We start from the raw sequence: 55,295 nt of genomic DNA, 5'->3' as shown, positions 1-55,295 counted from the left end.
CGTGTGCGCTTCACCTGGTCCATCCAGTCGAACGGCCATCCGCGCTGGGAGCAGGCCTTCTCGCCCGACGCCGGCGCGAGTTGGGAGACCAACTGGCGCATGGAGTTCATCCGCGTCGCCACTTGAAAGCAAAAAAGGCCGGCGCCTCGCGGCACCGGCCCTTCATCGCATGAACGCGACGATTTAGTTCTTGGCCTTGTCGACCAGCTTGTTGGCCTTGATCCACGGCATCATCTCGCGCAGCTTCTCGCCAACGATCTCGATGGGGTGCTCGGCGTTCAGGCGACGGCGGCTCAGCAGCGTCGGGGCGCCGGCCTTGTTCTCCAGGATGAAGCTCTTCGCGTAGTCACCGGTCTGGATGTCCTTCAGGCATTGGCGCATCGCTTCCTTGGTGGCGGACGTGACGACCTTCGGGCCGGTCACATACTCACCGTATTCGGCGTTGTTCGAGATCGAGTAGTTCATGTTGGCGATGCCGCCTTCATAGATCAGGTCGACGATGAGCTTGAGCTCATGCAAGCACTCGAAGTAGGCCATCTCGGGCGCGTAACCGGCTTCGGTCAGCGTCTCGAAACCGGCCTTGATCAGCTCGACCGCGCCGCCGCACAAAACCGCTTGCTCGCCGAACAGGTCGGTCTCGGTTTCTTCACGGAAGTTGGTCTCGATGATGCCGGCCTTGCCGCCGCCGTTTGCTGCGGCGTAGCTCAGCGCCAGGTCGCGGGCCTTGCCGGACTTGTCGGCGTAGACGGCGATGAGGTGAGGCACGCCGCCACCCTGGCGGTAGGTGCCGCGCACGGTGTGACCGGGGGCCTTGGGAGCGACCATCCAGACGTCCAGGTCGGCACGCGGCGTGACCTGGCCGTAGTGCACGTTGAAGCCGTGCGCAAAGGCCAGCGACGCGCCTTCCTTGATGTTGGGCTCGACTTCGTTCTTGTAGACCTCGGCGATCTGCTCGTCCGGCAGCAGGATCATGACGACGTCGGCCGTCTTCACGGCGTCGGCGATCTCGGCGACCTTCAGGCCAGCGCCTTCGGCCTTGCCCCAGGACGCGCCGCTCTTGCGCAGCGCGACGGTGACCTTGCAGCCGCTGTCGTTCAGGTTCTGCGCGTGGGCGTGGCCTTGTGAGCCGTAGCCGATGATGGTGACGTTCTTGCCCTTGATGAGGCTGAGATCGGCGTCCTTGTCGTAGTAGACGTTCATGATGAGTCGCTCCAGGAAAAATCGGTTGGTGTTGGGGTTGAAGACGGATCAGACGCGCAGGATGCGCTCGCCGCGGCCGATGCCGCTGGCGCCGGTTCGGACGGTTTCCAGAATCGCCGCGCGGTCGATCGCGTCGATGAAGGCGTCGAGCTTGCCGGCATCGCCGGTCAGCTCGATGGTGTAGGTCTTCTCGGTCACGTCGATGACGCGGCCGCGGAAGATGTCGGCGGTGCGCTTCATCTCTTCACGCTCCTTGCCGACGGCGCGCACCTTGATGAGCATCAGCTCACGCTCGGTGTAGTTGCCCTCGGTCAGGTCGACGACCTTGACGACCTCGATGAGGCGGTTCAGGTGCTTGGTGATCTGCTCGATGATCTCGTCGCTGCCCGTCGTCACGATGGTCATGCGCGACAGGGACGCGTCCTCGGTCGGCGCGACGGTCAGGCTCTCGATGTTGTAGCCACGGGCGGAGAACAGGCCGACGACGCGCGACAGCGCACCGGGCTCGTTCTCGAGGAGCAAGGCAATGATGTGTTTCATGCGGATCTCGTCCTTGCTGCTCTTCAGCGCCGCTGGCGGTAACCAGCGAGCCTTGGCAGCGGGTTCGAATCGTTGAGGGGATTGCTTGAGTCGGCTGTGCTCGGCATCCGCCACCGGTCTCAACGAGGGCGGTAACCCTCGCCAAAGCCCGCGGCTTCAGGCGCTCACAGGTCTTCCGACCCCAGCAGCATTTCCGAAATGCCCTTGCCCGCCTTGACCATGGGCCAGACGTTCTCGGTCGGATCGGTGCGGATGTCGAGGAACACCGTGCGATCGGTGAGGCGCATCGCCTCCTTCAGCGCCGGCTCCACATCCGACGGCTTCTCGACCAGGATGCCCACGTGGCCATAGGCCTCGGCCAGTTTCACGAAGTCGGGCAGCGCGTCCATGTAGCTGTGCGAGTAGCGGCCGCCGTAGTCCAGCTGCTGCCACTGGCGCACCATGCCCAGGTAGCGGTTGTTCAGCGAGACGATCTTGACCGGCGTCTTGTACTGGAAGCAGGTCGACAGCTCCTGGATGCACATCTGGATGCTGCCCTCGCCGGTGATGCAGAACACGTCCGCCTCCGGCTTGGCCAGCTTGATGCCCATCGCATAAGGCAGGCCAACCCCCATCGTGCCCAGGCCGCCGGAGTTGATCCAGCGGCGCGGCTCGTCGAACTTGTAGTACTGCGCGGCCCACATCTGGTGCTGGCCGACGTCGCTGGTGATGTAGGTGTCGCGGTCGCGGGTGAGCTTCCAGAGGGTGTCGACCACCATCTGCGGCTTGATGACCTCGTCCGAGTCCTTGAAGACCAGGCAGTCCTTGCGGCGCCATTCGTTGATCTGGTTCCACCACGCACTGACGGCGCCCGCATCGGGCTTGGCCTGCGCTTCCTTCAGTTGGGCGATCAGCTCCTGCAGCACGTCCTTCACGTCGCCGACGATGGGAATGTCGACGCGCACCCGCTTGGAAATCGACGAGGGATCGATGTCGACGTGGATGATCTTGCGTTCGACCGAACCGAAATGCTTGGGATTGCCGATGACGCGGTCATCGAAGCGCGCGCCCACCGCCAGCAGCACGTCGCAGTGCTGCATGGTCATGTTGGCTTCATACGTGCCGTGCATGCCCAGCATGCCCAGGAAACGCGGATCGGTGCCGGGCATGGCGCCCAAGCCCATCAGCGTGTTCGTGCACGGGAAACCGAGCAGGTCGACCAGTTGACGCAGCTCGGCGCTCGCCTCGCCCAGGATGACGCCGCCGCCCGTGTAGATATAGGGCCGCTTGGCCTGCAGCAGCAACTGCACGGCCTTGCGGATCTGGCCGCTGTGGCCCTTCTTTGCCGGGTTGTAGGAACGCATCTCGATGCGCTCCGGGTAGGAGAACGTCGTCCTGGCCAGCGACACATCCTTGGGGATGTCCACGACGACCGGGCCAGGGCGGCCGGTGCGGGCGATGTGGAAGGCCTTCTTCAGCGTCAGCGCCAGGTCGCGCACATCCTTCACCAGGAAGTTGTGCTTGACGATGGGGCGCGTGATGCCGACCGTGTCGCACTCCTGGAAGGCGTCCAGGCCGATCGCCGGCGTGGGGACTTGACCCGTGATGATGACCATCGGGATCGAGTCCATGTAGGCCGTCGCGATGCCGGTCACGGCATTGGTGACGCCCGGGCCCGAAGTGACCAGCGCGACACCGACTTCACCGCTCGCCCGGGCAAAGCCGTCAGCGGCGTGAACAGCGGCCTGCTCGTGGCGCACCAGCACGTGCTGAATGCTGTCCTGCTTGTAGAGCGCGTCGTAGATGTAGAGCACCGCGCCACCGGGGTAACCCCAGAGATGGCGCACCCCTTCGGCCTGCAGGCAGCGAACGAGGATCTCGGAGCCATTGAGCTCCGTGGGTGTTTGGGAGGGGGAGGAATGCGGCTGCGCCTGGGAGGCGCGCTTGATTTCCGCGGCAGACATGTCCATTTTTAGAACCTTTGTGAATTTCTCTAACGAAAAACCATTGGTGCTCCTCTTCGCACCCTCATGAGGTGGATTCGGAACCTGCGCGATCAACAGGTGGGGCCCGAGTCGGGCAGCCACCGAGAGACCAGATGACGCTATTGCGAAACCGCATTATGCCGGGCGAAAACGGCTGAGCCTTCGTATCAGGCGAATGCCATAATCCGCCGCTGCCTGGACCCTTCGCCCACGCCTTGGCCACCGACAAAGAACTCAACGACTTCCTGCGTACCGTGGACCGCCGCGCCTTCAAGCGCACGGCCTACGTCGTCCGCGACGACGATGCAGCTCTGGACATCGTGCAGGAAGCCATGATCAAGCTGGCCGAGAAGTATTTCGACCGTCCTGCAGCCGAACTGCCGTTGCTGTTCCAGCGCATCCTCTCGAACGCGACGATGGACCATTTCCGTCGCCAGAAGGTGCGCAGGGCGGTCATGACCAATATGTCCGATTTCGAGGGCGCATCTTCGGATGAAGACTTCGACGTCCTGGAAATCCTGGAATCCCAGGAAGGTGCCTTGGGCGCCTTGAGCGCCGCCGACGAGGTCAGCCGGGCGCAGATCTTGCAAAGTATCGAAGCCGAAGTAGAACAACTGCCGGCGCGTCAACGAGAAGCCTTCCTGTTGCGTTACTGGGAGGAACTGGATGTAGCCGAGACCGCCTCCGTGATGGGATGCTCACAGGGCAGTGTCAAAACGCACTGTTCTCGAGCAGTTCACTCATTGGCGAAGTCGCTCAAGGCCAAGGGGATCACGCTATGAAGTCGCAAAATTTTTCCGCCCCGTCTGCCGAACTGGACGCCCGACTGGACGCGAGCGTGACGCGCTTCGGCCTGCGCGTTGCTTCTGGCCTGACCGAGCGCAGCGCTGCACTGCCGCATGACGTGTCGGAGCGGCTGCGTTTCGCCCGCGAGCAGGCCCTCGCGCGCGCCGCCCAGGCCCGGGCCGCGAGCCTGGCAACCAGCCCGGCGAGCGCCACCGTGGCGCAGGGTGGCGCCACGTTGGCCCTGACTGGCGGCCCGCGCGGCGCCGACAACGGCCTGTGGGCCAAGCTGGCGTCCGCCCTGCCGCTGATCCTGCTGCTTGCCGGGCTGCTGCTGATGCAGCAAGGCCAGATCAACGAGCAGATCGCCGCCACCGCCGAGGTTGACACGGAACTGCTCAGCGACAATTTGCCGCCCGCAGCGTTCAGCGACCCCGGCTTCGCGGAGTTCCTCAGAGATGCGGAAGAATGACCGGATGTGCATGACCCGGGTCGCGTCGACGCCTTTCTGCCTGCTCCGCCCGCTGATAGCCCTGCTGCTTGGCGCAGCGGGGCTTTCTGCTTTTGCGCAGGCCACGAACGCTGCATCGGCACCGGAAACCGGTGCAAGCGCGACCATCAGTCCTGCTGCGCAGGGCAACAAGGCGCGGCCGCTGGCCAAGCCGGTGGCGCCTGCGGCCCTCAGTGTGCCGCCTGGCACATGGAGCGGCCTGACACCCAAGCAGCAGGCGCTGCTCGCGCCGCTGGAGCGTGACTGGGCCGACATCTCCGACTCGCAGCGCAGCAAATGGCTCAGCGCGACGCCCACGCTGGCGACGATGTCGGGCGAGGAAATCAAGCGCGTGCATGACCGTATTCGTGACTGGACGCGCCTGAGCGTCTCCGAACGCGTGAATGCCCGTATCGGCTTTCAGGTCGCCAGGCAGGTGACGGCCGAGCAACGGCAGGCACGCTGGGAGGCCTACCAGGCCTTGCCGCTCGCTGAGCGGCAGGCGCTGGCGGACAAGGGAATCGCCCGGCGCCAGGCGCAGGCCGCCGTGCCAGTGCGCGCGCCCAATGCGCTCTCGGCCCAGGCGAAGTCCAACATCGTCCCGGCCGCCCCCAAGCTGGTGGCGCCAACGCCGGTCACCGGCAGCCTCGTCCAGGCCAAGCCCGGCGCGACGACGGTGCTGATGACGCGCGGCCGGACACGTCCCAGCCACAATTCCGCAGGCGAGACCAAGGTCGTCGCCGACCCCTCGCTGGTCGACCCCAAGACCCTGCTGCCCAGATCATTGAAGGCGCAGCAGCCCGCGTCCGCCCCGCGCTCATGACGGCGCCGGCCGAGCTGAACGCCACGCCGCCCGGCCTGGCGAGACGATTCGCGGCCTTCATCTACGAAGGCGTGCTGCTGTTCGGCGTGCTGTTCTTCGCCTGCTTCGTCTACGTCGTTCTGACCCGGCAGCAGGATGCGCTGTTCGGGCTGCCCGGCTATGTTTTCGCCTTCGCGGTGCCGGCGCTGTACTTCGTGACCTTCTGGACCCGCTCCGGCCAGACGCTGGCCCTGAAAACCTGGCATCTGCGCGTCGTGGATGCGCACGGCGCGCCGCTGAGCGTCGGCCGGGCTTTTGCTCGCTACGTTCTCAGCTGGCTGTGGGTCTTGCCTGGCTTGAGCCTGTGGGCGTTCGGCGTGCGCGGCTGGACGCTCACGCTGGCCGTGGTGGCGTGGATGGTCAGTTATACGCTGCTGGCGCGCCTGCACCCGCAGCGACAATTGCTGCACGACGCCCTCTGCGGATCACGCGTCATTACCCAACTTCCCGTGCGTTCATGAGCGCCGCGCCGGGACGTCCCAAGCAAGCTCACTCCCGCTCGGCGGGACAGCGCGTAGCGCGAAGGGTGCTCCAATGACCAACCCGCACAAGGGCCGCACCGGCCTGGACCGCATCGTCCACGCCGCCGGCTATTCCTGGGCCGGCCTCAAGGCCGCCTACACCGGTGAGAGCGCCTTCCGCCAGGAGACCTGGCTTTGCATCGTCGCCGCCCCCTTGTCGTTCTGGCTGGCCAGGACCTGGGAGCAAGCCGCGCTGCTGCTGGGCTCACTGCTGCTGCTGCTCATCGTCGAGTTGCTGAACTCTGCCATCGAGGCCGTTGTCGACCGCGTGTCCTTCGAGCGGCATGACCTGTCCAAGCGCGCCAAGGACATCGCCAGCGCCGCCGTGCTGATGGCCCTGGTGCTGGCGGCGGGCATCTGGGGCGCGGCCATCTGGCAGCACCTGCGCTGAACGTGCCAAAGTCGGGCCGATGAAGGCCCGCGGTTTCACGCTGATCCCCAGCCATGTCGACGGCGTCGAGGTGGTCCTGGCCGACTCGGCACTGGCCTTCGGCCGGCACACGCACGACGAGTTCGGCATCGGTCTCATCGAGCGAGGTGCGCAGAAGTCGGCCAGCGGGCGCGGCGTCGTCGAGGCGGGCGCGGGTGACCTGATCACGGTCAACCCCGGCGAAGTGCACGACGGCAAGCCTTTCGACGCGACCGGGCGGCGCTGGCGCATGCTCTATGTCGACCCTGCCCGGTTGCTGGTTGCGGCAGCCGATGTCATCCCGGGCGCATCCTTCGAGTTCACGGCGCCGGTCATTCGCGACGCGATGCTGGTGGCCCGCTTTCGCGCGCTGTTCGACGCGGCGACGGAAAGCGATGCGCTGCAATCCGAGGCTGCACTGCTGGCGCTGACCGCGCGGCTGCTTCAGCCCTCGCCCGCCGAGCGCCCGGCCGTGACCGGCGGTGTCTCCGCCGCACGCGAATGCATTGACGACGACCCCGCCGCAGCGCAGACCCTGGCCGGCCTGGCCGCCACCGCAGGCCTGAGCCGCTACCAGTTCCTGCGCGCGTTCACCCGCTTGACCGGCCTGCCGCCCCACGCCTACCTGCTGCAGCGCCGCGTGCAGCAGGCTCGGCGGCTCGTGCGCAGCGGCTTGCCGCTGGCCGAGGCGGCAGTGGCCAGCGGATTTGCGGACCAAAGCCACATGACGCGCTGCTTCGCGCGCAGCTTCGGCTGACGCCAGGCGCATTTATCCGTCGCTGAAATTTCGTTCAAGACGCGCCGCGCAGGTCGCCGCAGCATGGGCACCTCAACAAGGAGCGCCCGCATGAACCTCGAATTCCTGACCGTCTCGCTGCTCGTCGTCGCCTCGCCTGGCACCGGTGCGGCGGTGACCATCGCCACCGGCCTGTCGCGCGGCGCACGCACGGCAGCCGTTGCAGCGCTGGGCTGCACGCTGGGCATCGTGCCGCACATGCTGGCGGCCGTGACGGGCCTAGCGGCGCTGCTGCACGCCAGCAGCCTCGCCTTCGAGGCGGTGAAGTTCGCCGGCGTGGCTTACCTGCTCTACCTTGCCTGGATGACCTGGCGCGAGCGAGGCGTGCTGACCATCGACGCCGACGGTGCCGAGCGAACAGACTGGCAGGTCATACGGCATGCCGTGCTCGTGAACCTGCTCAATCCCAAGCTGTCGATGTTCTTCCTGGCCTTCCTGCCGCAGTTCATCGCAGGCGACGAAGCGGCCCCGACGGTCGCGATGCTGCAGTTGTCGGCTGTCTTCATGGCCATGACCTTTGCGGTCTTTGCGCTCTACGGCGCCTTCGCCTCACGCATGCGCGAGCGGGTGCTGGGCAGCCCGATGGCCATGGCCTGGCTGCGGCGCAGCTTTGCGGCCACCTTCGTGGCGTTGGGTGCAAAGCTGGCGTTCACGCAACGCTGAAGGCCTTCAGATATTTTGGGCCGAGCGCCGGGCCGCTCCCAAGCCGGCCCGTCTGGCGATGTGCGAGCGGCTTAATGCCGCGAGCATCGCCGTCCCCTTGGGGACCGACCAGATGCGCGGCGTTCAGCCCGCGCAGCTGGGCGAGGGGCACCTTAAACAGCGGCTTCGTCCGTCTCGCCGGTGCGGATGCGCACGACCTGCTCGACCGGCAGCACGAAGATCTTGCCGTCGCCGATCTTGCCGGTCTTGGCGGCCTTCAGGATAGCGTCGATGCAGCGGTCCACCTCGTCGTCCTTCACGACGACCTCGACCTTGACCTTGGGCAGAAAGTCGACGACGTACTCGGCACCACGGTACAGCTCGGTGTGGCCCTTCTGCCGGCCGAAGCCCTTGACCTCGGTGACCGTCAGGCCCGAGGCGCCCACCTCGGCCAGCGCCTCGCGGACCTCGTCCAGCTTGAACGGCTTGATGATGGCGGTGATCTGCTTCATGACGGACTCCTATTCAGATTGACTTGAGTTTACGCACGGAACTTGGACGTGATGGGATAGCGCCAATCCCTACCGAAGCCCCTGTGGGTGATGCGTATGCCTACCGGCGCCTGGCGGCGCTTGTACTCGTTGATCTTGATGAGCCGCGTGACACGTTCGACATCCTCGGGCTTGAAGCCGGCGGCCACGATCTCGGCGATGGACTGGTCCTGCTCCATATAGAGGGCCAGGATGGCGTCCAGCACCGGATACGGCGGCAGGCTGTCCTCGTCCTTCTGGTCGGGGCGCAGCTCGGCCGAGGGCGGGCGCGTGATGATGCGGTCCGGGATGATCTCGGCGCCCTGCGCGTTGCGCCAGCGGGCCAGGCGGAACACCAGCGTCTTGGCCACGTCCTTGATGACGGCGAAGCCGCCCGCCATGTCGCCGTAGAGCGTGCAATAGCCGGTCGCCATCTCGCTCTTGTTGCCGGTCGTCAGCACGATGCTGCCGAACTTGTTGGACAGGGCCATCAGCAGCGTGCCACGGATGCGCGCCTGGATGTTCTCCTCGGTCGCGTCCAGCGGCAGGCCCTTGAACTCATCGGCCAGCGTGGCGAGGAAGGCGTCGAACTCCGGCACGATGCTCTTCTCGTCGTAGCGAACGCCCAGGCGCTCGGCCATGTCGCGCGCGTCTATCCAGGAGATGTCGGCCGTGTAGGGCGACGGCATCATCACTGTGCGGACCTTGTCGGCGCCGAGCGCGTCCACGGCGATAGCCAGCACCAGCGCGGAGTCGATGCCGCCCGAGAGGCCGATGAGGGCGCCGGGGAAGCCGTTCTTGCCGAGGTAGTCGCGCACACCTGTCACCAGCGCCTGCCAGACCTGGGCCTCGAACTCAGGCTCTGGGGTGGTGGTGCCGCTGAGCCGCTTCGTGGCCAGGTCGACCTCGACGATGGCCAGCGCCTCCTCGAACAGCGGCGCGCGGGCGGCCAGCGTGCCGTCGGCCTGCACGGCGAAAGACGCGCCATCGAAGACGACCTCGTCCTGGCCGCCGACGAGGTGGGCATAGAACAGCGGCAGGCCGGAGGCGCGGGCTCGCTCGGCCATGCGCTCCTCGCGCTCTGCGACCTTGCCGACGTGGAAGGGCGAGGCGTTGATGACGCACAGCGCTTCGGCGCCCGCTCCTTTAGCAGCGGCGGCGGGCTCGTCGAACCATGCGTCCTCGCAGATCAGCAGGCCGACCTTGAGGCCATTCACGTCGAAGACGACGGGGCCAAGACCGGCATCGCGGCCGGAGCGGAAGTAGCGGCGCTCGTCGAACACCTGGTAATTGGGCAGTTCGCGCTTGGCGTAGGTCTGCGTGATGCGACCGCCGGTGAGCACCGAGGCGGCGTTCAGGCAGGGCGGCAGCGACCAGCTGCGCTCGCGCACCACGCCGTCCTCGCGCGCCATCGGGTGGCCCACCACGACATGGAGGCCGGGAAGGTCCGCCAGCTCGGTGGCAATGCGCTGCAACTGCACGCCGCAGGCGGCCAGGAAGGCCGGGCGCAGCAGCAGGTCCTCGGGGGGGTAGCCGCACAGCGCCAACTCCGGCGTGACGACCAGATCAACCCCGGCCGCGTGCGCCTGGCGCGCTTGGGCAATGATGCGGTCCGCGTTGCCCGCAAGATCACCCACTGTGACATTGAGCTGGGCGAGGGCGACTTTGACGGACGGCAAGGGCATGGGACTCATTTCAAACGGGGCGACGGCAGAAAAAAATTATGTCATCCGGGTCGATGCCGACCCGGCGGCGTTGTCTCTGGATGCGTGGGATGCGCTGCTCGCGCAACAGGCGCGGCCGACGCCTTTCATGCGCATGGCCTATCTGCGTGCCATGCACGAGTCTGGCAGCGCGACCGAGGAGACCGGCTGGCAGCCGCAGTTCGTGTCGATCTGGCTGGACAACCGACTGGTGGCGGCCTGCCCGGCCTGGTTGAAGACCCACAGCTACGGCGAATACGTCTTCGACTGGGCCTGGGCCGACGCCTACCGGCGCCACGGCCTTGCCTACTACCCCAAGCTGCTGGTCGCCGTGCCGTTCACGCCGGTGGCGGGCAGCCGGCTGCTGGCGGTGAACGACGAAGCGCGTGCCTTGCTGGCGCAGGCGTTGCGCGCGGTGGCTCAGGAGACCCAGGTCTCGTCGCTGCATGTGCTGTTCGGCGATGAGGCCGATCAGGCGGCGCTGGCTGAAACCGGCTGCACCGCGCGCGCCGGCGTGCAGTTCCACTGGACGGCCGAGGGTGACGCCGACTTCACCGCTTTCCTCGCCCGCCTGCAGCGCGACAAGCGCAAGAAGATCCAGCAGGAGCAGCGCCGCGTCCGCGACGCCGGCGTCGTCTTCGAGGCCAGCCACGGCCGCGACATCGCCTCCGAGGATTGGGACTTCTTCTACCGCTGCTACCAGCAAACCTACCGCGAACACCACAGCACGCCCTATCTCAGCCGCGACTTCTTTGCCCGCATGGCAAGCGAGATGCCCGAGCACTGGCTGATGTTCACCGCGCTGCGAAATGGAGAGCGCGTCGCCACGTCGCTGATCGCGCTCGACCCCGAGCGCCGCGCCGCCTTTGGCCGCTACTGGGGCGCGACCGAGCACATCCCCAACCTGCACTTCGATGCCTGCTACTACCAGCCGCTCGCCTGGTGCATCGCCAACGGCTACCGGCGCTTCGAGGGCGGTGCCCAGGGCGAGCACAAGATGGCGCGCGGGCTGATGCCAACGCCGACGGCGTCGAGCCATTGGCTGGCGCACCCGGCGTTCGCGGATGCGGTCGGTGACTTCCTGGCCCGCGAGGGTCAGGCGATTGCAGGCTACGTCAATGAACTGGGCGAACACACGCCCTTCAAAGGAAAAGACGCCGCAGATGCGGCGTCTTTCTGAGCAGCGGCTTGGCGCTTACTTCGCGAGCGACTTGGCGTAGTTGTCCATGCCTTCGATGATCTCGGACTTGGCCTTCTCCGGGCCTTCCCAGCCCTTGACCTTGACCCACTTGTTCGGCTCCAGGTCCTTGTAGTGCTCGAAGAAATGCTGGATGGCCTTCAGGCGCATCTGGTTCACGTCGTCCACGCTCAGCCAGTGGCTGTACATCGGCAGGATCTTGTCGGTCGGCACGGCCAGCAGCTTGGCATCACCACCCGCTTCGTCGTCCATCATCAGAACGCCCAGCGGGCGGCAGGTCACGACGACGCCAGGGGTCAGTGCAAACGGCGTGATGACCAGCACGTCGACCGGGTCGCCGTCGTCGGCGAGCGTCCTGGGGATGTACCCGTAGTTGCACGGGTAGTACATAGGCGTCGTCAGGAAGCGATCGACGAACAGCGCGCCACTCTCCTTGTCCACCTCGTACTTGATCGGATCGGCATTCATCGGGATCTCGATGATCACGTTGAACTCGTCGGGCACCTTGGCGCCGGGGGTCACGTTGTGCAGGCTCATGGTCGTCGTTCTTGGGGGCTGGAAAACCCGCATTCTAGATTTCCCCAACATCGCTGGTAAACGCGCAACTGCGGTGTCAAGCACGGCCCGTAAGCTCAATCCGCTGTACCCAGGCGTAACCCGCCCGGGGTCATGAATCACACGCTGAACAGGAGACTCATACATGTCGACGGAAATGGCGCTGTACTTCGCGCTGGCTTGCGGCCTCGCGGCCGTTCTTTATGGCTTCATTCAACGCAGCTGGATCCTGAGCCAAGACGCGGGCAATGCCCGCATGCAGGAGATCGCCACGGCGATCCAGCAGGGCGCCGCCGCCTACCTCGGCCGGCAGTACCGCACCATCGGCATCGTCGGCGTGGTGCTCGCCATCGCGATTGCGGTGGTGCCCGGCCTGGGCCTGACGACGGCCGTCGGCTTCGTCATCGGCGCGGTGCTGTCAGGCATCTGCGGCTTCATCGGCATGAACATCTCGGTGCGCGCCAACGTGCGTACCGCACAGGCCGCCTCCAAGGGCATCGGCCCGGCTCTGGACGTGGCCTTCAAGGGCGGCGCCATCACCGGCATGCTGGTCGTGGGCCTGGGCCTGCTGGGTGTCGGCGGCTTCTACCTCGCCATCGGTGGCGGGCATGACAGCACGGCGCTCAAGCCCATGCTGGGCCTGGCCTTCGGCTCGTCGCTGATCTCCATCTTTGCGCGCCTGGGCGGCGGCATCTTCACCAAGGGCGCCGACGTCGGCGCCGACCTGGTGGGCAAGGTCGAGGCCGGCATCCCGGAGGACGACCCGCGCAATCCGGCCGTGATTGCCGACAACGTGGGCGACAACGTCGGCGACTGCGCCGGCATGGCGGCCGACCTGTTCGAGACCTACGCGGTGACGCTGATCGCCGCCATGGCGCTCGGCGCGTTGATGATCACCGGCACAAGCGCACTGGCCGGCGTCGTCTACCCGCTGGCGCTGGGCGGCGTGTCCATCCTCGCGTCCATCGTCGGCTGCTACTTCGTCAAGGCCAGCCCCGGCATGAAGAACGTGATGCCGGCGCTGTACAAGGGCCTGATCGTGGCCGGCGTGCTGAGCCTGATCGCCTTCTTCTTCGTCACCCGGGCAATGTTCCCTGACCCCATCGAGCTGACGGCGGGCGGCACGACGAGCGCGATGGCGCTGTTCGGCGCCTGTGTCGTCGGCCTCGTGCTGACGGCGGCCATGGTCTGGATCACCGAGTACTACACCGGCACGCAGTACCACCCGGTGCAGCACGTCGCCCAGGCCTCCACCACCGGCCACGGCACCAACGTCATCGCCGGCCTGGGCGTATCGATGAAGTCCACCGCCTGGCCGGTGCTCTTCGTCTGCGCGGCCATCTACTCAGCCTTCGCGCTGGCCGGCCTGTACGGCATTGCGGTCGCGGCCACGTCCATGCTCAGCATGGCCGGCATCGTCGTCGCGCTGGACGCCTACGGCCCCATCACCGACAACGCCGGCGGCATCGCCGAGATGGCCGAGCTGCCGGCGTCAGTGCGTGACGTGACGGACCCGCTGGACGCCGTGGGCAACACCACCAAGGCCGTCACCAAGGGCTATGCCATCGGCTCTGCCGGCCTGGCCGCGCTGGTGCTGTTTGCCGACTACACCCACGCGCTGGAAGCCCGCGGGCTGCACGAGGTGTTCTCGCTGTCAGACCACAAGGTCATCCTGGGTCTCTTCCTTGGCGGTCTCATCCCCTTCCTGTTCGCCGCGATGGCAATGGAAGCCGTGGGCCGTGCCGCCGGGGCCGTCGTCGTCGAGGTGCGCAAGCAGTTCGCCGACGGCGCCATCATGGCCGGCAAGCGCAAGCCCGACTACAGCGCCGCGGTCGACATGCTGACCACGGCGGCCATCAAGGAAATGATCGTGCCGTCGCTGTTGCCCGTGGCCGCGCCGATCATCGTCGGCCTGGTGCTCGGCCCGGCGGCGCTGGGTGGTCTGCTGATGGGCACCATCGTCACCGGCCTGTTCGTCGGCATCTCGATGTGCACCGGCGGCGGCGCCTGGGACAACGCCAAGAAGCTGATCGAGGAAGGTTTCACCGACAGCAATGGCGTGCTGCACAAGAAGGGCTCGGAGGCGCACAAGGCCGCCGTCACCGGCGACACCGTGGGCGACCCCTACAAGGACACCGCAGGCCCGGCCGTGAACCCGCTGATCAAGATCATCAACATCGTCGCCCTGCTGATCGTGCCGCTGCTGCCCGTGCCCGTGGGCAGCCACGCGCCCACGCCTACCCAGGCGGTGGTGACTGCCCCGGCTGCACCGGCAGCCAGCATGGCCGAACTGCCGGCTGAACTGCCCGCTTCTGCTGCCTCGCAATAAAGCGGCGTAAACCTGCTCAAACGGCCTGCTTGCAGGCCGTTTCCACGTCTGGCACGCGGCAAAATCCTGCCCATGGCGAGCACAGCGATCACAAGACACGAACTGACGCGGCGACGCGAGCAGTTGCTGGACTTGCAGCGCTACCTCGCCGTGCTGGAGGCCGACCACGACGGCGCCCGCGCCAAGCTGCTGGGCTTCCGGTTGCGCTATCTGGATGCGTTAGGCCCGCTGATGCGCGAGCTCGACGAGCTGGAGGCGCAGCTGCAGCAGGCCACCTCGCTGCTGTCCGAGGCGCTGAAGCGCCAGGGCGTCGAAGCCCCCCTGCCCGCCTCGCCGCGCGCCAAGGCCTGGCCTGAGGTGGCCGCCCTGCCCGCCGCCACGCCTCTGCCGCCCGAACCCACCGGCCCGCTGACCGACCTGCCGCCGCCGACGCTGAAGACGCTGTACCGCCGTGCGGCCAGGCGCTTTCACCCCGACATGGCGCCGCAAGGCCCGGAGCGCGAGGTCTGCGAGCAACGCATGATGGCCGTCAACGACGCCTACGAGCGCGCCGACCGCTACAAGCTGGAGACGCTGCTGCTGGCGGCCGGTGAGCTGCCCGAGAAGGTCATCGGCGGCCCGGCCGATGCGGTGCGCGCCTGGCTGGGCCTGTGCGAACACATGGTGCAGGGCCGCATCCGTATCGTGCAGGCGCAGACGCTGGTGCTGCAGGGTTTGCAGATGCATCAGCTGCGCGTCGCCATCGAGCGCGCGGAGGCCGGCGGCATGAAGCCGCTGGACATCATGGCCGCGCGGCTGCGCGCCCAGATCGCGGAGCGCCGCCAGGAGCTCTACATCGGCGAGCGCGTCGGCGGCGATGCGCGCCTGGCCGCCGACTTTCTGCGCAAGCGCTATCAGCGGCTGACGGGGCTGGGCCTGGGTTGACGGCTGCGGCTCAGGCGTCGGCCGCCGCGATCAGCATGCGCGTGTAGTCGTGCTGCGCCTCACCCTGGCAGAGGGCGTCCCGGCTCAGCGTCTCGACGATGCGGCCCTGCTGCATGACGGCCAGACGGTCGCACAGATGGGCCACGACGCCCAGGTCGTGGCTGACCAGCAGATAGGTCAGCCCATGCCGGGCGCGCAGGTCGGCGAGCAGGTTCAGCACTTCGGCTTGCACCGACACATCCAGCGCCGAGGTCGGCTCGTCCAGCAGCAGCAGCGGCGGCCTCAGGATCAGGGCGCGGGCAATGGCGACGCGCTGGCGCTGGCCGCCGGAGATCTGGTGGGGGTAGCGAAAGCGGAAGGCCAGCGGCAGGCCCACCTGCTGCAGGACCTCGTCGATGCGTTCGTCGATGCGGTCCAGGCCCTGCACCTGCAGCGGCTCGGCCAGGGCCGTGCGCACGGTGTGGCGGGGGTGAAGGGAGCCGTAGGGGTCCTGGAACACCATCTGCGCACGGCGCGCATGGGCCGGGCTGCGCTCGCCGCGGTAGGCCTCCCCCGCCAGCGCCACGTCGCCGCGCCAGTGGCGGTACTGCCCGGCCAGGCAACGCAGCACGCTGGTCTTGCCCGAGCCCGACTCGCCGACCAGGCCGAACGCCTCGCCGCGCGCCACCTCGAAGCTGACGCCATGCAGCACCGCGCGCGCTTCGTTGCCCTCGCCGAAGGACAGGTGCAGGCCCTGCACCGACAACATCGCCGTCATGCCACGCTCCAGGCCGCGTCACGTTGCAGCACCGGCAGCACGGCGCGACGCTGCTGCAGGCTTGGCAGGGCCGCCATCAGGCCCTGCGTGTAGGGATGAGCCGCGTGGGCCAGGTCGGCCGCCGCCAGCGTCTCGACAACGCGGCCGGCATACATGACCAGCACGCGGTCGCAGAAACGCCGCACCAGGTTGAGGTCGTGGCTGATGAAGAGCAGCGCCAGGCCCTGCTCTGCCACCAGTTCGTCGAGCAGGCCCAGCACTTCCTGGCGCACCGACACGTCCAGCGCCGAGGTCGGCTCGTCGGCGATCAGCAGCTGCGGGCGCTGAGCCAGCATCATCGCGATCATGATGCGTTGGCCCATGCCGCCCGAGACCTCGTGCGGGTACTGCGCGGCCACGCGCCTGGGCTCGCGGATGCGCACCCGCGCCAGCAGCGCCTCGACCTGCTCGTCGCACTCGGCGCGCGAGAGTTTGCTGCCGCGCTGCACCGCCTCGCCGATCTGCCGGCCGATGCTCATGACCGGGTTCAGCGAGTATTTCGGGTCCTGCATGATCATGGACAGGCGGCGGCCGCGCAGGGCGGCCATGTCGCGCTCGCCGGCCTGCAACAGGTCGATGCCGTCGAACTGCAGGCGCTCGGCGCTGATGCGGGCCTGGCGCGGCAGCAGCTTGAGCAGCGCGCGGCCGACGGTGGTCTTGCCGGAGCCGGACTCGCCGACGACGGCCAGCTTCTCGCGGCCGAGGTTGAAGGAGACACCGCGCACCACGGGCACAGGCGCTGCCGGGCTGCCGTAGGCCACCTGCAGGCCCTCGACTTGGAGCAAGGGAGACGTGGTCATGAACTTTGGCGCGGGTCGAGCGCGTCGTTGAGGCCATCGCCCAGCAGGTTGAAGGCCATGCTGACGGCCAGGATGGCGGCGCCCGGCGCGGCCACGGTCCACCAGCTGTCCAGCATGTAGCGGCGGCCCTCGGAGATCATCGATCCCCACTCGGGCAGCGGCGGTTGGGCGCCCAGGCCCAGGAAGCCCAGGCCGGCGGCAGTCAGCACGACCGAGGCCATGTTCATCGTCAGCCGCACCAGCACCGAGGGCAGGCACAGCGGCGCCAGGTGCCGGCACAGCACGCGCAGATGCGAGGCACCCTGCAGCTGCGCGGCAACGATGAAGTCGGCGTTGCGCAGCGTCATGGCCTCGGCGCGGGCCAGGCGGGCGATGGGCGGCCAGGCGGTCAGCGCGATGGCCAGCACCGCGTGGTCCAGGCCCGGGCCCAGCGCTGCGACGAAGGCCAGCGCCAGCACCAGACTGGGGAAGGACAGGAAGACATCGGCCACGCGCATGCACACCATGTCGACGCGCCCGCCGAAGTAGCCGGACACGACGCCTATGCCCATGCCCAGCGGGCCGACGACGACGGTCACCAGCACGACGATGAACAGCGTGATGCGCGTGCCGTGGACGAGGCGGCTGAAGACGTCGCGGCCGAACTCGTCGGTGCCAAACCAATGCGCCGGGCTGGGCGGCAGCAGCGCCGCGGCGAGGTCCTGGCGCAGCGGGTCGTGGCTGGCGACCCAGGGCGCGAACAAGGCCACGGCCACCAGCAGCGCGATGACGGCCACGCCGACGGCGGTCAGCGGGTTGGCCAGCAGCTTGCGCGCGGTGGCGGTGGTCTCGAGTCGCCAGGCCTGCCAGGCCCCAAGGGGAGCGACGGAAGCGGATGCGGTCATGAACGGGCTCTCGGGTCAAACACGCGGTAGAGCGCGTCGGCGGTCAGGTTCAGCGCGACGAAGAGCAGGCCGATGACGAGCACCGAGCCCATCACCGCGTTCATGTCGCCCAGCAGCAGGCTGCCGGTCAGGTAGCTGCCAAAGCCGGGCCAGCCAAACACGGTCTCGACGAGCACGGCGCCCTCCAGCAGGCCGCCGTAGGCCAGGGCCAGGATGGTCAGCAGCTGCACGCGGATGTTCAGGAAGGCGTGGCCCCAGACCACCTGGCGCTGGCTCAGCCCCTTGACCCGCGCCGTGGTGATGTATTCCTGGCTGAGCTGGGCCAGCATGAAGCTGCGCGTCATGCGGCTGAGGTAGGCCATGGAGTGCAGGCCCAGCACGCAGGCGGGCAGCAGCAGATGGCGCAGCGCGCTGCGAAAGGCGGCCCAGTCGCCAGCCAGCAGCGTGTCGACGAGCATCAGGCCGGTCACGCGCGGGATCTCGCCTTCAAACGACAGGGCGATGCGGCCGATGCCGCCGGCCCAGCCCAGCCAGGCATAGAACACCAGCAGGCCCATCATGCCGAACCAGAACACCGGCGTGGAGTGGCCCGCCAGGCCCAGCACGCGGGCGACATGGTCGGGCCAGCGCTTGTGGTGAGTGGCCGCCCAGACGCCCAGCGGCACGCCCAGCAGCGCGCCGAGCAGGATGGCCAGCGTCGCCAGCTCCAGCGTGGCCGGCAGCACACGGGCCAGGTCTTGCGTGACCGGCAGGCCGGTCAGCAGGGATCGGCCCAGGTCGCCCTGCGCCAGGTCGGCCAGGTAGCGGCCGAACTGCGTCCACAGCGGCCGGTCCAGGCCGAGCTGGCGGTAGACCTGCTCGTAGGTGGCGCGGTCGGCGTCGGGGCCGACGATGGCCAGCACCGGGTCCAGCGGCATCACGCGACCGATCATGAAGGTCAGCAGCAAGAGCCCGAGCAGGGCCAGCGCAGCGCTCGTGCCTCCTCGTATCAATCTTGACGTCATGCACCACCCTCCTTGTAGACCTCGCGCAGCCGCGTGGCGCCGCTGGGATGGCCGTGATAGCCGTGCACCGCGCGGCGCAGGACCTGGGTGTCGAGCATCTGGGCGATGGGCTGGATGGCCCCGACCTGCGCATCGAAACGCAGCTGGGCCTGGCGGTAGAGCGCCGCCTGCGCGGTGGCGTCCGGCGTCAGCAGGGCCTGCTCGATGAGGCGGTTCAGCTCGGCGTCGGCATAGCCCGTGCGCCAGCCCTGGAAGTTGCTGAGCCGGGCGCTGTCGCGGTTGTCGGGGTTGTAGACCAGCGCGCGCAGGCTGGAGTGCGGGTGGGCCTCGCCGCCGCCGCCGCCGCGGCCGACGACGATCTCGAAGCTGCGCTCGCGCATCGAGCCATAGACCTGGTTGCCGGTGCCCGGCAGGATGCTGGCGCGGATGCCGGCCTGGGCCAGCGTGGCCTGCAGGCTGGTGGCGATGCCGGTGAAAGGCGCCTCGGCGATGACGCGGATGGTCGTGTCGAAGCCGTCGGCCAGGCCGGCCTGGGCCAGCAGGCGGCGGGCCGCGGCGGGGTCAAAGCCATAGCCGGGCTGGGGCAGCGACGCCGGCAGGCCGGGCGGCACGGGGCGCATCTGCAGCTCGCCGTAGAAGGGCAGCACGCCGCCGGCGACGCCCTGGAAGTCGATCAGATGACGCAGCACGGCGCGGCGCACGCGCTCGTCGGCAAAGCGCGGATGGCGGGCGTTGACGGCGACGTAATACAGGGTGGCGCGGCGCACTTCCTCGACGACGAGGTCGGGCCGTTTGGCCAGCGCGCGCACGTCGGGTGCCGACATGCCGCCGGCGATATCCAGGTCGCCGCGCATCAGCATCAGCCGCAGCGTCTGCGACTCGGTCATGTGGCGGAAGACGACGCGGCGCAGCTTGGCGGCGGCCTGCCAGTAATTGGCCGAGCGGCGCATCGTCAGCAGCTCCTTGGGTCGCCACTCCTCCAGCTCGAAGGCGCCCGAGCCGGCGGCATGCGTGGTCAGCCAGGCATGGCCGAGGTCGCCGCGCTGCTCATGGGCCAGCACGGCCTCGCGGTCGATCACATAGCCGCTCATGGACGTGGCCAGTGTCATCAGCACCAGCGTCGGGTCGGTGGGCTGGGGCAGGTCCAGCACCAGGGTCTGGGCGTCTTCGGCGCGGATGCTGGCGGCGGCGTTGGCGGCCGTGTAGCCGTAGCTCTTCCAGGCCGAGGCCAGGGCGAGGTTGAGCGTCAGCACGCGCTGCAGCGACCAGGCCGCGTGCGCTGCCGTCAGCGGCCGGCCGCTGGCAAAGCGCAGGCCGGCGCGCAGCTTCAGCGTGATGCGCCGGCCGCCCTCGCCCACCAGCCAGCTCTCGGCGAGGCTGGGGCGCAGCCGGGTGGGGTCGGCCGCGTCCACTTCGAGCAGGCTGTCGTAGAGGTTGCAGGCCACGGTGGCCGCGTCCAGGCCGGTGGCGGCGGCGGGGTCCAGCGAGAGCAGGTTGTTCATGCTCATGCCGATCAGCAGCTGGTCGTCGGGCGAGCCGGCTTGCGCTGCGCCCCAGGCTCCGGCAAGCAGCGCAGGGAGATGGCGGCGCCGCAGCGGCCACGAAGATGCAGGGAACATGGCGGCGCTCAGTAAGTGGCCACGGTGTGCTTGGCGATGTAGTCGAAGTTGATGTCTTCGCCCAGGCCGGGCCCCTGCGGCAGAGCCACGAAACCGTCCGCATCCATCGGGTCGACGATGGCATTCATGTAGGCCGGCACTTCGTCGTAGTCGAGGAAGGGGTGCAGCAGGCCGCGCTCGTACCAGCGACAGTTGCGGATAGCCCCGCAAACCGCCAGGTTGGGTGCGCCATTGCCATGCACCTCGCAGTTCATGCCGAAGGACTCGGCGAGGTGGGCCACCTTCATCGTCGGGCCGATGCCGCCGCAGCCGGTGACGCCGGCACGCAGGATGTCGCTGGCGCCGGACTTGACCCAGTCGGCCCGCGCGTAGTGCTTGCCCGACAGGCTTTCGGGGCCAAGGATGGGCACGTCCAGCTGACCGGCCAGCCAGGCATAGGACGCCGTGCTCTGCTCGTTCATCATTTCCTCGAACCATGAGAAGTTCAGCTCCTCCAGCGCGCGGCCGATGCGCAGCGCGTCGGTGCGGCTGTACTCGTGATAGCCGTCCAGCATCAGCTCGATGTCGGGGCCGACGGCCTGGCGCACGGCGGTGCAGGCCTTGATGTCCATCGCGACGCTGGGCGCGAAGGAGACCGGCGGCATCCAGGTGTGCAGCTTGATGGCCTTGTAGCCACGCGCCACCAGCTTCAGCGCGAAGTCGGCGTATTCCTCGGGCGTGGACAGGCCACCGGCCAGTTCGTCGCCGCACATGGTGCTGCCGTAGGCCGGCACCTTGCTGCGGTAGCCGCCCAGCAGTTGATGGACCGGCACGCCCAGCGTGCGGCCGATCAGGTCGTAGAGCGCGCTGTCCACCGCGCCCAGCGCGCGGTCGGTCAGCTGGCCGGCGCTGCCGCGCTGCCAGTGCTCCAGCTCGCACCACAGCTTCTCGCGCTGCAGCGCCTCGCCGCCCACCAGCACGCGGCGCACGAACTGGTTCAGCACATGCGGCCGCACGACCTGCGGCGGCGCAAAGCAGTGGCCTTCGACGCCATCGGTGCTGCGGATACTCAGCAGCGCCAGATGGGCCGTGCCCAGAGGCCCAGGGTGGGAATGGCCAGCCGCGTCGACCGAGCGGCGCGTCGGGTGGGTGAACTCGACGGCGTTCACGCTTTCAATCTTGATCATCGCTTTATCTCATCAGTCGTCTGATGACTTGGAGTGTACGTCGCAGGAGATGGATTGCAGCTATTACTGGGGTAAACCACGAGAAATTCAATGAAACAGCTTGCGCAGAGATCAGATGACTTGCCTATACTGACATCAGTCGTCCGATGACTTGACGATAACTCAACGACCCATCCATCGTGAGCAGCAGCCTCCCTTCAGCACCGTCCAACCGCACGCCCAGCCTGTCGCAGCGTGTCGTCGACGGCATCTCCGAGCGCATCGCCAGCGGCGCACTCAAGCCCGGCGAGCGCGTGCCCACCGAGCCGGTGCTGATGCAGGAGTTCGGCGTCAGCCGCAGCGTCGTGCGCGAAGCGGTCTCGCGGCTGCAGGCCAGTGGCATGCTGCGCACCCAGCAGGGTGTGGGCAGCTTCGTGCTGGCGCCCAAGGTCGACCTGCCCTCGTTCCAGCAGGTGCCCGCTGCGGAGTTGAAGCTGCAGCAGAAGCTGGCCATGCTGGAGCTGCGCCTGAGCCTGGAGCCCGAGTCCGCCGCGCTTGCCGCCCAGCGGCGCACGCCGGACCAGCTCGCTGCCATGGAGCGCGCGCTGGACGATTTCGACACCCAGCACAGCACCGGCGAGGCCACCGCCGAGGCGGATTTCCGCTTTCACGAGTTGATGGCCCAAGCCACCGGCAACGAGTATTTCTCGCATGTGCTGCGCGCGCTCAGCAGCGCCACCATCCCGCGCCAGGCGGCGGCGCGCCGTAACAACAGCAGCAACAGCAGCGGCGCCAAGCCCGCCCGGTTCGGCGAGCCGTCGCCCGAATTGCGCCCGGGCAAGGAGATCACGGCCCAGGAGCACTGGGCCGTGCTGGACGCCATCCGGCGCGGCGATGCCGCCGGCGCGCGTGCCGCCATGTTCATGCACCTGAACAACAGCCGCGAACGCATGAAGAACGCCAGCCGCTGAAGCTTGGCCGCGCCACCGGGCCCAGCAGAGGCCCGGGCCGCCCCTGCCCGAACGATACCGAACCGATACCGACACCACCACCGGAGACAAGCATGCAACACCCCCGTCGCCCGTCGGGCGCCCGACCGACTGCCATCACCCTGGCTCTGCTGGCCCTCGCCGGCAGCCACTCGCTCGCCGTGGCGCAGGAGAACCAGGTCATCGAGCGCGTCGAGATCACCGGTTCCATCATCCGGCGCTCGATCAATGACGAGGCCGCGCTGCCGGTGACGTCGATCAAGGCCACCGAGCTGAGCGCCCGCGTCAACACCGAGCTCAAGGACATGATGCTCGAGCTGCCGCAGGCGAACTCGCTGGGCACCAATGCCGGCACGGCCGGGCCGATGACCAGCCTGCGCGGCTTCGGGCCCATGCGCACGCTGACGCTGCTGAACGGCCGCCGCCTGGCCAAGGAGCCGCTGACCAACCAGTACGTCAGCGTCAACGTCATGCCGCGCATGGCGCTGAGCCATGTCGACATCCTGCGCGACGGCGCCTCGTCCAGCTACGGCTCCGACGCGATGGGCGGCGTGCAGGCCTTCTATACGCTGCCCGCCTACAAGGGTGTGGGCATCAAGGTGGAGGCCATGCAGCCCGAGCGTTCCGGCGGCGGCGCAACGCGCTCGCTGGGCCTGATCGCCGGTGTCGGCGACCTGGGCCAGGACCGCTGGAACGTCTACGCCGCCTTCGACATCCAGAGGCGCGAGGAACTGCCCCGCTCGGCCCGCCCCGAGCTGACCGACGGCTCGGCGCTCACCGCCCTGGGCATCAGCACCGCGCCGGGCCTGGGCGCCAACGCCACGCCGGGCAACTTCACCGACCCCACCAACCCGACCACGGCGCTGCGCACCGTGCGCCACAACCCGATGTACGCCAGCGGCTGCCTGCCGCCGTACTCCGTGCCCAGCACTTCGGGCGGCCGACAGACCTGCTTCCTGGATGCGAACACGCAGTACACGACGTTCAACAACAAGAACGGCATCCTGAACTTCTACGCCCAGGGCAAGCTGCTGCTGCCGGGCGACCACCAGATCACGGCCGAGTTCAACCACAGCCAGTTCGAGGTCGACCAGTACAACAACCCGGCCGCGCCCACCGTGCGGTTGACCAGCACCCACCCCTACTACCCGGGCAACGGCAAGGTGCCTGCGGTGCCAGGGCTGAACCTGGCCGGCCGGCCCATCGACGTGCTGTGGTCGGTGGCCGACGCCGGCGCGCGCATCCGCAATGACGTGCACAGCAACGACCGCCTGGTGCTGACCGCCGAAGGCGCTCTGGGCAGCTGGGACTACCGCACCGGCCTCAACTACGGCCGCTCAAAACGCGACACCAAGGCCGGCTCGGGCTGGCTGAAGGTGACCGGCATCGCGACGGTGCAGGGCACCACGTCACGCACGCTGTTCCTCGACCCCAAACTCAACCCCTTCGGCCTGCAGGACGCCGCCGGCCAGGCACTGCTGGACGGCGCCTCGCTGGACGGCCAGACGCTGCGCCTGCACAAGGCCGAGAACGCCAGCCTGGACGCCACCTTCTCGCGCAGCGTCATGAAGCTGTCCGGCGGCGACATGATGCTGGCCGTCGGCGGCGAACTGCGCCGCGACAGCTGGCAGCCCATCGGCCAGGCCGCCAACGACCTGTCGACGGCGTTGAATGGCCAGATCGACCTGCTGGGCGGCGACAACCTCGCCAGCGGCGCCACCTCCGCCACCAGCACCAAGATCGGCCGCACCATCACCTCGCTGTACGCGGAGCTCGATGCCCCGTTGCGCCGCGACGTGACGCTGAACGCTTCGGTGCGCGGCGACAAGTACGGCGACCTCCGCGAAACCACCGTCAACCCCAAGCTCAGCGCCCGCTGGACGCCGATGAGCAACCTCGTGCTGCGCGCGTCGGCCAACACCGGCTACCGTGCCCCTGCCCTGCCCGAGATCTACACCAAGGAGACCGAGCGCACGCTGATCCCCGTCTTCAACGACCCGCTGAACTGCCCCACGGTGAACGGCGTCGCCACGGCCAAGGCCGGTTTCGCGCCCGAGCTGGTCTGCGGCCTGACCGGCTACAACCAGATCACCAAGGTGCCCAACAACGCCGGTGTGAAACCCGAGACCTCGCGCAGCCTGACCTTCGGCGCGGGCTTCGAGCCGATGAAGAACCTGACCCTGACGCTGGACTACTGGCGCACGCAGATCGACAGCGTCATCGGCAACCGCGCCATCGACTACCTGCTGGCCAACCCCGCCGCCTATCCACAGCTCTTCCTGCGCAACAGCGACGGCACGCTGGGCGTGCTGTCCGCCTCGGGCTCACGCGACGCCGTCATCAACACGCCGTCCAACGTCGGCTCACTGCGCGGCGCCGGCATCGACGCCAGCCTGAAGTACATCGCCCCCAAGCAGAGCTGGGGCACGCTGTCGGGCGGCATCGACATCGCCTACCTGACCCGCTGGGACGCACGCTCCGAAGGCGTCAACAACGGCGACTGGGTCTCCGCGCTGGGCTACTACAACGACGTGGTGCCGGTGAACCCCAACGCCGGCCTCTCCAACGCGACGCGCGGCCTGAACAACCGCTGGCGCCACACGGCGCAGGTGGCGTGGCAGACCCCGGAGTGGATGGTGCAGCTGTCGCAGCGCTACCAAAGCAAGATCGCGGACCAGAACCTGCCTGCCGCCACCGGCGCCGGCACGACCGGGCCGCGCGACGTCGAGTCCTATGCGCAGTACAACCTGATGGTGAAGTACAGCGGCTTCAAGAACATCAAGCTGTCGCTGGGCGTCAGCAACCTGCTCGACAAGCAGCCGCCGCTGACCAACCACACCGCCTACCGCGGCTACCTGACCAGCGTCGCCGACGTGCTGGGCCGGGCCTATGTGCTGACGGCGGACTACCGGTTCTGACACGACACGCCGCCGTTTTGGAATCGCCGCCAGGCGCTCACATCGGCCTCTGCGGGCAACGATGCGATCCTGGCGGCGGTCTTTTTGCGGTGGCGCAATCAGCGCCGGGACACCGGCGCACTGAACCGGTCAGTCGCCCAGATCTTCATTGTTCTTGGTCTGCGGATCCGCGCTCGGGAAGAAGTTGACCATGTCGCCGGAGTTGGTCACCTGCGCGAACAGCAGCACCAGCCCCCGGGTCGTGTACTGATTCGGCCCCCAGGGCACCAGCACGCCGTCCACCCAGTCACCATCGCTGCCCTCCGTCCGCTCGGCCTGCAGGTAGTTGTGGGCGTTCATCGTCGGGTCGTTGCCCACGGTCTTGACCGCCGCACCCACCAGGCGCAGGTTCAGGCCTTCGACCGGCGTCTCGATGAAGTTGATGAGCAACGAACCGCTCTGGTTGGCCGGCGTCGACGTCGTCAGCAGCGCCTCCGGCGGCACCGTCAGGTTGTTGCCGTCGACATAGCTGCATTGCGCAAGGCCCCCGGTCGTGTCGGTGACGGTCACGGTGTACGGCGGAACGAATGTCGTCACAAGGATCTCCTGGATGCTGGGCGGATAAGGTAAGGCGAAACAAGAATACGTCAGCCCCGGGAGACTGACTCAACGGTCGCGCTGACCCTGGAGCCAGGCTTGCACTGCCTTCCAGTCGGCACGAGTTGGCGCCGAGGGGTCCCGGCACTGCTCGACCTGAAGCCAGCGCTGGGTGAGTTCCGCATGCACCTGCAGCCAGCCATCGCGTGCCTGCAGCAGCGAACCGGCCTGCCCGCAGGCGGCCTGCCTTTGCGCCACCATTTCGGCCTTGCTGGCAGCGGGCTGCTCGGCCCGCAGCAGCTGCAGCTGCACGGCGGCGTTGAGCAGCGGCAAGTCCTCGGGGCGCTTCAGCACGGCCTTGCTGAGGCGCTGCTCGGTCCGGTCCATGGCCTCGGTGACGGCCGTGCAGGTTTCGGCGAGGCATGGCTCGCTGGACGTCAAAGCCAGCAGCCTGACGAAGCGGGGCAGCCAGTTGTCCAGTGGCGGCTTGCCGGCGCGCAGGCCTTCCAGCCGGCCCAGCAGGGACAGGGCCTGCCGGCGTCGCTCGGGCGATGCGGGTTGCCGTGCCAGTCCGTCGGCCTCGACCTCGATGGCCATGAAGGCCCAGGCCAGATTGCTGGGGTCGCTCTTCGCGAGCCGCGAGGCTGCGGCGTGCGCGAGCGACCAGGACGACGCATCGACCTCACCCAGGGCCACCCGCGCACGACCCAGGTTGGCCAGCACGCCGGCCTCGCTCTCCAGCCAGGCCAGATCCTCGCTGTGGCTCTGGCGCAATGCGCGAACGCGGACGAGCGCACGTTCGAACTCGCTCGCCGCGCTGCGGTAGCGCCCTTGCCGCAGCAAGGCGGTGCCCAGCCAGCTCGCCGTGTCGACCCAGTCCGCCTGCAGGCTGGCGTCGCCCGGCCGCTTCAGCAGCAAGTCGTCCTTGAGCGTCAGCGACCGCCTGAAGGCCTGTTCCGCCTGCACCAGCAGCCCGCGATTCAGCGACACCGAACCGAGGTTGCTCTCGGCGTAGGACAGCTCCAACTGCGCATCGGCGTCCTTCGGCATGGCCCGCAGCCAGGCCTCGCTGATGCGCCGATATTGCTCCCAATGGATTTGAGCCACGCTCAGCTGGCGCTGGCGGAACGCTACCTCGCCCTGCCAGAAGGCCACGGCGCCCTGCGCCTTGCGCCAGGCCGCCATCAGCTCCGGCTGCGGCGGGTCGCCTTGCAGCAGAACATTGGCCGCTTCGAGCGGCTCGATCGCCGTATCCAGTTCGCGCTTGGATACCCTCACCTCGGCAATGACCGTCAGCGCCTTGGCCCGCTGCAGGCGTGCCACCGGGCCGGCCTGCGAGTCTTCGGCCAGAAAGCTCAGCGACTTGGCTCCGACGCTGTCCAGCAGCTCCAGCCGGCCGATGGGGCGGAGCTTGTCGGCGAACTCGCCCAGCATGTAGCTGAGCAGGTCCTCGGCCTGCTGGCGGCGGGCCTGGGCCTGCTGCTCGGCGGCCTCGGCGCGGCGGGCCTGCAGCAGGCTGGTCGTCGTCAGGCCGAGCAGCGCGCACACGGCTAGGCCGGTGGCTGCGGCCGCCATGCGGTGGCGGCGGACAAAGCGGTTGAGCACATAGAGCCGGCTGTCTGGCCGCGCGCTGATGGGCTCGTGGGCCAGCCAGCGCTGCAGGTCGTCGGCCAAGGCCTGGGCGTTGGGGTAGCGCTCGGCGGGAGACTTCTTCAGCGCCTTGGCGACGATGGTGTCGAGGTCGCCACGCAGTTCACGGGCCTGGCGGGCGACGGCCTCGTCGCCCTGGCCCGCAGCCACGTCCGACAATCGCTTGGGCACGTGCTCGACGACGGCCTTGAGGCGGTCGAGCTGGGTTTGGGTGTCGTCGGCCGTGGGGTGGCTGCCGCCCAGCAGCAGGTAGAGCAGCACGCCCAGCGCGTAGACATCGGTGGCGGTCGTCACGTCGGCCTGCTGCACCTGCTCGGGCGCGGCAAACTGGGGCGTGAAGGCGCTGCCGGCGCGCTGCGTTAGTTCGGTGGCGGCGGCGCCGTGCTCGGCCTGGCTGGCGTCGTCCAGCAGCTTGGCAATGCCGAAGTCGAGCAGCTTCACGTCGCCCTCGGGCGTGACGAGGATGTTGCTGGGCTTGAGGTCCCGGTGCAGGATGAGCCGCGCATGCGCATGGGCCACGGCGGCCAGCACATCCAGGAAGAGGTGCACGCGGGCCTCGATGTCGAGATGATGCAGGCGGCAGTAGGCGTCGATGGGCCGGCCGTCGACGTACTCCAGCACCAGGTAGGGCTGGCTGCCCTGATGAACACCGGCGTCCAGCAGGCGGGCGATGTGAGGGTGGGACAGGCGCGCCAGAATTTCGCCCTCGCGCGCGAAACGACCCGCGTCGCCCCGCCCGAGCAGGCCGGCCGTCAGGAACTTGACTGCCACCTGGCCTTCGAAGCGCCCGTCCGCCCGGCGAGCCAGCCAGACGGTGCCCATGCCGCCCTGGCCGAGCTGGCTTTCCAGCACATAGGGGCCAAGGGATTGGCCGGCGAAGTCGGGCGGCGGTTCATCGCCGGGCACCGAGGCCAGCGCCTCATGCCACTGCGCGACCACCGGTTCGCTCAGATAACCCTGTTCCTCCAGGCCCTCGGCGCGTGCCAGCAGCCGCTTCAGCTGCTCGGCCGTGTCGGGGTCCTGCGCCTGCAGCTGGGCCAGTCGCAAGCTGCGGGCGGGTGGGTCCAGGTCCAGCAGTTCGTCGAGCAAGGGGCTCAGGTCCAGCCAGCGCTGCTTGTCGAGGGCGTCCATGTCAGGCGCCCAAACTGATGGACAGAAACAGGCGTGCCTTCTGCCAGTCCCGCTGCACGGTGCGCTCGTTCACGCCCAGCGCCTCGGCGATCTCCTGCTCGCGCAGGCCACCGAAGTAGCGCATCTCGACGACCTGGGCCAGCCGCGGCTCCAGCTGGGCCAGCTCGTCCAGCGCCTCATGCACGCGCAGGATGTCGGCGTCGGCCTCGGGCAGTTGGTCGGCTATTGCCGTGTCCAGCGTCACATGCGCCAGGCCGCCGCCGCGGCGCTCGGCCTGGCGGGCGCGCACCAGGTCGATGACGACCGAGCGCATGGCCTGGGCGGCATAGGCAAGGAAGTGGCGCCGGTCGGGGAACTTGGCCCCTTGGGCGCCGGGCAGGCGCAGCCAAGCCTCATGCACCAGGGCCGTGGTGTCCAGCAGGGTGAGGTGGCCCGCCTGGCGAACCTGGCGGCGCGCCAGGCGCTGCAGGTCGGCGTAGAGCTGCGCCACCACCTGGCTGGCGGCGGCCTGGTCGCCCTGCTGGGCGGCGTGCAGCAGTTGGGTGATGTCTTGCACCGCCGCACTCTACCGGCTGGCCGTGACGGAGCGACGGCCTTGCGCGAGGGAAGCCCGGGTCGGGAAAGTTTTTTTCGGTCGCCATGTCGGGTTCCGTAGGCCGCTTGCGTTCTGAGAGATGAGGGCCGTGCGAAAGCGGGATCAGGGAGGCAGGCAATAGCCGCGCCGCCAAGCACGCCCCTCACCCCGTCAACCCACCCCTGATGCCATGTCGCAACTGGAGATGATCGCCAACGACCCGCCCGCCACCGCGCGTGGCTGCTTCAGCGCACCGCTGCCGCGGATGGATTCGCTCGCCGCCCTGGGCCTGCGCCTGTCCCGCCAGTTCGCCCAATGCCGCCGCGAGGGTGGCCAGCTGGCCTTGCTGTGGGTGGAGATGGACGTGCTGGAGCAGCCCGGCAGCGCCTTGGGCGAGCAGGCGCGCGACGACCTCATCCAGGCCGCGAGCCAGCGCCTGCGCAACCGCGTGCGTGGGTCCGACGAGGTGCTGCGCGTGGGCCCTCAGTGCTTTGCGGTGCTGCTGATGGCCGCAGGTACCGGGGAGGCGGACATCGCCGAGCGACGGCTGCTGCAGACCATGCGCGGCAACTACGGCGTCGACGACCGGCTGATGCAGGTGGGCGTGCGCATCGGCGTGGCCGTGTTCCCCGAGGACGGGCGCAATGGCACGGAGCTGGCCGAAGCGGCGTGTGCCAATCTGCGCCCCTGATCGCCCTCAGACTTCGAGCCACTCCTTGCGGATGTAGACATTGCCGCGCAACTCGGCCGGCGTGCCCTCGAAGACGATGCGGCCGTGGCCCATCACGTAGCAGCGCTCGGAGATCTCCAGCGCGATGGCGAGCTTCTGTTCCACCAGCAGCACGGCAATGCCGCGGTTCTTCAGCTCCTTGAGGTACTCGGCCACCAGCTCGACGATCTTGGGCGCCAGGCCCTCGGTGGGCTCGTCGATCATGATGAGATCGGGGTCGCCCATCAGCGTGCGGCAGAGTGTGAGCATCTGCTGCTCGCCGCCTGACAGCACGCCGGCCTCGGTGTGCTGGCGCTCCTTGAGGCGCGGGAACATCTTGTACATGTCGTCGAAGCTCCAGCGCACGTTCTTGGCGCCGGCCTTCTTCTCGCCCAGCATCAGGTTCTGGTGCACGGTCAGCTTGGAGAAGATGTCGCGGTTCTCGGGCACATAGCCCACGCCCATGTGGGCGATCTCGTAGGCCTTGCGGCCGACAAGCTCGACGTCGCCGAACTTGACGGAACCCTTGGCATCGACCTGGCCCATGATGGTCTTGACCATCGTCGATCGGCCCGCGCCGTTGCGGCCCAGCAAGGCGACGATCTCGCCCGGCTTCACCTGCAGGCTGACGCCGTGCAGCACATGGCTCTTGCCGTAGAAGGCGTGGACGTTGTCCAGCTTCAGCACGCGTGATGAGGTCATGCGTGCACCTCCGCGAGCACCGAGCCCAGGTAGGCCTCCTGCACTTTTGCATTTGCCCGCACTGCCTCCGGCGTGTCGAAGGCGATGACTTCGCCGTAGACCAGCACGGCGATCTTGTCGGCCAGGCCGAAGACGACGCCCATGTCGTGCTCCACGGTCAGCAGGGTCTTGCCCACCGTCACGTCGCGGATCAGCTGGATGAAGCGCTTCGTCTCGCTCTTGCTCATGCCGGCCGTGGGTTCGTCCAGCAGGATGACGCTGGAGCCGCCGGCGATGGTGATGCCGATCTCCAGCGCACGCGCCTCGGCGTAGGTCAGGTTCATGGCCAGCACGTCGCGCTTCCTGTCGAGTTTGATCATCTCCAGGATCTGCTCGGTGCGGTCATTGGCGTCTTCCAGGTCGGCCAGGAACTTCCAGAATGCGTAGCGGTGACCCAGGCTCCACAGCACGGCGCAGCGGATGTTCTCGAACACGCTCAAACGCGTGAACAGGTTGGAGACCTGGAAGCTGCGCGACAGGCCGAGGCGATTGATTTCGAACGGCTTTTTCCCGTCGATGCGCTGGCCGTGCAGATGGATCTCGCCCGAGGTCGGCGCGAAACGCCCACTGATCAGATTGAACAGCGTGCTCTTGCCCGCACCGTTGGGGCCGATGATGGCCACGCGCTCGCCGGCCTGCACGGCCAGCTGGGCGCCGCGGATGATCTCGGTCTTGCCGAAGCTCTTGCGCACGTCGCGCAGTTCAAGCGCATAGCCGCTCATAGCGCCTCCCTCCGCTTGATTTCCTTCTCGATGTCTTCCTGGATCTCGCCCCACTGCTGCGCGTAGTGCCGGCGTGCCAGCTCGAAGAGGGCGATTCCCACGACCATCAGCCAGCCGGCACCGAACCAGGCGTCCACGCCCGAACTGTTCAGCGTCGCGCCCATGAACTTCAGCTCGGGACCTAACGCCTCATTGAGCTGGCGGTGGTAGAGCATTTCGATCATGGCAGCAGCGCCGATGAGCGCAGCCAGCGCCGCGCCGCCCAGTGCGAGGTAGGACGTCCAGATGCGCCCGAGCTTGCCGAAGGCCGCCACGCGCAGGTTCATCAGGATCAGGCTGGCGAAGCCGCCCGGCGCGTACATGACCATGAACAGGAACAGCAGGCCCAGGTAGAGCAGCCAGGCCTGCGTCAGCTCCGCCAGCATCACGCCGCAGAACACCATCAGCACGGCGCCGAGGATGGGCCCGAAGAAGAACATCGCGCCGCCCAGGAAGGTGAACAGCAGGTAGGCGCCGGAACGGGCCGCATGCAGCACGTCGGCGCCATTGACGATCTCGGTGTTGATCGCGCCGAGGCCGCCCGCGATGCCGGCAAAGAAGCCCGAGATCGCGAAGATCATGAACCGTACCCAGTGCGTGTCGTAGCCGATGAACTCGACGCGCTCGGGGTTGTCGCGCACGGCGTTCAGCATGCGGCCCAGCGGCGTGCGCGTCAGCGCGAACATGGCCGCCGTGCAGATGAAGCAGTAGACGGCGACGAGGTAGTAGACCTGGATCTGCGGCCCGTAGCTGATGCCCAGGACCGGCTTGCCGATGACGCGGTTGCTGGACACGCCGCCCTCGCCGCCCGAGAACTCCGGCAGCATCAGCGCCAGCGCGAACACCAGCTCGCCGATGCCCAGCGTGATCATCGCGAACGGCGTGCCGGCCTTCTTGGTGGACACATAGCCCAGCAGCATCGCGCAGACCAGGCCCGCCAGGCCGCCCACCAGCGGGATCAGGCTGACCGGGATGCCCAGCGTGCCGGCGCCGACCTTGTTCAGTGCATGGATGGCCAGGAAGGCGCCCATGCCGCTGTAGACGGCGTGGCCGAAGCTCAACATGCCGCCCTGGCCGAGCAGCATGTTGTAGGCCAGACAGGCAATGATGCCGATGCCCATCTGCGTGAGCATGGTCTGGGCCAGGCCGCTGGTCCAGACGCGCGGCGCGACGAACAGGATGACGGCAAACAGGCCCCAGACGATCCAGCGCCCGACGTTGTGCGGCTTGAAATGGAATTCTTTGGCAGCCATCAGTCTTCTCGCGTGCCAAGCAGGCCCTTGGGCCGGAAGATCAGGATCAGCACCATCAACAGGTAAGGCAGGATGGGCGCGACCTCCGCCATCGTCAGGCGCAGCAGCGGATAGCCCGGCGTGCTGGCGGTCACGGTGAAGCCGAGCGATGTGAACAGCGTGGCGAGCGAACCGTTGATGGTCAGCGGCAGCGTCTGCAGCAGGCCCACGACGATGGAGCCGACGAAGGCGCCGGCCAGCGAGCCGATGCCGCCCACCACGACGACGACGAAGATGATGGCGCCGATGAAGGCGGCCATGTTCGGCTCGGTCACGAAGGTGATGCCGCCCACCACGCCGGCCAGGCCGGCCAGTGCACAGCCGCTGCCGAACACCAGCATCAGCACGCGCGGCACGTTGTGGCCCAGCGCCTCCACCATCTCCGGGTGGGTCAGCGAGGCCTGGATGACCAGCCCGACGCGGGTGCGCGTCAGCAGCAGCCACAGCGCCACCAGCATCAGCAGCGCCACCGCCATCATGAAGACCTTGGTCAACGGGAAGTTGGAGCAGGAGGCCGCCGCGCACAGCTCCGGCGCGGCCTTGCCCAGCATCAGCGACACACCCTGCAGCGGGTGCGAGATGACGGTGAAGGCCGAGCCCTGCAGCTCCGGCGGCGGCGTGAACGGCACTGCGGTGCGACCCCAGATCAGCTGCACCAGCTCCAGCACCACATAGGACAGGCCGAAGGTGATGAGCAGCTCCGGCACGTGGCCGAACTTGTGCACCCGCCGCAGCGCGAAACGCTCGAAGCCCGCGCCCATCAGCCCGACGACCAGCGGCGCCAGGAGCAGCGCCGGCCAGAAGCCGAACACGCCCACCAGCGAGTAGGCCACGTAGGCGCCCACCATGTAGAAGCTGGCGTGCGCGAAGTTCAGCACGCCCATCATGCTGAAGATCAGCGTCAGCCCGGAGCTGAGCATGAACAGCAGCAGGCCCGACGACAGGCCGTTCAGCAGGTTGATGAAGACTTGATCCAAGGCGGTGGCCGGCAAGGTCAGAAAAACGCGCCGCCAATGAAGGCGGCGCGGCGAGTCAGGCGCTCAGGCGGTCAGCCGGGCCTTTTCATCTGGCAAGACGTCGGCGTGGACGACACATAGGTCTCGAACTGCTTCACCGGCGCCAGCGTCATGCCCGTCTTCTCGGGGCTGTACGGGTACTTGGCGTCGGCCTTCTGCCAGACCGAGATGAACAGCGGCTGCTGCAGCTGGTGGTCGGCCTTGCGCATCGTCACCTCACCGTTGAAGCTCTTCACCGTCAACCCTTCCAGCGCCGCAGCGACCTTGACCGGGTCGGTGGACTTCGCGTTGGCCATCGCCTGGCTCAGCATCGTGTAGATGTGCTGGATGCTGTTGGTGTACATGTCGTCGTTGAACTTCTTGTTGTACTCCTCGGCCATTTTCTGGGTCTCGCCACCCATGTTGTAGTGGCTGTAGGCCACCTGGAACACGCGGCCCGCGCCGCCGGTGCCCAGCGCCGTCGGCGTGCCGGTCACGCCGGTGTAGTAGGTGAAGAACTTGCCGTTGTAGCCGGCCTCGTTGGCGGCCTTGACCAGCAGCGCCAGGTCCGATCCCCAGTTGCCGGTGATGACGGTGTCGGCACCGCTGGCCTTGATCTTGGCGACGTAGGGCGCGAAGTCGCGCACCTGGGCCAGCGGGTGCAGGTCCTCGCCGACGAACTGGATGTCCGGGCGCTTGCGACCCAACGTCTCCTTGGCGTACTTGGCGACCTGGTGGCCGTGGGCGTAGTTCTGGTTCAGCAGGAAAACCTTCTTCACGTCCGGCTGGTCCTTGATGAACGACGACATCGCTTCCATCTTCATCGACGTGTCGGCGTCGAAGCGGAAGTGCCAGTAGCTGCACTTGCTGTTGGTCAGGTCAGGGTCCACCGCCGAGTAGTTCAGGTAGACGATTTCCTTGCCCGGGTTGCGCTCGTTGTGCTTCTGCACCGCGTCGGACAGCGCCAATGCCACGCTGGAGCCGTTGCCCTGCATGACGTAGCGGATGCCTTGGTCGGCCGCAGCCTTCAACAGGTTCAGAGACTCGGCGGGGCTGAGCTTGTTGTCGAACGGGACGACCTCGAACTTCACGCCGGCCGGGTTGCTCTTGTTGAACTTCTCGCCAAGGAACTGGAAGGTCTTGACCTGGTTCTGCCCCACCGGGCCCATGAGGCCGGAGAGTGCGTCGATGTAGGCCAGCTTGACCGTCTCGCCCTTCTGGGCGTGGGCGGCGCCGGCGGCCAGCGCGAGGGCTGCCGCAGCGGTCAGCGTACGCACGGCAAATCGGGTCGAAGTGATGTCGAACATGCTTGTCTCCTGGGTGGTTGTGGCTCTAATGGACGAACTGAAGGCTCACGCGGTGGGCAGCTTGTGGCTCACGAACTGCTCGCGCAGCTTGAGCTTCTGTACCTTGCCGGTGGCCGTGTGCGGGATCTCGGGGACGAAGGCAACGTCGTCCGGGATCTGCCACTTGGCGATGCGGCCTTCATAAAAGGCCAGCAGTTCCTCGCGCGTGAGCGTCGAGTCGGGTTTCTTGACGACGACGAGCAGCGGCCGCTCGTCCCACTTCGCGTGCTTGGCCGCGATGACGGCCGCCTCGTGCACGGCCGGGTGGGCCATGGCGATGTTTTCGAGGTCAATGGAGCTGATCCATTCGCCGCCGGACTTGATGACGTCCTTGCTGCGGTCGGTGATCTGCATGAAGCCGTCGGCGTCGATGGTGGCCACGTCGCCGGTGGGGAACCAGCCCGGCTCGCCGTCCACGCTGACCAGCGGCGAGTCGTCGTGCTTGAAGTATTGGCTGATGACCCAGTGGCCGCGCACGACGAGGTTGCCGGACGCCTGACCGTCCCAGGGCAGCGAGCGGCCCTCGTCGTCGATGATGGCCATGTCGACGCCGTAGACGACGCGGCCCTGCTTCTCCAGCAGGCGCTGCTGCGCCTCGGCCGGCAGGTCCAGCTGGCGCGTCGTCAGCTTGGACAGCGTGCCCAGCGGCGACATCTCCGTCATGCCCCAGGCATGGATGACCTCCAGGCCGAAGTCCTGCTGCAGCGACTTCATCATGGCCGGCGGACAGGCCGAACCGCCGATGACGGTGCGCTTGAAGGTCGAGAACTTGACGTTGTTGGCCTTGACGTAATTCAGCAGGCCCAGCCACACGGTCGGCACACCGGCGCTGAAGGACACCTTCTCGCCCTCGAACAGCTCGTACAGGCTCTTGCCGTCGAGGTGCGGCCCGGGCAGCACGAGCTTGCAGCCGACGATGGCCGCGCTGTAGGGCAGACCCCAGGCATTGACGTGGAACATCGGCACGACGGGCAGGATGACGTCGCGGCTGGAGCAGTCCATCGCGTCCGGCAAGGCCGCGGCATAGGCGTGCAGCACGGTCGAGCGGTGGCTGTAGATGGCGCCCTTGGGGTTGCCGGTGGTCCCAGACGTGTAGCAGATGCTGGAGGCGGTGTTCTCGTCGAAGCTGGGCCAGGTGTAGTCGCCGGTCTCCGCGTCCAGCAGGTCGTCGAAGCACAGCAGGTCGGGGATGCCCGTGGCGGCGGGCATGTGAGCCCGCGACGTCATCAGCACGAAGTGCTTCACGGTCTTGAGCAGCGGCGCGATCTTTTCGACCAGCGGCAGGAAGGTCGCGTCGAAGCACAGCACGCGGTCTTCGGCATCGTTGGCGATCCAGACGATCTGCTCAGGGAAGAGGCGCGGGTTGATGGTGTGGCAGATCAGCCCCGAGCCGGAGGTGCCGTAATAGATTTCCAAGTGGCGATGGCCGTTCCAGGCCAGCGTACCGACACGGTCGCCGGGCTCGCAGCCCAGCCGAGCCAGGGCCTGCGCGACCTGGCGCGAACGGCGCGCAAGCTCGCGCCAATTGCTGCGGTGCAGGTCGCCCTCGACCCGCTTGCTGACGATCTCGGTGTCGCCCGCATGCCGCTCGGCGTGCTTCAGCAACGACGAGATCAACAACGGTTCCGACATCATCCGGCCCATCAATGTCATGGCTGTCTCCTGCCGGTCTTATCGAGCCAGTCTAGCCCGCGCTTTCAAGCTAACAACGTCACAACCGCGACCCTCGGACCCCGGGGAAACACCCAGGCCAGCGGGGTCGAAACCGCCTCACTAAACTGACGCTGCCGAGCGGATGAAAGTTCTGAGCCGCCCGTTCGACGAACCCGTTCTCCTCAGCGATGCGGCCCCGCCGCCCGACTGGGCCCAAAGCCTCGAAGCGCCTGTTCATCATGAGCCACGACAGCAGCAAGACCTACCCCGTTCAGAAGACCGATGCCGAGTGGCGCGAGCAGCTCGACACCACGCAGTACCAGGTCGCCCGCCAAGCCGGCACGGAACGCGCGTTCAGCGGCAAGTACTGGGACCACTTCAAGGACGGCCACTACAACTGCATCGGCTGCGGCACGCCGCTGTTCGAGGCCGACACCAAATTCGACGCCGGTTGCGGCTGGCCTAGCTACTGGGCGCCGGTCAACAGCGAGGTCATCGAGCGCATCGTCGACCGCAGCCACGGCATGGTGCGCGTGGAGGTACGCTGCAACAAGTGCGGCAGCCATCTCGGCCACGTCTTTCCGGACGGGCCCGAGCCGACGGGAGAGCGTTACTGCATCAACTCGGCCTCCATCGATTTCGTCGGGGACAATTCCGGCGAATGACCCGCGAATGACCCGCACAGGCTGACATGAAGTTACTGCTCGACTTTCTCCCACTGATCCTGTTCTTCGTCGCCTTCAAGGGCGCAGAGGGCAACCCGGACGCAGCGGCCGCGTTCGCAACGCAGCATTTCGGCTTCCTCGTGCAGGGCGGCGTCGTCGGCCCGAAGGAGGCGCCGGTGCTGCTGGCCACCGTCGTCGTCATGCTCGCGACGCTGGCGCAGGCTGCCATCCTCAAGCTGCGCGGCCACAAGATCGACCTCATGCTGTGGATCAGCCTGGCCCTCGTCGTCGTGCTCGGCGGCGCCACCATCTGGTTCCACAACGAGACCTTCATCAAGTGGAAGCCCACCGGCGTGTACTGGGCCATGGCGCTCACGCTGTGGATCTCGCTCGCGGCCTTCGGCAAGAACCTCATCAAGGCCATGCTCGGCGCCCAGTTGCCGCTGCCCGACACGATCTGGGCCAAGCTCAACCGCGCCTGGGTGCTTTTCTTCGCCGCGATGGGCGTCGTCAATCTCTACGTGGCCTACAACTTCTCGACCTCGACCTGGGCCAACTTCAAGGTCTTCGGCGTCACCGGCCTGATCGTGCTGTTCACCGTGGCTCAGAGCCTTTACCTGGGCAAGCACCTGCCACCGAAGGAAGAGGACGGAAAACCGTGAGCCTGGCGTCCGAGATCGAGACCCGCCTGCGCGCCGCACTGGCGCCACAAGAGCTGGCCGTCCGCGACGACAGCGCCCAGCACGCCGGCCACGCCGGGGCCCGCGAGGGCGGCCACTTTCATGTGGCTGTCGTCTCGGATCGCTTTACCGGCCTGCAAAGATTGGCCCGTCACCGCCTCGTTTATCATTCTTTGTCCGACCTGATGCAGCGCGGAATCCACGCGCTGGCCATTGACGCCCGCGCGCCGGGCGAATCCTGAAGGTCGAACGTGATAGCACCGCGCGCCCCGCTGTCGGGCGCGATTTTTTTAGCCTGACACCTCCCCCACGCCCATGAAGAAGTTTGCGCTCGCCGCCGTCGTCGCGGCCACCATTTCGGCCTTGCTGCCGGCTGCAGCAGTTGCGCAGAACGTCGCCACAGTCAACGGCAAGCCCGTGGCCAAGGCGCGCGTCGAGCAGTTGATCCAGCAGGTCACCAAGAGCGGCCAGCAGCAGCGCTCGCCGGAGCTGGAAGCCCAGGTCAAGGACGAAGTCGTCCGCCGCGAGATCTTCATCCAGGCCGCCGAAGCCCGCGGCATCCCGCAGACGGCCGACTACAGGACCCAGATGGACCTGGCCCGCCAGATGCTGCTGATCCGCGGCCTGATGGATGACTACCGCATCAAGAATCCCGTCAGCGACGCCGATGCTCAGGCCGAGTACGACAAGTTCAAGGCGACCAACAGCGGCAACGAATACCGTGCCCGCCACATCCTGGTCGAGAAGGAAGAAGACGCCAAGGCCCTGATCGCCCAGATCAAGGCCGGTGGCAACTTCGAGGAACTGGCCAAGAAGAACTCCAAGGACACCGGCTCCGCCGAAAAGGGCGGCGACCTCGACTTCGCCAACCCGAACAACTTCGTGCCCGAGTTCAGCAAGGCCATGGTCGCGCTGCAAAAGGGCGAGATGACGCAAGAGCCGGTGAAGAGCCAGTTCGGCTATCACATCATCAAGCTCGAAGACACCCGCGCCGCCACCTTCCCTGCCTTCGACGACGTCAAGGCGCAGATCAAGCAGCGCATCGAGCAGCAGAAAGCGGCAGAGTTCCAGGCCAGCCTGATCGAAAAGGCGAAGACGGACTACAAGTTCAGCAAGTAATCCCTTGCTGCTGATTTGAAAAACCCGCCGCTGGCGGGTTTTTTCATGCCGCCAGGCGGCCGGCCTCGATGCGCAGCTGACGCTCGCAGCGCGTCGCGATCTCACGGTCGTGGGTGACCAGCACCAGCGTCGTGCCGGCCTCACGGTTGAGCTCAAACATCAGCGCCATGACCTGCGCGCCGGTCGCGAAGTCCAGGCTGCCTGTCGGCTCATCGGCCAGCAGCAGGGCCGGGCGCAGCACGAAGGCGCGGGCCAGCGCCACGCGTTGCTGCTCGCCCCCCGACAGCACGCGCGGGTAGTGGCCCAGGCGCTCGGCCAGGCCCACACGCGCCAGCATGGCGGCGGCCTGCTCGCGCGCATCGCGGTCGCCGCGCAGCTCCAGCGGCAGCATGACGTTCTCCAACGCCGTCAAATTGGGCAGCAGCTGGAAGCTCTGGAAGACGAAGCCCAGCTCGCGGGCCCGCACGGCGGCGCGTTCGTCCTCGTTCAGCGTGAACAGGTCCTGACCGCGCAACCTGACGGTGCCATCGCTGGGCACGTCCAGGCCGGCGAGTATGGCCAGCAGCGTGCTCTTGCCCGAACCGGAGGCGCCGACGATGGCCACGGATTCCCTTGCGGTCAGCTCGAAGCTGATGTCATGCAGAATCGTCAGCTCCCCGGTCGCGTCGCGCACGCGCTTGGTGATTTGATCAACTTGGACAAGGGCTTCTGGCATGTCGGGACTGCGTCGGCGGGCGGTGGTGGCGCACTTTAGCCTGGGGGTGATGGCCGGCTGGACGTCAGGGGCAGCGGCCGCCGCCGAGGCGCCTGTCATCCTTGTCGTCGGCGACAGCCTGTCAGCCGAGTACGGCCTGAAGGCCGGCGCCGGCTGGGTGGCCCTGCTGCAGGCGCGGCTGGCAGAACAGAAGAAGCCACACCGCGTCGTCAACGCCAGCATCAGCGGCGACACGACATCGGGCGGGCGCAGCCGGCTGCCCGCCGCACTGCGGACGCACAAGCCGGCCATCGTCATCATCGAGCTGGGCGGCAACGACGCACTGCGCGGCCTGCCGCTGGCCAGCACACGGGACAACCTGCTGGCAATGGCCAAGGCGGCCCAGGCAGCGGGCGCCAAGGTCATCGTCGTGGGCATGCAGGTGCCGCCCAACTACGGCGGCGCCTATGGGCGCGAGTTCGAGGGCCTGTTCATCGAGGTGGCCAAGCAGACGCGCGCCAGCCTCGTGCCCTTCCTGCTCAAGGGGGTGGCAGACCGGGCGGACGCGCTGGAGTGGTTCCAGCCCGACCGCATCCACCCGCTGGCCAAGGCGCATCCGCAGATGCTGGACAACGTCTGGCCGGCGCTGCGGCCCCTGCTCTAGCCAGTTGGGGACAGCGCTACTCGCTGCGCTCGGGCGGTCTGTCCCGCAAGGTCTCTACGCCAGCCTGTCGCGCTCCTAGCGCTCCTGCTGCTTCGGGTCGCGCGCGCCGCGCGTAGGGCCGTCCTCGCGAGCGCGCTGCGGTCCCTCACTGCGTGACGGCGCCTGGACCTGCGGTTGAGGTTGGGCGCGCTGCGGCTGCGGTTGGGCCTGCGGCATCGGCATGCGCTGTGGCTCCTGCGCGGTCTGGCGCATGGGCATTTCGACACGGCGCGGCTGCTCCATCACCGGCGGGCGCTCGGGCTGCTGCATGGGGCGCGGCTGCTCGAACTGCGGCATGGGCTGCTGCACGCGACGCGGCTCCTCCCTGCGTTCTTCGCGGCGCTCCTCGCGTTGCTGCTGCTGGGGGCGCCAAGGCACGTTCTCCGGGCCGCCACGTTGCTGCTGCGGCTGTTCAAAGGATGGGCGCGGCTGGGCCACCGGTGCCGGCTGCTGCTGGATGACAGTCGGCATCGCCGGCTGCGGCGCGGCAGCCTCGGCCGGGCGGTGAGCCTCGCGGCGCGGCAACTGGTTGTCGCTGCGCCAGCCCATGCCGGGTTCACGATCTCGGTCGCGGTGGCGCGGGGCGTCGGCCTCGACCGGGCGGGTCGGCGCTGGCGGCAGCACGGCGGCCAGATCGCCGCGGCCGGGGGCAACGGGCAGCGGACGCGTCCAGCCGGGCTCGCCCCTGCGGTCGGGGCCACGCACCGGCATGGGCTGGATGGCCGCGCCAGGGCCGGGCAGCGTGCTGACGGCACCGGGCACGTCGCGATAGCGGTGTGGGCGCTGCACGGTGACCGGGTCGCGCAGGTCGCGCGGGTCGTTGACGCGCTGCTGGTAGCGCGGCGTGTGGCGGTAGGCCGGGCGATAGACCTCGCGCGGCGCCAGCGGATACCAGCCGTAGCGCGGTGGAGCCGGACGGCCACCGATGCCGATGCCGATGCTCACCGAGCCGCCGCCCACCCAGCCGACCAGGGCCGGCGCGTAGACGGGGCGGTGCACATAGGCGCCAGGCGCCCAGCACCAGCGGCCACCCCAGCTGACCCATCGGCCGTAATGGAAGGGCGCGAAGCCCCAGGGGGCGTCATCCACCCAGGTCCAGCCCCAATGGCGCGACCAGGCCCAACGACCATGGCGATAGGGCGCCCAGTCAGTGCCGACGACGGTGGTCGGAATCCAAACGGTGCCGTATTCGGGGGCGGTCTCCCAGCGTCCATAACGGTCCAGGTCCTCGGCGCCGGTCATCTCGGCGGAGACGTAGCGGGCCACGGGGCGGTCGCCCTCGTCGCGGCTCTCGGCGAGCACCCAGTCGCCAAAGCCGTCGCTGTACAGCGGGCCGCGCTCGGCACGCGGGCCGTCGGGCCACCAGAGCTCGACCTGCTCGCCGGTGCCCAGCACCACCGGCGACGCCGTGCGCGCCCAATCGAAGCGCACGCGGCCCTGCAGCACATAGACCTTGCTGCCGCGGTCGAGCTGCTCGACGCGGTAGAGGCCCTCGCGCTCCGGCTGCGCCGTGCCCTCGCGGGTGCGCAGCCGGGTTTCGGCGGCGTTCTCGGGGCTGCGCAGGCGGATGGCGACGTCGCCGCGGTCCAGCTGCAGCATGGTCCGGCCGTCGTCGAGCTGGCTCAGCTCCACGTCGCTGCGCTCATCGATCCATACGGACGTGGAGCCCACGCGCAGAGAGACGCGGCCCCGGTCGTCGGTACGCACGCGGTCGCCTTCGCCGACCGTCTGGTTGCGCATCAGGCGCGTCCATTCGCGGCTGTCCTGATCGAACAGCCAGGCGTCGCCGACGACGTTGACGATGCGCGCTGCGCGCGACGGCGGGTCTCGGTCCGCGTCCTGCGCCTTGGCGGCGGGTGCGACGGCAAGCAGCAGGGCCAGGGCCAGCATGCGCCAGCTGCGGCGCGAGATGACGAGCTTTGATTCGGGGGACGTGGTCATGAGCCGATGCTCCTTTGCGCCTGCGCAACGCGGCACGCGCCGTGCCGGTGCACCGCGCTTACAAGTTTTGCAAGTTCAGTCATCGTCACTGTTCGGGTCGAGTTCCGGGAACAGCACGGACGTGAAGCCGAAGCGCGTGAAGTCGGTGACGCGCATCGGGTAGAGGATGCCGTCGAGATGGTCGCATTCGTGCTGCACGACGCGGGCATGGAAGCCGTCGGCGACGCGGTCTATGGGCTGGCCGTCAGCATCGAACCCGGTGTAGCGGATGCGCTCGTCGCGCTCGACGACGCCGCGCAGGCCGGGCACGGACAGGCAGCCTTCCCAGCCTTCGGTGCGGCCGCCGCCCAGCACCTCGATGACCGGGTTGATCAGCACGGTGGGCGGCACCGGCGGCGCGTCGGGGTAACGCACGTTCTTGCTGTAGCCGAAGATCACCAACCGCAGGTCGACACCGATCTGCGGCGCCGCCAGACCGGCGCCGTTGGCGGCCGCCATGGTCTCGAACATGTCGGCGATCAGCGCCTTGAGTTCGGGCGTGCCGAACTCGGTGACGGGCTTGGCCACGCGCAGCAGGCGCGGGTCGCCCATCTTCAGAATCTCGTGAACCGCCACTGCGGCCTCCTTCGGCTATCGTGATCGGTGATTCTGCCTCCCGCCCCCATGCTTGATTTCATCGAAGACCTCGGCCACGGCATCTACGCCATAGACACCGGCTTCCAGCGCCCGCGCTTCGATGCCGCCTATCTGATGGTCCAGGACGGCCGCGCCGCCTTCATCGACACCGGCACCAACCATGCGGTGCCGCGCCTGCTGGCTTCGCTGGGCGCGCTCGGCCTCGCGCCCGAGTCGGTGGACTGGGTCATTCCGACGCATGTGCATCTCGACCATGCCGGTGGCGTTGGCCTGTTGATGCAGGCCCTGCCCGGCGCCCGCGCCCTCGTCCATCCGCGTGGCCTGCGTCACATGGTGGACCCCAAGGCACTCTGGCTGAGCGCACTGGCCGTCTACGGCGAGGCCGAGATGCAGCGCAGCTACGGCAAGCTGGTGGCAGTGCCGGCCGAGCGCGCCGACGCTTCGCATGATGAGCAGCTCATCCATCTCGCGGGCCGGCCACTGCGCCTCATCGACAGCCCCGGCCACGCCAAGCACCATCACGCCATCTGGGACGAGCGCAGTCGCAGTTGGTTCACCGGCGACACCTTCGGCCTGTCCTACCGCGCCTTCGACGTGGACGGCCGCGCATGGATATTGCCGACGAGCACGCCGGTGCAGTTCGAGCCCGAGGCGTTGAAGACCACCGTCGCTCGCCTGCTGGCAACCGAGCCGCTGGCCATGCTGGTGACACATTACGGTCGCATCGGCGGCAGCGTGGACGAGGTCCAGCGCCTCGCCGCTGTGATGCTGGAACAGGTGGACGAGATGGTCGCGCTGGCCGAGTCGCTGCGCGCGGCGCCAGACCGCCACGGGCAGCTCAAGGGCGCCCTGTTGGACGGCTATCTGGATCGTTTGCGTGCACACGGGCACCCCGCCGGTGCCGAGGCTGCGGACTGGCTTGCGCTGGATGCCGAGCTGAACGCGCAGGGTTTGGAGGTCATGCTGGACCGCCCGGCCCGCTGACGGGGCAAATCGCCCCGCGACGGTGCACTTCGCCGCACCTCGCCAGTGCTCGGCTCCGGGATGGGGCCGGTCAATCCCCTTGATGACGCTCGGCCCCGCGCGGGCATGGGTCTTGCGATGACTCTGGCGTGAGAGGCCTGCAAAACGCTGGCCGCTTCGGATTCTTCGCCAATGCTGGCGACTCTCATCGACTGGCCCCGTTCTAAGCAGCCCGCTGCTTGCGGGGCCTTTCCTTTTGGTGCCTCCCGATCGGGCCGCTCGCGGCCCCGCCCCAGATGCCCACTTCGCAAGAACAGACCATGCACATCGTCCTCATCGGCCACGGAATGGTGGGCCAGAAATTCCTCGAATCCCTCGCGGAGAGCCACACCGGCGCCGACGTGCAGGTGACGGTGCTGTGCGAGGAGCCGCGGCCGGCGTACGACCGCGTGCACCTGTCCGAGTTCTTCTCGGGCAAGTCCGCCGAGGACCTGTCCCTGGTGCCCGCCGGCTTCTTCGAGAGCAACCCGGGCTTCCAGTTGCGCCTGGCCGCCAAGGCCGTCGCCATCGAGCGCCGCGACCACACCATCACGCTGGCCGACGGCTCGGTCGTTCACTACGACAAGCTGGTGCTCGCCACCGGCTCCTACCCCTTCGTGCCGTCCGTGCCGGGCCGCGACCGCGCGCACTGCCATGTCTATCGCACGATCGAGGACCTGGAAGGCATGCAGGCCAGCGGCAAGGTCTCCAAGACCGGCGTCGTCGTCGGCGGCGGCCTGCTGGGCCTGGAATGCGCCAAGGCGCTGCGCGACATGGGCCTCGAGACGCACGTCGTCGAGTTCGCACCGCGCCTGATGGCCGTGCAGATCGACGAAGGCGGCGGCCGCGTGCTGCGCAAGAAGATCGAAGACCTGGGCGTGCAGGTGCACACCGGCCGCAACACGCTGGAGATCACCGACGGCGCCATGGCCCGCCACCGCATGGTGTTCGCCGACGGCACCTGGCTGGAGACCGACATGATCGTGTTCTCCGCCGGCATCCGCCCGCGTGACGAACTGCCTCGCCAGTGCGTGCTGGCCATCGGCCCGCGCGGTGGCGTCGTCATCGATGACCACTGCCGCACCAGCGACCGCAACGTCTACGCCATCGGCGAGGTCGCGGCCTGGAACGACATGACCTATGGCCTCGTCGCGCCTGGCTACGAGATGGCGCGCGTCGCCGCCCGCCACATCACCGGCGACGCCGAAGCCGCCTTCCCCGGCGCCGACCTCAGCACCAAGCTCAAGCTGATGGGCGTGGACGTGGCCAGCATTGGCGACGCCCATGGCAAGACGCCCAACTGCCGGAGCTACCAGTTCGTCGACGAGCGCAAGCAGGTCTACAAGAAGCTCGTCGTCAGCGAGGACGGCCAGTTCCTGCTCGGCGCCGTGCTGGTGGGCGACGCGGCCGAGTACGGCACGCTGCAGCAGATGCAGCTCAACGGCATCAAGCTGCCGGCCGACCCCGAGTTCCTGATCCTGCCCAGCAGCGACGGCAAGGCCAAGGTCGGCATCGGCCCCGATGCGCTGCCCGACAGCGCCCAGCTCTGCTCGTGCAACAACGTCACCAAAGGCCAGATCTGCGCGGCCGTGGGTGAAGGCTGCACGACGATGGGCGAGATCAAGGCCTGCACCAAGGCGGGCGCCACCTGCGGTGGCTGCGTGCCGCTGGTGACGCAGGTCATGAAGTTCGAGATGAAGAAGCTCGGCATGGCCGTCAACAACCACATCTGCGAGCACTTCCCGCATTCGCGCCAGGAGCTGTATCACCTGGTGCGCGTGGGCGGCGTCAAGACCTTCAGCGACCTGCTGGCCAAGCATGGCAAGGGCCTGGGCTGCGACATCTGCAAGCCCGCCGCCGCCAGCATCCTCGCGTCCTGCTGGAACGAGTTCGTGCTGGAGCCCAAGCTGGCCGCGCTGCAGGACAGCAACGACTACTACCTCGGCAACATCCAGAAGGACGGCAGCTACTCCGTCGTGCCGCGCATGCCGGGCGGCGAGGTCACGCCCGATGGCCTGATCGCCGTCGGCCAGGTCGCCAAGAAGTACGGCCTGTACACCAAGATCACCGGCGGCGCGCGCGTCGACATGTTCGGCGCCCGCGTCGAGCAGCTGCCCTTCATCTGGGAAGAGCTGATCGCCGCCGGCTTCGAGAGCGGCCATGCCTACGGCAAGTCGCTGCGCACGGTGAAGAGCTGCGTGGGCAGCACCTGGTGCCGTTATGGCGTGGACGACTCGGTCGGCCTGGCCGTGGAAATCGAGAACCGCTACAAGGGCCTGCGCGCGCCGCACAAGATCAAGTTCGGCGTCTCCGGCTGCACCCGCGAGTGCGCCGAGGCCCAGGGCAAGGACGTCGGCATCATCGCCACCGAGAAGGGCTGGAACCTCTATGTGGCCGGCAACGGCGGCATGAAGCCGCGCCACGCCGAGCTGATCGCCAGCGACCTCTCCAAGGCCGACCTGATCAAGTTCATCGACCGCTTCCTGATGTTCTACGTGCGCACGGCCGACCGCCTGCAGCGCACCAGCACCTGGCGCGACAACCTCGAGGGTGGCCTGGACTACCTGAAGGACGTCGTCATCAACGACAGCCTGGGCCTCGGTGCCGAGCTGGAAGCGCAGATGCAGGCCGTGGTGGACACCTACCAGTGCGAATGGAAGACGGCCGTCAACACGCCCGAGGTGCGCCAACGCTTCCGCTCCTTCGTCAACAGCGACAAGCCCGACGAGCGAATCATCTTCGTGGAAGAGCGCGGCCAGATCCGCCCGGCGCGTGCCGAGGAACGCGCCGAAGAGGCCACGGATGAACGCGAAGAAGCAGCCACCGCCTGATCAAGGAACCGACATGAACTTCACCCCCATCTGCAGCGTTGATCAGATCCTGCCCAACACCGGCGTCGCTGCGCTGGTGGACGGTCGTCACGTCGCTGTCTTCCGCGTCGGGTTGAGCAGCTTCCACGCCATCGACAACATCGACCCGCGCTCAGGCGCCAGCGTCTTGTCGCGCGGCCTGGTGGGCAACCTGGGCGAGCGCGTCGTTGTCGCCTCGCCGCTCTACAAGAACCATTTCGACCTCAATACCGGCGAATGCCTGGAGGCGCCCGAGCAATCGGTGCGTGCCCATGCCGTCCAGGTGCAGGACGGCCGCGTGCTCGTCGCGCTGGCCTGAAACCCCTCGCCTTCCTGGCGGCCCTGCGGGCGCGGCCACGGAGCTCGTCCCACAGTGGCAACGACGCCACGAACGTCATCTAACTGCAGACGCCCTCAGCCGGACTGGCTAGGGGCGTATGTGCTTTGGGCGCAAGCCCTCGAACACCCCGCCTCAACCTCAACACGAGACAACCATGGCCTACGTCGTCCCAACCGAATTCGTCACCAAGATGGTGGATGCCGGTGAATCCAAGCTGCTGATGTCCACCCGCGACACGTTGATCCGCGCTTTCATGGCGGGTGCCATCCTGTCGCTGGCTGCGGCCTTCGCGGTGACGGTGACCGTCAACACGGGCAACCCGCTGGTCGGCGCCATGCTGTTCCCGGTCGGCTTCATCCTGCTCTACCTGATGGGCTTCGACCTACTGACCGGCGTGTTCACGCTGGTGCCTCTGGCCGTGCTGGACAAGCGCCCGGGCGCGACCTGGGGTGGGTGCTTCCGCAACTGGACGCTGGTGTTCTTCGGCAACTTCGCCGGCGCGATGACAGTGGCCATCCTGATGGCCATCATCTTCACCTTCGGTTTCAGCGAGGCACCCAACGCCGTCGGCCAGAAGATCGGCCACATCGGCGAAGGCCGCACGGTCGGCTACTCGGCCCATGGCGCGGCGGGCATGCTGACGCTGTTCGTCCGCGGCGTGCTCTGCAACTGGATGGTGTCCACCGGCGTCGTCGCCGCGATGATGTCGACCTCGGTATCGGGCAAGGCCATCGGCATGTGGATGCCGATCATGGTCTTCTTCTACATGGGCTTCGAGCACAGCATCGTCAACATGTTCCTGTTTCCCTCGGGCCTGATGCTGGGCGGCAACTTCACGATCATGGATTACCTGATCTGGAACGAGATCCCCACCGTCATCGGCAACCTCGTCGGCGGCCTGACCTTCGTCGGCCTGACGCTGTACGCGACGCACTACAAGACCGCCCCCAAGCGTGTCCTGAGCTGATGACGCTGCGGCTTGCGGTTGGCCAGCACTCCGAGGCCGGCGTCAAGCCGCTGAACCAGGACTTCCACGGCGTCGCCCAGCCCACCGATGCTCAAGCCCGCTCGCGCGGCATCGCGCTGGCGATCGCCGACGGCATTAGCAGCAGCCCGGTCAGCCAGGTCGCCAGCGCCGCCGCCGTGCGCGGCTTCCTGGAGGACTACTACGGCACCTCCGAAGCCTGGACCGTGCGCCGCGCCGCGCAGTGCGTGCTGGCCGCCACCAACGGCTGGCTGCACGGCGAGAGCCAGCGCGGCGAAGGCCGCTTCGACAAGGATCGCGGCCACGTCTGCACGTTTAGCGCGTTGGTGTTCAAGGGCCGCGAGGTGCACCTGCTGCACGTCGGCGACACGCGCGTCTACCGCGTGCACGCCGGCGCGCTGGAGCAGCTGAGCCAGGACCACCGCGTGCGCCTGTACGGCGGCCAGACCTACCTCGGCCGCGCGCTGGGCGTCACGTCGCACCTCGATATTGACCACGCCTGCTGGGCCACCGAGGTGGGCGAGACCTTCCTGCTGGCCACCGACGGCGCCTACGAATTCCTGGACGCCGCTGTCGTGCAGCAAACGCTCACCGCCCATGGCGCCGACATGCAGGCCGCCGCTGAGGCGCTGGTGGCCGCAGCGCTGGCGCGCGGCAGCGAGGACAACGTCACCGTCATGCTGGCGCGCGTCGAATCCCTGCCCACGCAGATCGCCGCGCCCGTCAGCCGCGACGGCCTGCGCCTGCCGCCGCACCTTGCGCCACGCCAGGACTTCGAGGGCTACCGCGTCGTGCGCGAGCTCCAGCAGACGGCGCGCAGCCAGGTCGTGCTGGCCGTGGACGCGGACGGGCGCGAATGGGCGCTCAAGCTGCCGACGGCCGACCTCGCCGGCAACGCCCGCGAGCTCGACCGCTTCGCCACCGAGGAATGGGTGGCCCGACGCGTCGACAGCCCGCACGTCGTCAAGGCCGCATCGCCCGAGCGCAAGCGCGAGCACCTCTTCACCGCTGTCGAGTTCATTCACGGCCAGACGCTGGCGCAGTGGATGACCGACCATCCCCAACCCGGGCTGGACGAGGTGCGCGGCATCGCCGACCAGATCGCCCGCGGCCTGCAGGCCCTGCATCGCAAGGAGATGCTGCACCAGGATCTGCGGCCCGAGAACCTGATGATCGACCGCCAGGGCACGGTGATCCTCATCGATCTGGCCTCGGCCCATGTGGCCGGCTTGAGCGAAGGCCTGGGCGACGCGCGCGCGCTCGAACTGGCCGGCACGCTGCAGTACACGGCGCCGGAGTACTTCACCGGCGAGGGCGGCTCGCCCGTGGCCGAACTTTTCTCGCTGGCCGTGCTGATCTACCAGATGCTGACCGGCGCCCTGCCCTACGGCCTGCAGGTGCCCCAGGTGCGCGGCGCGCGCGACCTGCACAAACTGCAATACGTGCCCCTGCGCACCCGCCGCCCTGACCTGCCGGAATGGCTGGACCGCGTGCTGCGCAAGGCCTTGCAGCCGCAGGCCGCAAGGCGGCAGCAGGCGCTGTCGGAGTTCCTTCACGACCTGCATGCGCCGGGACCGGAATTCATGAAGCGTGACCGAACGCCGCTGCAGGAGCGGCACCCACTGCTGTTCTGGCGGGGGCTGACGCTGGTGTTCGGGCTGTCGACGCTGGTGCTGCTCGGGTTGCGGCTGAGCGGGCGCTGAGCGGCGGGCTCAGCGCCCGTCCGGCGCGCTCCCTAGGGGCGGCGGCAGCGTGTCGCCCGCCTGGCGGCGCCTGAACAGCGCCGCCCGCGCCAGCACCAGGGTGGTCACCGGCGCGGTGATGGACAGCAGCACGATGATGACCCACACGTGCAGCGATAGCGAAGGGCCGTGCACCGAGAAGTGCACGATGGACGCGAACGTCACGAGCCAGGCGGCCAGCGTGGAGGCGAGCGCTGGCGCATGCATGCGCAGGAAGAAGTCCGGCAGCCGCCACAGGCCGAGCGCGGCCGCGAGCACCAGGGCGCCGCTGGCGAGCAGCAGCAGCGCAACGACGATGTCGCTCATTCGATCACCTCGCCGCGCAGCAGGAACTTGGCCAGCGCCATCGAGCTCACAAAGCCGAACAGCGCCATCAGCAGCGCGCCCTCGAAGTACATGCCGCTGTCATAGCGGATGCCCAGCACCAGCATCGCCAGCATGGCGACGACGAACAGAAAGTCCAGCGCCAGCACGCGGTCCTGCGCGGTGGGCCCGCGCATCAGGCGCAGCAGGCCGAGCACCATCGCCAGCGCGTAGAGGCAAAGCGTGACCGTGATGGCCAGTGTGAGCAGCGGGCTCATTGGAAGATCTCCAGCAGCGGGCGCTCGTAGCGCGCCTTGAAGTGGGCGACGAAGGCGGCCTCCTCGTCGAGGTCGAACACGTGCAGCCGCAGGGCGCTGCGGTCCGGCGCGAGTTCGCACCAGACGGTGCCGGGCACGACGGTGGTGATCATGGCCAGCGCCGCCAGTCCGTGCGGGTCGCGCAACGCCAGCGGCACGGTGACGAAGCGCCCGCGCGGCGGCCGACCGCCCGCGCGCAGCACGCCCCAACCCACGTCCAGGGCCGACATCACCACGTCGCCGCCGACGGTCAGCACCAGCCGCAGCAGCACGTCCGGCCGCTTGAGCCGGCCGGCCGGCTGGCGCAGCGGCGCCATCAACAGCGGCATCACGACGGCCACGGCGGCACCGAGCAATAACTGGCCGGCGCCGAGCGATTGCGTCAGCAGCAGCCACAGCGCGAACAGGCCGGCCGACAGCAGCGGCGCAGGCAGCCAGCGCTTCATGGCGACACCTCGCGAGCGGGGGTGGCGACGGGCGTGGCGCGGAACACCGCAGCGATGTAGTGCTGCGGCTGGTGCAGCGCCTGCGCCGTGGCGCGCGCGTAGGCCAGTGCGGCCTCGCCGTGCAGCACCAGCATCAGGCAGCCGCCCAGCAGCAGCGCGATGGGCACGCCCTCCGTCACTCGCAGCCGCGGCGCCGGGCGGTTCTGCGGTGCCCAGAAATGGCGGATGCCCACGCGCAGCAGGGCCGTGGTGGACAGCAGGCCGGCGAGGATGAGCAGCACGAAGAGCGTCGGCTTCGCCGCGGCGCCGGCCGGACCCGCCGGCGTGTCGAGCAACGCGCTGAGTATCGCCACCTTGCCGATGAAGCCCGACATCGGCGGCAGCCCCGCCACGACGAGTGCACACAACACAAAGGCCAGGCCCAGGAAGGCCAGCGCCGCCGGGATGGCGCGGCCGATGAGCGCCTGCTGCTCGTCGTCGAGGTTGGTGTCTTCTGACGGCGCGGCCACCACGAAATCGGGCAGGTGGTCGTCGTCGTCCGCCGGCGGGGCGACCTCGACCTGGCGCGCCCGTTCGACCAGTTCGACGATCAGGAACAGCGCACAGCCGGCGAGCGTCGAGCTGGCGAGGTAGAACAGCGCACCGGCACTGAGCGCGGGGTTGTCGAAGCCGACCGCCGCGAGCAGGGTGCCGGACGAAGCGATGACGCTGAAGCCGGCCAGACGGTCCAGCCGTTGCGAAGCCATCATGCCCACCGCGCCGAAGGCCAGCGTCGCCAGGCCACCCCACACCAGCACCTCGCCGCCGAACGACGCCCACGGGCCGGCGCTGGCGGGGAAGCACAGCGTCCACAGCCGCAGCAGCGCGTACACGCCCACCTTGGTAAGGATGGTGAACAGCGCCGCCACTGGCGCGCCCGCAGCGGTGTAGGCCGGCGGCAGCCAGAAGTTGAGCGGCCACATCGCGGCCTTGGCGAGGAAGGCGACGGACAGGATCGCAGCGCCGGCGCCCAGCAGCCCGCGGTCGCTCTCGGGCACCTGCGCGAGCTTCTGCGCGATGTCGGCCATGTTCAGCGTGCCGGTCACGCCGTAGATGAGCGCCACGCCGATCAGGAACAGCAGCGACGCCACCAGGTTGATGGCGATGTAGTGCAGCCCCGAGCGCACTCGCGCGCCCCCGCCGCCATGCATCAGCAGCCCGTAGGACGCTGCCAGCAGCACCTCGAAGAACACGAACAGGTTGAACAGGTCGGCCGTGAGGAAGGCGCCGTACAGCCCCATCAGCTGCAACTGGAACAGCGGGTGGAAGTGCACGCCGGCCCGGTGCCAGCGCGCCAGTGAGAACAGCAGCGCCGCCAGGCCCGCGCTGCCGGCCAGCACCATCATCAGCGCCGACAGCCGGTCCACCACCAGCACGATGCCCATCGGCACGGGCCAGTTGCCGGGCAGGTAGACCCCGAAGGCGCTCGGCGCGTCCTGCCGGTCCACCCACACGAGCAGCGCCACGGCGAGCAACAGGCCCGCGAACGTGGCAACGACGTTGAGCACCGCGCCGGCCACACGGCGCTGTTCACCAAGCAACAGCAGCAGCGCCGCCGTGATGAGCGGCAGCAACACCGGCGCGACGACGAGCTGGCGCATCGGCAGCAGATCGAGCAGCACTGTCAAGGGCGCTCCTCTTCGCCGTCGACATGGTCGCCGCCGCTCAGGCCGCGCAGGGCCAGCAGCACGACGAGGAAAAGCGCCGTCGTGGCGAAGCCGATGACGATGGCCGTCAGCACCAGCGACTGCGGCAGCGGGTCGGTGTACTGGTGCAGGTCCGGCGTGAGGCCGGGCTTGACGATGGGCTCCTTGTCGATGGACAGGCTGCCGACGCTGAAGATGAAGAGGTTGACGGCATAGGCCAGCAGCGACAGGCCGACCAGCACCTGGAAGGTCCGCGGCCGCAGCAGCAACCACACGCCCGCGCTGGCGAGCACGCCGATGGCCAGGGAGATGACGATTTCCATCTAGCTGCCTTCCTTGTCGGCGTGAGGCGCTGCAACCGGCCTGCGCACGCGCAGCGACTGGTGGGCAAGCGCCGTCAGCAACAGCAGCGTGGAGCCCACCACCACAGCGAACACGCCGAGGTCGAACAGCGCGGCGCTGGGCAGGTGCACGAGGCCGATGCCGGGCACGTCGACGTGCGCGGTGTGCGTCGTCAGGAACGGATGGCCGACCGCAATGGCGCCCAGGCCGGTCGCCACCGCCAGAAGCAGGCCACCCGCGATCCAGCGCAACGGTTGCAGCGGCAGCCGCGCCTCCACCCAGCGCGTGCCGCTCACCATGTATTGGGCGATGAAGGCGATGGCCATCACGAGCCCCGCAACGAAGCCGCCGCCCGGTTCGTTGTGGCCGCGCATGAAGAGATGGAAGGCGACCACGGCGGCCACCGGCAGCAGCAGTTGCACCAGCACGGCCGGCACGAGCAGATAGCTTTCGGCGGCGTTGCTGGTGTCGGGGCGGTCGGTGAAATCCTCCGGGTCGGCCACCGCCATCGCGCGCTGCTGGGGTGGCGCCTCGATCACCTCGCGCGGTGGCCGGAAGCGCCGCAGCAGCGCATAGACCGTGAGGCCGACGATGCCGAGCACGGTGATCTCGCCCAGCGTGTCGAAGCCGCGGAAGTCGACGAGCATGACGTTGACGACGTTGGTGCCCCCGCCTTCGGGCAGTGCACGTTCGATGAAGAAGGGCGAGATGCTCTGGGGCGCCTGGCGGGTCAGCATGGCGTACGACAGCGCGGCCAGGCCCGTGCCGATCAGCAGCGCCAGGATGAAGTCGCGGCCGCGCCGCCAGCGCGCACGCTGGCGCGTGAGCGGGTCGTCGAGTTCCACCCGCTTGGGCAGCCAGCGCAGTCCGAGCAGGAAGAGCACGGTCGTCACCACCTCCACGGCGAGCTGCGTGAGCGCCAGGTCGGGCGCGGAGAACCAGGCGAAGGTGAGGCACATCACCAGGCCGACGATGCCCAGCAGCGCCAGCGCCGCCAGGCGGTGGAACTTGGCCTGCCATGCCGCACCGATGGCCGCGGCGGCGCCAATGAGCCACAGGATGACGAACTCCGGCGTGGCGGGCACACGCGCACGGTCGCCCCATGCCAGGGGCACGACGAGCGCCGAGCCGAGCGCCGTGGCGCCGGCGATGACCAGCATCCACAGCAGCTGCGGTTGCAGGCGCCGTGTGCTGATGCGGCGCAGCGCCTGGCGCGACGACGCCGTGGCCAGGGAGAGGCTGCGCTCGAACAGGCGTTTGCCGTCAAACATGTGAATGCCGGGGGTGCGCCTCAGCTCGCGCCGCTTGAAGCGCTTCGCGAAGCGCGCGTAGATCGCGATGCCGCCGACCATCGCCAGCAGGCTCATCACCAGCGGTGTGTTGAAGCCGTGCCACACGGCCAGGTCGTAGGCCGGCAACGTGCCGCCCACGACCGGCAGCGCCGCCATCGCGAGCAACGGGCCGACCGACCAGGCCGGCGCGCTGCCTACCACCACGCAGGCCAGCACCAGCAGTTCGACCGGCACGCGCATCCAGTGCACGGGCTCCTCGGGTCGCCGCGGCAGGCCTTGCGCCGGCGGGCCGAAGAACACGTCATGCCCGAAGCGCAGCGAATAGACCACGGCGAACACGCCGGCGAGCGTGGCCACCAGGGGCAGGCCGAACTCGATCCATGGGTGCGCGCTGATGTACACGGTCTCGGCGAAGAACATCTCCTTGGACAGGAAACCGTTCAGCAGCGGCACTCCGGCCATCGCGCCGCAGGCCACGATGGCCAGCGTGCCGGTGATGGGCATGGGGCGGTAGAGGCCGTCCAG

The 55,295-nt window shown here is 68.2% G+C and carries 54 protein-coding genes (2 of these 54 running past the window's edge); 24 read left to right on the top strand and 30 right to left on the bottom strand.

What is annotated here, in order from left to right; translation table 11 throughout:
• Positions 1-126, top strand: partial view of a DUF1579 domain-containing protein gene (locus tag AC0IZJ_RS12070; protein WP_471849942.1) — the 3' end only. Its footprint begins 375 nt before the window's first position; only the last 126 of its 501 coding nucleotides appear in the window; its start codon lies beyond the left edge, outside the window; it ends in the stop codon at positions 124-126.
• Between the two features lie 57 nt (positions 127-183).
• Here AC0IZJ_RS12070 and ilvC read toward each other — a convergent pair whose 3' ends face one another.
• The 3 genes from ilvC to AC0IZJ_RS12055 form a co-directional block, all read right to left on the bottom strand.
• Complete coding sequence (ilvC, locus tag AC0IZJ_RS12065; protein WP_471849940.1) at positions 184-1,200, bottom strand: ketol-acid reductoisomerase; 1,017 nt, start codon at positions 1,198-1,200, stop codon at positions 184-186.
• 48 nt (positions 1,201-1,248) lie between these two features.
• A complete protein-coding gene (gene ilvN / locus AC0IZJ_RS12060) occupies positions 1,249-1,740 on the bottom strand; it encodes an acetolactate synthase small subunit (RefSeq protein ID WP_471849938.1) in 492 nt (163 codons plus the stop codon).
• A gap of 164 nt (positions 1,741-1,904) precedes the next feature.
• Positions 1,905-3,689, bottom strand: coding sequence for an acetolactate synthase 3 catalytic subunit (locus AC0IZJ_RS12055; protein ID WP_471849936.1), 1,785 nt, complete (start codon positions 3,687-3,689; stop codon positions 1,905-1,907).
• 230 nt (positions 3,690-3,919) lie between these two features.
• Between AC0IZJ_RS12055 and AC0IZJ_RS12050 the strand changes: the two genes are divergently transcribed.
• The 7 genes from AC0IZJ_RS12050 (at position 3,920) to AC0IZJ_RS12020 (ending at position 8,228) form a co-directional block, all read left to right on the top strand.
• Positions 3,920-4,486 (top strand): RNA polymerase sigma factor, encoded by a 567-nt coding sequence (locus AC0IZJ_RS12050; RefSeq protein ID WP_471849934.1) that lies wholly within the window; start codon positions 3,920-3,922, stop codon positions 4,484-4,486.
• The gene (locus AC0IZJ_RS12045) at positions 4,483-4,959 is read left to right on the top strand and encodes a DUF3619 family protein (protein ID WP_471849932.1); all 477 of its coding nucleotides are present in this window, start codon (positions 4,483-4,485) and stop codon (positions 4,957-4,959) included. The genes AC0IZJ_RS12050 and AC0IZJ_RS12045 overlap by 4 nt, the downstream gene beginning before the upstream one ends.
• Positions 4,960-4,969: 10 nt before the next feature.
• A complete protein-coding gene (locus tag AC0IZJ_RS12040) occupies positions 4,970-5,800 on the top strand; it encodes a DUF3106 domain-containing protein (protein ID WP_471849930.1) in 831 nt (276 codons plus the stop codon).
• Positions 5,797-6,300, top strand: a complete 504-nt coding sequence (locus AC0IZJ_RS12035) for an RDD family protein (RefSeq protein WP_471849928.1) — start codon at positions 5,797-5,799, stop codon at positions 6,298-6,300. Before AC0IZJ_RS12040 ends, AC0IZJ_RS12035 begins: the two co-directional genes overlap by 4 nt.
• 73 nt (positions 6,301-6,373) lie before the next feature.
• Positions 6,374-6,751: a diacylglycerol kinase gene (locus tag AC0IZJ_RS12030; RefSeq protein WP_471849926.1), complete on the top strand. Its 378-nt coding sequence runs from the start codon at positions 6,374-6,376 to the stop codon at positions 6,749-6,751.
• 19 nt (positions 6,752-6,770) lie between these two features.
• Positions 6,771-7,526 carry an AraC family transcriptional regulator gene (locus AC0IZJ_RS12025; protein WP_471849924.1) on the top strand — a complete coding sequence of 252 codons (756 nt, stop codon included), beginning with the start codon at positions 6,771-6,773 and terminating at the stop codon, positions 7,524-7,526.
• 90 nt (positions 7,527-7,616) lie between these two features.
• Positions 7,617-8,228, top strand: a complete 612-nt coding sequence (locus tag AC0IZJ_RS12020) for a LysE family translocator (RefSeq protein ID WP_471849922.1) — start codon at positions 7,617-7,619, stop codon at positions 8,226-8,228.
• A 152-nt stretch (positions 8,229-8,380) separates the two neighbouring features.
• On the opposite strand, the gene AC0IZJ_RS12015 is transcribed toward AC0IZJ_RS12020, so the two are convergent.
• Both AC0IZJ_RS12015 and AC0IZJ_RS12010 read right to left on the bottom strand, forming a co-directional pair.
• A complete protein-coding gene (locus AC0IZJ_RS12015; RefSeq protein ID WP_056198291.1) occupies positions 8,381-8,719 on the bottom strand; it encodes a P-II family nitrogen regulator in 339 nt (112 codons plus the stop codon).
• Positions 8,720-8,748: 29 nt separating this feature from the next.
• Complete coding sequence (locus AC0IZJ_RS12010; protein WP_471849920.1) at positions 8,749-10,422, bottom strand: NAD+ synthase; 1,674 nt, start codon at positions 10,420-10,422, stop codon at positions 8,749-8,751.
• On the opposite strand from AC0IZJ_RS12010, the gene AC0IZJ_RS12005 reads away from it, so the two are divergent.
• Positions 10,421-11,620, top strand: coding sequence for a GNAT family N-acetyltransferase (locus AC0IZJ_RS12005; protein WP_471849918.1), 1,200 nt, complete (start codon positions 10,421-10,423; stop codon positions 11,618-11,620). The two genes, AC0IZJ_RS12010 and AC0IZJ_RS12005, sit on opposite strands and share 2 nt — an antisense overlap.
• A 15-nt stretch (positions 11,621-11,635) precedes the next feature.
• Here AC0IZJ_RS12005 and ppa read toward each other — a convergent pair whose 3' ends face one another.
• On the bottom strand, positions 11,636-12,175 hold the full coding sequence (gene ppa, locus AC0IZJ_RS12000) for an inorganic diphosphatase (protein WP_471849916.1): 540 nt from the start codon (positions 12,173-12,175) through the stop codon (positions 11,636-11,638).
• A 163-nt stretch (positions 12,176-12,338) separates the two neighbouring features.
• Between ppa and AC0IZJ_RS11995 the strand changes: the two genes are divergently transcribed.
• Together AC0IZJ_RS11995 and AC0IZJ_RS11990 are read left to right on the top strand one after the other, a co-directional pair.
• Positions 12,339-14,522 carry a sodium-translocating pyrophosphatase gene (locus AC0IZJ_RS11995; protein WP_471849914.1) on the top strand — a complete coding sequence of 728 codons (2,184 nt, stop codon included), beginning with the start codon at positions 12,339-12,341 and terminating at the stop codon, positions 14,520-14,522.
• A gap of 72 nt (positions 14,523-14,594) precedes the next feature.
• Positions 14,595-15,446, top strand: a complete 852-nt coding sequence (locus AC0IZJ_RS11990; protein ID WP_471849912.1) for a J domain-containing protein — start codon at positions 14,595-14,597, stop codon at positions 15,444-15,446.
• A 10-nt stretch (positions 15,447-15,456) separates the two neighbouring features.
• Here the strand turns inward: AC0IZJ_RS11990 and AC0IZJ_RS11985 are convergent, their stop codons facing one another.
• Genes AC0IZJ_RS11985 through AC0IZJ_RS11960 form a run of 6 tightly spaced genes read right to left on the bottom strand, consistent with a single transcriptional unit; the run spans position 15,457 to position 21,715 of the window.
• Positions 15,457-16,194 (bottom strand): ABC transporter ATP-binding protein, encoded by a 738-nt coding sequence (locus AC0IZJ_RS11985; protein ID WP_471850025.1) that lies wholly within the window; start codon positions 16,192-16,194, stop codon positions 15,457-15,459.
• A gap of 5 nt (positions 16,195-16,199) precedes the next feature.
• Positions 16,200-17,042 (bottom strand): ABC transporter ATP-binding protein, encoded by an 843-nt coding sequence (locus AC0IZJ_RS11980; protein ID WP_471849910.1) that lies wholly within the window; start codon positions 17,040-17,042, stop codon positions 16,200-16,202.
• Positions 17,039-17,926 carry an ABC transporter permease gene (locus tag AC0IZJ_RS11975; protein ID WP_471849908.1) on the bottom strand — a complete coding sequence of 296 codons (888 nt, stop codon included), beginning with the start codon at positions 17,924-17,926 and terminating at the stop codon, positions 17,039-17,041. Before AC0IZJ_RS11975 ends, AC0IZJ_RS11980 begins: the two co-directional genes overlap by 4 nt.
• Positions 17,923-18,930 (bottom strand): ABC transporter permease, encoded by a 1,008-nt coding sequence (locus tag AC0IZJ_RS11970; protein WP_471849906.1) that lies wholly within the window; start codon positions 18,928-18,930, stop codon positions 17,923-17,925. Before AC0IZJ_RS11970 ends, AC0IZJ_RS11975 begins: the two co-directional genes overlap by 4 nt.
• Positions 18,927-20,549, bottom strand: a complete 1,623-nt coding sequence (locus AC0IZJ_RS11965) for an ABC transporter substrate-binding protein (protein WP_471849904.1) — start codon at positions 20,547-20,549, stop codon at positions 18,927-18,929. Before AC0IZJ_RS11965 ends, AC0IZJ_RS11970 begins: the two co-directional genes overlap by 4 nt.
• Positions 20,550-20,557: 8 nt before the next feature.
• Positions 20,558-21,715 (bottom strand): mandelate racemase family protein, encoded by a 1,158-nt coding sequence (locus tag AC0IZJ_RS11960; protein ID WP_471849902.1) that lies wholly within the window; start codon positions 21,713-21,715, stop codon positions 20,558-20,560.
• 179 nt (positions 21,716-21,894) lie between these two features.
• Between AC0IZJ_RS11960 and AC0IZJ_RS11955 the strand changes: the two genes are divergently transcribed.
• On the top strand, positions 21,895-22,665 hold the full coding sequence (locus AC0IZJ_RS11955) for a FadR/GntR family transcriptional regulator (protein ID WP_471849900.1): 771 nt from the start codon (positions 21,895-21,897) through the stop codon (positions 22,663-22,665).
• A gap of 92 nt (positions 22,666-22,757) precedes the next feature.
• A complete protein-coding gene (locus tag AC0IZJ_RS11950) occupies positions 22,758-25,601 on the top strand; it encodes a TonB-dependent receptor domain-containing protein (protein WP_471849899.1) in 2,844 nt (947 codons plus the stop codon).
• 129 nt (positions 25,602-25,730) lie between these two features.
• On the opposite strand, the gene AC0IZJ_RS11945 is transcribed toward AC0IZJ_RS11950, so the two are convergent.
• The 3 genes from AC0IZJ_RS11945 to AC0IZJ_RS11935 form a co-directional block, all read right to left on the bottom strand.
• Entirely contained in the window at positions 25,731-26,177 is a 447-nt protein-coding gene (locus AC0IZJ_RS11945; RefSeq protein WP_471849897.1) for a hypothetical protein, read from the bottom strand.
• Between the two features lie 69 nt (positions 26,178-26,246).
• On the bottom strand, positions 26,247-28,958 hold the full coding sequence (locus tag AC0IZJ_RS11940) for a serine/threonine-protein kinase (protein ID WP_471849895.1): 2,712 nt from the start codon (positions 28,956-28,958) through the stop codon (positions 26,247-26,249).
• A gap of 1 nt (position 28,959) precedes the next feature.
• Complete coding sequence (locus AC0IZJ_RS11935; protein WP_471849893.1) at positions 28,960-29,514, bottom strand: ECF-type sigma factor; 555 nt, start codon at positions 29,512-29,514, stop codon at positions 28,960-28,962.
• Positions 29,515-29,722: 208 nt separating this feature from the next.
• Between AC0IZJ_RS11935 and AC0IZJ_RS11930 the strand changes: the two genes are divergently transcribed.
• Complete coding sequence (locus AC0IZJ_RS11930; RefSeq protein WP_471849892.1) at positions 29,723-30,223, top strand: diguanylate cyclase domain-containing protein; 501 nt, start codon at positions 29,723-29,725, stop codon at positions 30,221-30,223.
• A gap of 6 nt (positions 30,224-30,229) precedes the next feature.
• Here the strand turns inward: AC0IZJ_RS11930 and AC0IZJ_RS11925 are convergent, their stop codons facing one another.
• The 6 genes from AC0IZJ_RS11925 to AC0IZJ_RS11900 all read right to left on the bottom strand — a co-directional run bounded on the left by AC0IZJ_RS11925 (position 30,230) and on the right by AC0IZJ_RS11900 (position 37,029).
• A complete protein-coding gene (locus AC0IZJ_RS11925) occupies positions 30,230-30,928 on the bottom strand; it encodes an ABC transporter ATP-binding protein (protein ID WP_471850023.1) in 699 nt (232 codons plus the stop codon).
• An 11-nt stretch (positions 30,929-30,939) separates the two neighbouring features.
• Entirely contained in the window at positions 30,940-31,704 is a 765-nt protein-coding gene (locus tag AC0IZJ_RS11920) for an ABC transporter ATP-binding protein (RefSeq protein WP_471849890.1), read from the bottom strand.
• A complete protein-coding gene (locus AC0IZJ_RS11915) occupies positions 31,701-32,996 on the bottom strand; it encodes a branched-chain amino acid ABC transporter permease (RefSeq protein WP_471849888.1) in 1,296 nt (431 codons plus the stop codon). The genes AC0IZJ_RS11920 and AC0IZJ_RS11915 overlap by 4 nt, the downstream gene beginning before the upstream one ends.
• Positions 32,996-33,955: a branched-chain amino acid ABC transporter permease gene (locus AC0IZJ_RS11910; RefSeq protein WP_471850021.1), complete on the bottom strand. Its 960-nt coding sequence runs from the start codon at positions 33,953-33,955 to the stop codon at positions 32,996-32,998. The genes AC0IZJ_RS11915 and AC0IZJ_RS11910 overlap by 1 nt, the downstream gene beginning before the upstream one ends.
• Before the next feature lie 128 nt (positions 33,956-34,083).
• Entirely contained in the window at positions 34,084-35,337 is a 1,254-nt protein-coding gene (locus AC0IZJ_RS11905) for a branched-chain amino acid ABC transporter substrate-binding protein (protein WP_471849886.1), read from the bottom strand.
• A gap of 45 nt (positions 35,338-35,382) precedes the next feature.
• A complete protein-coding gene (locus tag AC0IZJ_RS11900; RefSeq protein WP_471849885.1) occupies positions 35,383-37,029 on the bottom strand; it encodes a 3-(methylthio)propionyl-CoA ligase in 1,647 nt (548 codons plus the stop codon).
• Between the two features lie 239 nt (positions 37,030-37,268).
• Here AC0IZJ_RS11900 and msrB point away from each other — a divergent pair, with 239 nt between their 5' ends.
• The 4 genes from msrB (at position 37,269) to AC0IZJ_RS11880 (ending at position 39,493) form a co-directional block, all read left to right on the top strand.
• Positions 37,269-37,694 (top strand): peptide-methionine (R)-S-oxide reductase MsrB, encoded by a 426-nt coding sequence (gene msrB / locus AC0IZJ_RS11895; protein ID WP_471849884.1) that lies wholly within the window; start codon positions 37,269-37,271, stop codon positions 37,692-37,694.
• Positions 37,695-37,720: 26 nt separating this feature from the next.
• Positions 37,721-38,356 (top strand): septation protein A, encoded by a 636-nt coding sequence (locus AC0IZJ_RS11890; protein ID WP_471849882.1) that lies wholly within the window; start codon positions 37,721-37,723, stop codon positions 38,354-38,356.
• Positions 38,353-38,616, top strand: coding sequence for a BolA family protein (locus tag AC0IZJ_RS11885; RefSeq protein ID WP_471849880.1), 264 nt, complete (start codon positions 38,353-38,355; stop codon positions 38,614-38,616). The genes AC0IZJ_RS11890 and AC0IZJ_RS11885 overlap by 4 nt, the downstream gene beginning before the upstream one ends.
• 73 nt (positions 38,617-38,689) lie before the next feature.
• Positions 38,690-39,493 carry a peptidylprolyl isomerase gene (locus AC0IZJ_RS11880; RefSeq protein ID WP_471849878.1) on the top strand — a complete coding sequence of 268 codons (804 nt, stop codon included), beginning with the start codon at positions 38,690-38,692 and terminating at the stop codon, positions 39,491-39,493.
• A gap of 43 nt (positions 39,494-39,536) precedes the next feature.
• On the opposite strand, the gene AC0IZJ_RS11875 is transcribed toward AC0IZJ_RS11880, so the two are convergent.
• Positions 39,537-40,208, bottom strand: coding sequence for an ABC transporter ATP-binding protein (locus AC0IZJ_RS11875; RefSeq protein ID WP_471849876.1), 672 nt, complete (start codon positions 40,206-40,208; stop codon positions 39,537-39,539).
• Between AC0IZJ_RS11875 and AC0IZJ_RS11870 the strand changes: the two genes are divergently transcribed.
• Complete coding sequence (locus tag AC0IZJ_RS11870) at positions 40,207-40,851, top strand: arylesterase (protein WP_471849874.1); 645 nt, start codon at positions 40,207-40,209, stop codon at positions 40,849-40,851. The genes AC0IZJ_RS11875 and AC0IZJ_RS11870 overlap by 2 nt on opposite strands.
• Before the next feature lie 75 nt (positions 40,852-40,926).
• Here AC0IZJ_RS11870 and AC0IZJ_RS11865 read toward each other — a convergent pair whose 3' ends face one another.
• Both AC0IZJ_RS11865 and def read right to left on the bottom strand, forming a co-directional pair.
• On the bottom strand, positions 40,927-42,831 hold the full coding sequence (locus AC0IZJ_RS11865) for a DUF6600 domain-containing protein (RefSeq protein ID WP_471849872.1): 1,905 nt from the start codon (positions 42,829-42,831) through the stop codon (positions 40,927-40,929).
• Between the two features lie 75 nt (positions 42,832-42,906).
• Entirely contained in the window at positions 42,907-43,446 is a 540-nt protein-coding gene (gene def, locus AC0IZJ_RS11860) for a peptide deformylase (protein ID WP_471849870.1), read from the bottom strand.
• 48 nt (positions 43,447-43,494) lie between these two features.
• Between def and AC0IZJ_RS11855 the strand changes: the two genes are divergently transcribed.
• The 5 genes from AC0IZJ_RS11855 to AC0IZJ_RS11835 all read left to right on the top strand — a co-directional run bounded on the left by AC0IZJ_RS11855 (position 43,495) and on the right by AC0IZJ_RS11835 (position 50,346).
• The gene (locus AC0IZJ_RS11855; protein WP_471849868.1) at positions 43,495-44,451 is read left to right on the top strand and encodes an MBL fold metallo-hydrolase; all 957 of its coding nucleotides are present in this window, start codon (positions 43,495-43,497) and stop codon (positions 44,449-44,451) included.
• 299 nt (positions 44,452-44,750) lie between these two features.
• A complete protein-coding gene (nirB, locus tag AC0IZJ_RS11850; protein WP_471849866.1) occupies positions 44,751-47,300 on the top strand; it encodes a nitrite reductase large subunit NirB in 2,550 nt (849 codons plus the stop codon).
• Positions 47,301-47,313: 13 nt separating this feature from the next.
• Entirely contained in the window at positions 47,314-47,637 is a 324-nt protein-coding gene (gene nirD / locus AC0IZJ_RS11845) for a nitrite reductase small subunit NirD (protein ID WP_471849864.1), read from the top strand.
• Between the two features lie 175 nt (positions 47,638-47,812).
• Positions 47,813-48,625, top strand: a complete 813-nt coding sequence (locus AC0IZJ_RS11840) for a formate/nitrite transporter family protein (protein ID WP_471849862.1) — start codon at positions 47,813-47,815, stop codon at positions 48,623-48,625.
• Positions 48,625-50,346, top strand: coding sequence for a protein kinase domain-containing protein (locus tag AC0IZJ_RS11835; protein WP_471849860.1), 1,722 nt, complete (start codon positions 48,625-48,627; stop codon positions 50,344-50,346). Before AC0IZJ_RS11840 ends, AC0IZJ_RS11835 begins: the two co-directional genes overlap by 1 nt.
• 9 nt (positions 50,347-50,355) lie before the next feature.
• On the opposite strand, the gene mnhG is transcribed toward AC0IZJ_RS11835, so the two are convergent.
• The 6 genes in view from mnhG to AC0IZJ_RS11805 are tightly spaced (at most 23 nt apart) and all read right to left on the bottom strand, a layout consistent with a single transcriptional unit that may run on beyond the window.
• The gene (gene mnhG / locus AC0IZJ_RS11830; RefSeq protein WP_471849858.1) at positions 50,356-50,691 is read right to left on the bottom strand and encodes a monovalent cation/H(+) antiporter subunit G; all 336 of its coding nucleotides are present in this window, start codon (positions 50,689-50,691) and stop codon (positions 50,356-50,358) included.
• Positions 50,688-50,966 (bottom strand): K+/H+ antiporter subunit F, encoded by a 279-nt coding sequence (locus AC0IZJ_RS11825; protein WP_457425922.1) that lies wholly within the window; start codon positions 50,964-50,966, stop codon positions 50,688-50,690. The genes mnhG and AC0IZJ_RS11825 overlap by 4 nt, the downstream gene beginning before the upstream one ends.
• Complete coding sequence (locus AC0IZJ_RS11820) at positions 50,963-51,451, bottom strand: Na+/H+ antiporter subunit E (protein WP_471849856.1); 489 nt, start codon at positions 51,449-51,451, stop codon at positions 50,963-50,965. The genes AC0IZJ_RS11825 and AC0IZJ_RS11820 overlap by 4 nt, the downstream gene beginning before the upstream one ends.
• Positions 51,448-53,091 (bottom strand): monovalent cation/H+ antiporter subunit D, encoded by a 1,644-nt coding sequence (locus tag AC0IZJ_RS11815; RefSeq protein ID WP_471850019.1) that lies wholly within the window; start codon positions 53,089-53,091, stop codon positions 51,448-51,450. The genes AC0IZJ_RS11820 and AC0IZJ_RS11815 overlap by 4 nt, the downstream gene beginning before the upstream one ends.
• Positions 53,092-53,114: 23 nt before the next feature.
• Positions 53,115-53,459 (bottom strand): Na+/H+ antiporter subunit C, encoded by a 345-nt coding sequence (locus AC0IZJ_RS11810; protein ID WP_471849854.1) that lies wholly within the window; start codon positions 53,457-53,459, stop codon positions 53,115-53,117.
• Positions 53,460-55,295, bottom strand: the 3' portion of a protein-coding gene (locus tag AC0IZJ_RS11805; RefSeq protein WP_471849852.1) for a monovalent cation/H+ antiporter subunit A. The gene runs 1,071 nt beyond the window's last position; only the last 1,836 of its 2,907 coding nucleotides appear in the window; its start codon lies beyond the right edge, outside the window; it ends in the stop codon at positions 53,460-53,462. It lies immediately after the preceding gene.

The organism is Roseateles sp. AC306, from assembly GCF_979253795.1.
The sequence above is the reverse complement of the archived record's forward strand: the minus strand, read 5'-3'. Positions and strand labels throughout refer to the sequence as shown.

Excerpts from the sequence above, each read along its gene's own strand:
- AC0IZJ_RS12035 (WP_471849928.1), top strand. The coding sequence starts at position 5,797 with ATGACGGCGCCGGCCGAGCTGAACGCCACGCCGCCCGGCCTGGCGAGA.
- AC0IZJ_RS12015 (WP_056198291.1), bottom strand. The coding sequence starts at position 8,719 with ATGAAGCAGATCACCGCCATCATCAAGCCGTTCAAGCTGGACGAGGTC.
- AC0IZJ_RS11835 (WP_471849860.1), top strand. The coding sequence starts at position 48,625 with ATGACGCTGCGGCTTGCGGTTGGCCAGCACTCCGAGGCCGGCGTCAAG.
- nirD (WP_471849864.1), top strand. The coding sequence starts at position 47,314 with ATGAACTTCACCCCCATCTGCAGCGTTGATCAGATCCTGCCCAACACC.
- mnhG (WP_471849858.1), bottom strand. The coding sequence starts at position 50,691 with ATGAGCGACATCGTCGTTGCGCTGCTGCTGCTCGCCAGCGGCGCCCTG.
- AC0IZJ_RS11900 (WP_471849885.1), bottom strand. The coding sequence starts at position 37,029 with ATGACATTGATGGGCCGGATGATGTCGGAACCGTTGTTGATCTCGTCG.
- AC0IZJ_RS11870 (WP_471849874.1), top strand. The coding sequence starts at position 40,207 with ATGTCGGGACTGCGTCGGCGGGCGGTGGTGGCGCACTTTAGCCTGGGG.
- ilvC (WP_471849940.1), bottom strand. The coding sequence starts at position 1,200 with ATGAACGTCTACTACGACAAGGACGCCGATCTCAGCCTCATCAAGGGC.
- AC0IZJ_RS11940 (WP_471849895.1), bottom strand. The coding sequence starts at position 28,958 with ATGGACGCCCTCGACAAGCAGCGCTGGCTGGACCTGAGCCCCTTGCTC.
- AC0IZJ_RS11915 (WP_471849888.1), bottom strand. The coding sequence starts at position 32,996 with ATGGCTGCCAAAGAATTCCATTTCAAGCCGCACAACGTCGGGCGCTGG.
- ilvN (WP_471849938.1), bottom strand. The coding sequence starts at position 1,740 with ATGAAACACATCATTGCCTTGCTCCTCGAGAACGAGCCCGGTGCGCTG.
- AC0IZJ_RS11985 (WP_471850025.1), bottom strand. The coding sequence starts at position 16,194 with ATGTTGTCGGTGCAGGGCCTGCACCTGTCCTTCGGCGAGGGCAACGAA.
- AC0IZJ_RS12005 (WP_471849918.1), top strand. The coding sequence starts at position 10,421 with ATGGGACTCATTTCAAACGGGGCGACGGCAGAAAAAAATTATGTCATC.
- AC0IZJ_RS11890 (WP_471849882.1), top strand. The coding sequence starts at position 37,721 with ATGAAGTTACTGCTCGACTTTCTCCCACTGATCCTGTTCTTCGTCGCC.
- AC0IZJ_RS11810 (WP_471849854.1), bottom strand. The coding sequence starts at position 53,459 with ATGGAAATCGTCATCTCCCTGGCCATCGGCGTGCTCGCCAGCGCGGGC.
- msrB (WP_471849884.1), top strand. The coding sequence starts at position 37,269 with ATGAGCCACGACAGCAGCAAGACCTACCCCGTTCAGAAGACCGATGCC.
- AC0IZJ_RS11930 (WP_471849892.1), top strand. The coding sequence starts at position 29,723 with ATGTCGCAACTGGAGATGATCGCCAACGACCCGCCCGCCACCGCGCGT.
- AC0IZJ_RS11995 (WP_471849914.1), top strand. The coding sequence starts at position 12,339 with ATGTCGACGGAAATGGCGCTGTACTTCGCGCTGGCTTGCGGCCTCGCG.
- AC0IZJ_RS11980 (WP_471849910.1), bottom strand. The coding sequence starts at position 17,042 with ATGACCACGTCTCCCTTGCTCCAAGTCGAGGGCCTGCAGGTGGCCTAC.
- AC0IZJ_RS11865 (WP_471849872.1), bottom strand. The coding sequence starts at position 42,831 with ATGACCACGTCCCCCGAATCAAAGCTCGTCATCTCGCGCCGCAGCTGG.
- nirB (WP_471849866.1), top strand. The coding sequence starts at position 44,751 with ATGCACATCGTCCTCATCGGCCACGGAATGGTGGGCCAGAAATTCCTC.
- AC0IZJ_RS11910 (WP_471850021.1), bottom strand. The coding sequence starts at position 33,955 with ATGCTCAGCTCCGGGCTGACGCTGATCTTCAGCATGATGGGCGTGCTG.
- AC0IZJ_RS11970 (WP_471849906.1), bottom strand. The coding sequence starts at position 18,930 with ATGACGTCAAGATTGATACGAGGAGGCACGAGCGCTGCGCTGGCCCTG.
- AC0IZJ_RS11975 (WP_471849908.1), bottom strand. The coding sequence starts at position 17,926 with ATGACCGCATCCGCTTCCGTCGCTCCCCTTGGGGCCTGGCAGGCCTGG.
- AC0IZJ_RS11950 (WP_471849899.1), top strand. The coding sequence starts at position 22,758 with ATGCAACACCCCCGTCGCCCGTCGGGCGCCCGACCGACTGCCATCACC.
- AC0IZJ_RS12045 (WP_471849932.1), top strand. The coding sequence starts at position 4,483 with ATGAAGTCGCAAAATTTTTCCGCCCCGTCTGCCGAACTGGACGCCCGA.
- AC0IZJ_RS11855 (WP_471849868.1), top strand. The coding sequence starts at position 43,495 with ATGCTTGATTTCATCGAAGACCTCGGCCACGGCATCTACGCCATAGAC.
- AC0IZJ_RS11905 (WP_471849886.1), bottom strand. The coding sequence starts at position 35,337 with ATGTTCGACATCACTTCGACCCGATTTGCCGTGCGTACGCTGACCGCT.
- AC0IZJ_RS11920 (WP_471849890.1), bottom strand. The coding sequence starts at position 31,704 with ATGAGCGGCTATGCGCTTGAACTGCGCGACGTGCGCAAGAGCTTCGGC.
- AC0IZJ_RS11990 (WP_471849912.1), top strand. The coding sequence starts at position 14,595 with ATGGCGAGCACAGCGATCACAAGACACGAACTGACGCGGCGACGCGAG.
- AC0IZJ_RS12020 (WP_471849922.1), top strand. The coding sequence starts at position 7,617 with ATGAACCTCGAATTCCTGACCGTCTCGCTGCTCGTCGTCGCCTCGCCT.
- AC0IZJ_RS11825 (WP_457425922.1), bottom strand. The coding sequence starts at position 50,966 with ATGAGCCCGCTGCTCACACTGGCCATCACGGTCACGCTTTGCCTCTAC.
- AC0IZJ_RS11820 (WP_471849856.1), bottom strand. The coding sequence starts at position 51,451 with ATGAAGCGCTGGCTGCCTGCGCCGCTGCTGTCGGCCGGCCTGTTCGCG.
- AC0IZJ_RS11840 (WP_471849862.1), top strand. The coding sequence starts at position 47,813 with ATGGCCTACGTCGTCCCAACCGAATTCGTCACCAAGATGGTGGATGCC.
- AC0IZJ_RS11880 (WP_471849878.1), top strand. The coding sequence starts at position 38,690 with ATGAAGAAGTTTGCGCTCGCCGCCGTCGTCGCGGCCACCATTTCGGCC.
- AC0IZJ_RS12055 (WP_471849936.1), bottom strand. The coding sequence starts at position 3,689 with ATGGACATGTCTGCCGCGGAAATCAAGCGCGCCTCCCAGGCGCAGCCG.
- AC0IZJ_RS11960 (WP_471849902.1), bottom strand. The coding sequence starts at position 21,715 with ATGATCAAGATTGAAAGCGTGAACGCCGTCGAGTTCACCCACCCGACG.
- ppa (WP_471849916.1), bottom strand. The coding sequence starts at position 12,175 with ATGAGCCTGCACAACGTGACCCCCGGCGCCAAGGTGCCCGACGAGTTC.
- AC0IZJ_RS12010 (WP_471849920.1), bottom strand. The coding sequence starts at position 10,422 with ATGCCCTTGCCGTCCGTCAAAGTCGCCCTCGCCCAGCTCAATGTCACA.
- AC0IZJ_RS12040 (WP_471849930.1), top strand. The coding sequence starts at position 4,970 with ATGACCCGGGTCGCGTCGACGCCTTTCTGCCTGCTCCGCCCGCTGATA.
- AC0IZJ_RS12025 (WP_471849924.1), top strand. The coding sequence starts at position 6,771 with ATGAAGGCCCGCGGTTTCACGCTGATCCCCAGCCATGTCGACGGCGTC.
- AC0IZJ_RS11875 (WP_471849876.1), bottom strand. The coding sequence starts at position 40,208 with ATGCCAGAAGCCCTTGTCCAAGTTGATCAAATCACCAAGCGCGTGCGC.
- AC0IZJ_RS11965 (WP_471849904.1), bottom strand. The coding sequence starts at position 20,549 with ATGTTCCCTGCATCTTCGTGGCCGCTGCGGCGCCGCCATCTCCCTGCG.
- AC0IZJ_RS12030 (WP_471849926.1), top strand. The coding sequence starts at position 6,374 with ATGACCAACCCGCACAAGGGCCGCACCGGCCTGGACCGCATCGTCCAC.
- AC0IZJ_RS11815 (WP_471850019.1), bottom strand. The coding sequence starts at position 53,091 with ATGCGCCAGCTCGTCGTCGCGCCGGTGTTGCTGCCGCTCATCACGGCG.